At 40.6% G+C, this 57,671-nt stretch carries 50 protein-coding genes (1 of these 50 running past the window's edge); 38 read left to right on the forward strand and 12 right to left on the reverse strand.

Annotated elements, in window-relative coordinates:
• Window positions 1–90: 90 nt before the first annotated feature.
• The 4 genes from ACIFOT_RS10290 (at window position 91) to ACIFOT_RS10305 (ending at window position 3,936) form a co-directional block, all read left to right on the forward strand.
• A complete protein-coding gene (locus ACIFOT_RS10290; protein WP_430064369.1) occupies window positions 91–792 on the forward strand; it encodes a CoA transferase subunit A in 702 nt (233 codons plus the stop codon).
• 15 nt (window positions 793–807) lie between these two features.
• Complete coding sequence (locus ACIFOT_RS10295) at window positions 808–1,461, forward strand: 3-oxoacid CoA-transferase subunit B (RefSeq protein ID WP_430064371.1); 654 nt, start codon at window positions 808–810, stop codon at window positions 1,459–1,461.
• Between the two features lie 18 nt (window positions 1,462–1,479).
• A complete protein-coding gene (locus ACIFOT_RS10300; RefSeq protein ID WP_430064373.1) occupies window positions 1,480–2,265 on the forward strand; it encodes a 3-hydroxybutyrate dehydrogenase in 786 nt (261 codons plus the stop codon).
• A gap of 285 nt (window positions 2,266–2,550) precedes the next feature.
• On the forward strand, window positions 2,551–3,936 hold the full coding sequence (locus tag ACIFOT_RS10305) for a sigma-54 interaction domain-containing protein (protein ID WP_430064375.1): 1,386 nt from the start codon (window positions 2,551–2,553) through the stop codon (window positions 3,934–3,936).
• 114 nt (window positions 3,937–4,050) lie between these two features.
• Here the strand turns inward: ACIFOT_RS10305 and ACIFOT_RS10310 are convergent, their stop codons facing one another.
• From ACIFOT_RS10310 to ACIFOT_RS10320, 3 genes are all read right to left on the reverse strand, one after another.
• Window positions 4,051–5,349: an ABC transporter substrate-binding protein gene (locus ACIFOT_RS10310; protein WP_430064377.1), complete on the reverse strand. Its 1,299-nt coding sequence runs from the start codon at window positions 5,347–5,349 to the stop codon at window positions 4,051–4,053.
• 89 nt (window positions 5,350–5,438) lie between these two features.
• The gene (locus tag ACIFOT_RS10315; RefSeq protein ID WP_430064379.1) at window positions 5,439–6,266 is read right to left on the reverse strand and encodes a carbohydrate ABC transporter permease; all 828 of its coding nucleotides are present in this window, start codon (window positions 6,264–6,266) and stop codon (window positions 5,439–5,441) included.
• Window positions 6,266–7,234, reverse strand: a complete 969-nt coding sequence (locus tag ACIFOT_RS10320; protein ID WP_430064381.1) for a carbohydrate ABC transporter permease — start codon at window positions 7,232–7,234, stop codon at window positions 6,266–6,268. Before ACIFOT_RS10320 ends, ACIFOT_RS10315 begins: the two co-directional genes overlap by 1 nt.
• Before the next feature lie 201 nt (window positions 7,235–7,435).
• Here ACIFOT_RS10320 and ACIFOT_RS10325 point away from each other — a divergent pair, with 201 nt between their 5' ends.
• The gene (locus tag ACIFOT_RS10325; protein ID WP_430064382.1) at window positions 7,436–9,256 is read left to right on the forward strand and encodes a sensor histidine kinase; all 1,821 of its coding nucleotides are present in this window, start codon (window positions 7,436–7,438) and stop codon (window positions 9,254–9,256) included.
• On the forward strand, window positions 9,253–10,836 hold the full coding sequence (locus ACIFOT_RS10330; protein ID WP_430064384.1) for a response regulator: 1,584 nt from the start codon (window positions 9,253–9,255) through the stop codon (window positions 10,834–10,836). The genes ACIFOT_RS10325 and ACIFOT_RS10330 overlap by 4 nt, the downstream gene beginning before the upstream one ends.
• A gap of 183 nt (window positions 10,837–11,019) precedes the next feature.
• Here ACIFOT_RS10330 and ACIFOT_RS10335 read toward each other — a convergent pair whose 3' ends face one another.
• Window positions 11,020–15,444 (reverse strand): alpha-amylase family glycosyl hydrolase, encoded by a 4,425-nt coding sequence (locus ACIFOT_RS10335; protein WP_430064386.1) that lies wholly within the window; start codon window positions 15,442–15,444, stop codon window positions 11,020–11,022.
• A 455-nt stretch (window positions 15,445–15,899) separates the two neighbouring features.
• On the opposite strand from ACIFOT_RS10335, the gene ACIFOT_RS10340 reads away from it, so the two are divergent.
• From ACIFOT_RS10340 to ACIFOT_RS10360, 5 genes are all read left to right on the forward strand, one after another.
• Window positions 15,900–16,967 (forward strand): LacI family DNA-binding transcriptional regulator, encoded by a 1,068-nt coding sequence (locus ACIFOT_RS10340; protein WP_430064388.1) that lies wholly within the window; start codon window positions 15,900–15,902, stop codon window positions 16,965–16,967.
• A 230-nt stretch (window positions 16,968–17,197) separates the two neighbouring features.
• A complete protein-coding gene (locus ACIFOT_RS10345) occupies window positions 17,198–18,211 on the forward strand; it encodes a LacI family DNA-binding transcriptional regulator (protein WP_430064390.1) in 1,014 nt (337 codons plus the stop codon).
• Window positions 18,212–18,222: 11 nt separating this feature from the next.
• Complete coding sequence (locus ACIFOT_RS10350) at window positions 18,223–19,536, forward strand: ABC transporter substrate-binding protein (protein WP_430064392.1); 1,314 nt, start codon at window positions 18,223–18,225, stop codon at window positions 19,534–19,536.
• Between the two features lie 205 nt (window positions 19,537–19,741).
• On the forward strand, window positions 19,742–20,971 hold the full coding sequence (locus ACIFOT_RS10355; RefSeq protein ID WP_430064628.1) for an ABC transporter permease subunit: 1,230 nt from the start codon (window positions 19,742–19,744) through the stop codon (window positions 20,969–20,971).
• A 26-nt stretch (window positions 20,972–20,997) separates the two neighbouring features.
• Window positions 20,998–21,825 (forward strand): carbohydrate ABC transporter permease, encoded by an 828-nt coding sequence (locus tag ACIFOT_RS10360; protein WP_430064394.1) that lies wholly within the window; start codon window positions 20,998–21,000, stop codon window positions 21,823–21,825.
• A 139-nt stretch (window positions 21,826–21,964) separates the two neighbouring features.
• On the opposite strand, the gene ACIFOT_RS10365 is transcribed toward ACIFOT_RS10360, so the two are convergent.
• Window positions 21,965–22,741, reverse strand: a complete 777-nt coding sequence (locus ACIFOT_RS10365) for a helix-turn-helix domain-containing protein (RefSeq protein WP_430064396.1) — start codon at window positions 22,739–22,741, stop codon at window positions 21,965–21,967.
• Between the two features lie 127 nt (window positions 22,742–22,868).
• On the opposite strand from ACIFOT_RS10365, the gene ACIFOT_RS10370 reads away from it, so the two are divergent.
• The 11 genes from ACIFOT_RS10370 (at window position 22,869) to ACIFOT_RS10420 (ending at window position 37,032) form a co-directional block, all read left to right on the forward strand.
• A complete protein-coding gene (locus ACIFOT_RS10370; protein ID WP_430064397.1) occupies window positions 22,869–23,630 on the forward strand; it encodes a sugar phosphate isomerase/epimerase family protein in 762 nt (253 codons plus the stop codon).
• Between the two features lie 97 nt (window positions 23,631–23,727).
• Window positions 23,728–24,453: a ThuA domain-containing protein gene (locus ACIFOT_RS10375; protein ID WP_430064399.1), complete on the forward strand. Its 726-nt coding sequence runs from the start codon at window positions 23,728–23,730 to the stop codon at window positions 24,451–24,453.
• A gap of 2 nt (window positions 24,454–24,455) precedes the next feature.
• Entirely contained in the window at window positions 24,456–25,490 is a 1,035-nt protein-coding gene (locus tag ACIFOT_RS10380; protein WP_430064400.1) for a Gfo/Idh/MocA family protein, read from the forward strand.
• Window positions 25,487–26,506 (forward strand): Gfo/Idh/MocA family protein, encoded by a 1,020-nt coding sequence (locus ACIFOT_RS10385; RefSeq protein WP_430064402.1) that lies wholly within the window; start codon window positions 25,487–25,489, stop codon window positions 26,504–26,506. Before ACIFOT_RS10380 ends, ACIFOT_RS10385 begins: the two co-directional genes overlap by 4 nt.
• Complete coding sequence (locus ACIFOT_RS10390) at window positions 26,503–27,471, forward strand: sugar phosphate isomerase/epimerase family protein (protein WP_430064404.1); 969 nt, start codon at window positions 26,503–26,505, stop codon at window positions 27,469–27,471. Before ACIFOT_RS10385 ends, ACIFOT_RS10390 begins: the two co-directional genes overlap by 4 nt.
• Before the next feature lie 190 nt (window positions 27,472–27,661).
• Window positions 27,662–29,332 (forward strand): glycoside hydrolase family 13 protein, encoded by a 1,671-nt coding sequence (locus tag ACIFOT_RS10395; RefSeq protein WP_430064406.1) that lies wholly within the window; start codon window positions 27,662–27,664, stop codon window positions 29,330–29,332.
• A gap of 87 nt (window positions 29,333–29,419) precedes the next feature.
• Window positions 29,420–30,406: a LacI family DNA-binding transcriptional regulator gene (locus ACIFOT_RS10400; protein ID WP_430064408.1), complete on the forward strand. Its 987-nt coding sequence runs from the start codon at window positions 29,420–29,422 to the stop codon at window positions 30,404–30,406.
• Window positions 30,407–30,567: 161 nt separating this feature from the next.
• On the forward strand, window positions 30,568–32,016 hold the full coding sequence (locus ACIFOT_RS10405; RefSeq protein WP_430064410.1) for a sucrose-specific PTS transporter subunit IIBC: 1,449 nt from the start codon (window positions 30,568–30,570) through the stop codon (window positions 32,014–32,016).
• Between the two features lie 69 nt (window positions 32,017–32,085).
• Window positions 32,086–33,558: a glycoside hydrolase family 32 protein gene (locus ACIFOT_RS10410; RefSeq protein ID WP_430064412.1), complete on the forward strand. Its 1,473-nt coding sequence runs from the start codon at window positions 32,086–32,088 to the stop codon at window positions 33,556–33,558.
• A 29-nt stretch (window positions 33,559–33,587) separates the two neighbouring features.
• On the forward strand, window positions 33,588–34,553 hold the full coding sequence (locus ACIFOT_RS10415; protein ID WP_430064414.1) for a carbohydrate kinase family protein: 966 nt from the start codon (window positions 33,588–33,590) through the stop codon (window positions 34,551–34,553).
• 247 nt (window positions 34,554–34,800) lie between these two features.
• Complete coding sequence (locus tag ACIFOT_RS10420) at window positions 34,801–37,032, forward strand: sensor domain-containing protein (RefSeq protein WP_430064416.1); 2,232 nt, start codon at window positions 34,801–34,803, stop codon at window positions 37,030–37,032.
• Between the two features lie 27 nt (window positions 37,033–37,059).
• On the opposite strand, the gene ACIFOT_RS10425 is transcribed toward ACIFOT_RS10420, so the two are convergent.
• The 4 genes from ACIFOT_RS10425 to liaG all read right to left on the reverse strand — a co-directional run bounded on the left by ACIFOT_RS10425 (window position 37,060) and on the right by liaG (window position 41,979).
• Window positions 37,060–38,415 (reverse strand): MATE family efflux transporter, encoded by a 1,356-nt coding sequence (locus ACIFOT_RS10425; RefSeq protein ID WP_430064418.1) that lies wholly within the window; start codon window positions 38,413–38,415, stop codon window positions 37,060–37,062.
• Window positions 38,416–38,693: 278 nt separating this feature from the next.
• Complete coding sequence (gene ade / locus ACIFOT_RS10430) at window positions 38,694–40,436, reverse strand: adenine deaminase (protein ID WP_430064420.1); 1,743 nt, start codon at window positions 40,434–40,436, stop codon at window positions 38,694–38,696.
• Window positions 40,437–40,593: 157 nt separating this feature from the next.
• On the reverse strand, window positions 40,594–40,983 hold the full coding sequence (locus tag ACIFOT_RS10435) for a hypothetical protein (protein WP_430064422.1): 390 nt from the start codon (window positions 40,981–40,983) through the stop codon (window positions 40,594–40,596).
• 129 nt (window positions 40,984–41,112) lie between these two features.
• Window positions 41,113–41,979: a LiaG family protein gene (gene liaG / locus ACIFOT_RS10440; protein WP_430064423.1), complete on the reverse strand. Its 867-nt coding sequence runs from the start codon at window positions 41,977–41,979 to the stop codon at window positions 41,113–41,115.
• Window positions 41,980–42,165: 186 nt separating this feature from the next.
• Here liaG and ACIFOT_RS10445 point away from each other — a divergent pair, with 186 nt between their 5' ends.
• The 13 genes from ACIFOT_RS10445 to ACIFOT_RS10505 all read left to right on the forward strand — a co-directional run bounded on the left by ACIFOT_RS10445 (window position 42,166) and on the right by ACIFOT_RS10505 (window position 52,782).
• Window positions 42,166–42,522 carry a rhodanese-like domain-containing protein gene (locus ACIFOT_RS10445; protein WP_430064629.1) on the forward strand — a complete coding sequence of 119 codons (357 nt, stop codon included), beginning with the start codon at window positions 42,166–42,168 and terminating at the stop codon, window positions 42,520–42,522.
• Window positions 42,523–42,538: 16 nt separating this feature from the next.
• Window positions 42,539–43,507: a bile acid:sodium symporter family protein gene (locus ACIFOT_RS10450; protein ID WP_430064425.1), complete on the forward strand. Its 969-nt coding sequence runs from the start codon at window positions 42,539–42,541 to the stop codon at window positions 43,505–43,507.
• Window positions 43,508–43,703: 196 nt separating this feature from the next.
• Window positions 43,704–44,171, forward strand: coding sequence for a 2-oxo-4-hydroxy-4-carboxy-5-ureidoimidazoline decarboxylase (gene uraD, locus ACIFOT_RS10455; protein ID WP_430064427.1), 468 nt, complete (start codon window positions 43,704–43,706; stop codon window positions 44,169–44,171).
• 13 nt (window positions 44,172–44,184) lie between these two features.
• On the forward strand, window positions 44,185–45,138 hold the full coding sequence (gene pucL, locus ACIFOT_RS10460; protein WP_430064429.1) for a factor-independent urate hydroxylase: 954 nt from the start codon (window positions 44,185–44,187) through the stop codon (window positions 45,136–45,138).
• Window positions 45,135–45,494: a hydroxyisourate hydrolase gene (gene uraH, locus ACIFOT_RS10465; protein WP_430064431.1), complete on the forward strand. Its 360-nt coding sequence runs from the start codon at window positions 45,135–45,137 to the stop codon at window positions 45,492–45,494. The genes pucL and uraH overlap by 4 nt, the downstream gene beginning before the upstream one ends.
• 10 nt (window positions 45,495–45,504) lie before the next feature.
• The gene (gene allB / locus ACIFOT_RS10470) at window positions 45,505–46,848 is read left to right on the forward strand and encodes an allantoinase AllB (protein WP_430064432.1); all 1,344 of its coding nucleotides are present in this window, start codon (window positions 45,505–45,507) and stop codon (window positions 46,846–46,848) included.
• 17 nt (window positions 46,849–46,865) lie between these two features.
• Window positions 46,866–48,095 carry a Zn-dependent hydrolase gene (locus ACIFOT_RS10475; protein ID WP_430064433.1) on the forward strand — a complete coding sequence of 410 codons (1,230 nt, stop codon included), beginning with the start codon at window positions 46,866–46,868 and terminating at the stop codon, window positions 48,093–48,095.
• Between the two features lie 16 nt (window positions 48,096–48,111).
• Window positions 48,112–49,368, forward strand: coding sequence for an ArgE/DapE family deacylase (locus ACIFOT_RS10480; RefSeq protein ID WP_430064434.1), 1,257 nt, complete (start codon window positions 48,112–48,114; stop codon window positions 49,366–49,368).
• Window positions 49,369–49,544: 176 nt separating this feature from the next.
• Window positions 49,545–50,480, forward strand: coding sequence for a dipeptidase (locus ACIFOT_RS10485; RefSeq protein WP_430064435.1), 936 nt, complete (start codon window positions 49,545–49,547; stop codon window positions 50,478–50,480).
• A complete protein-coding gene (locus ACIFOT_RS10490) occupies window positions 50,477–51,505 on the forward strand; it encodes a P1 family peptidase (RefSeq protein ID WP_430064436.1) in 1,029 nt (342 codons plus the stop codon). Before ACIFOT_RS10485 ends, ACIFOT_RS10490 begins: the two co-directional genes overlap by 4 nt.
• A gap of 5 nt (window positions 51,506–51,510) precedes the next feature.
• Complete coding sequence (locus tag ACIFOT_RS10495) at window positions 51,511–51,741, forward strand: excisionase family DNA-binding protein (protein WP_430064437.1); 231 nt, start codon at window positions 51,511–51,513, stop codon at window positions 51,739–51,741.
• On the forward strand, window positions 51,741–52,127 hold the full coding sequence (locus ACIFOT_RS10500) for a DUF488 domain-containing protein (RefSeq protein ID WP_430064438.1): 387 nt from the start codon (window positions 51,741–51,743) through the stop codon (window positions 52,125–52,127). The genes ACIFOT_RS10495 and ACIFOT_RS10500 overlap by 1 nt, the downstream gene beginning before the upstream one ends.
• On the forward strand, window positions 52,120–52,782 hold the full coding sequence (locus ACIFOT_RS10505) for a diphthine--ammonia ligase (protein ID WP_430064439.1): 663 nt from the start codon (window positions 52,120–52,122) through the stop codon (window positions 52,780–52,782). Before ACIFOT_RS10500 ends, ACIFOT_RS10505 begins: the two co-directional genes overlap by 8 nt.
• Window positions 52,783–52,858: 76 nt before the next feature.
• Here ACIFOT_RS10505 and trhA read toward each other — a convergent pair whose 3' ends face one another.
• Window positions 52,859–53,506 (reverse strand): PAQR family membrane homeostasis protein TrhA, encoded by a 648-nt coding sequence (trhA, locus tag ACIFOT_RS10510; protein ID WP_430064440.1) that lies wholly within the window; start codon window positions 53,504–53,506, stop codon window positions 52,859–52,861.
• A gap of 133 nt (window positions 53,507–53,639) precedes the next feature.
• Here trhA and ACIFOT_RS10515 point away from each other — a divergent pair, with 133 nt between their 5' ends.
• Window positions 53,640–54,218, forward strand: a complete 579-nt coding sequence (locus ACIFOT_RS10515; protein WP_430064441.1) for a DUF1836 domain-containing protein — start codon at window positions 53,640–53,642, stop codon at window positions 54,216–54,218.
• 14 nt (window positions 54,219–54,232) lie between these two features.
• Here ACIFOT_RS10515 and ACIFOT_RS10520 read toward each other — a convergent pair whose 3' ends face one another.
• The gene (locus ACIFOT_RS10520; RefSeq protein WP_430064442.1) at window positions 54,233–55,759 is read right to left on the reverse strand and encodes a glycosyl hydrolase family 28-related protein; all 1,527 of its coding nucleotides are present in this window, start codon (window positions 55,757–55,759) and stop codon (window positions 54,233–54,235) included.
• Window positions 55,760–55,981: 222 nt separating this feature from the next.
• On the opposite strand from ACIFOT_RS10520, the gene ACIFOT_RS10525 reads away from it, so the two are divergent.
• A complete protein-coding gene (locus tag ACIFOT_RS10525) occupies window positions 55,982–56,296 on the forward strand; it encodes a DUF3892 domain-containing protein (protein WP_430064443.1) in 315 nt (104 codons plus the stop codon).
• A gap of 482 nt (window positions 56,297–56,778) precedes the next feature.
• Entirely contained in the window at window positions 56,779–57,474 is a 696-nt protein-coding gene (locus ACIFOT_RS10530; RefSeq protein ID WP_430064630.1) for a hypothetical protein, read from the forward strand.
• Between the two features lie 27 nt (window positions 57,475–57,501).
• Here ACIFOT_RS10530 and leuD read toward each other — a convergent pair whose 3' ends face one another.
• On the reverse strand, window positions 57,502–57,671 hold the 3' end of the coding sequence (gene leuD / locus ACIFOT_RS10535; RefSeq protein ID WP_430064444.1) for a 3-isopropylmalate dehydratase small subunit. Its footprint extends 415 nt past the window's final position; only the last 170 of its 585 coding nucleotides appear in the window; its start codon lies off the right edge, out of view; its stop codon occupies window positions 57,502–57,504.

The following is a 57,671-nucleotide window of genomic DNA, read 5'->3' on the forward strand; positions in this document are numbered from 1 at the left end:
GAGTCTTCGCGCCTTCCACTCCAATCAACAGGGTGTCAATATCAACAATAGCCTTTAACACAGCCAGTTCTATAAAAGGGGGATAACGGAATGAGTAAGGGAAAAGTAATCGATTCATTTGAAAAAGCCATCGACGACATTCATGACGGAGCCACCATCATTGTAGGCGGGTTCGGTCTTTGCGGTATACCGGAAAAGGCAATTTTAGCTTTAAGAGATAAAGGAGTTAAGGACCTGACCATTGTCAGCAATAACTGTGGTGTTGACGATTGGGGCCTCGGCCTATTACTTGCCAATAAGCAAATTAAAAAAATGATTTCTTCCTATGTGGGGGAAAACAAGATTTTCGAACGCCAATTTTTAAGCGGTGAATTAGAGGTGGAGCTAGTTCCTCAGGGTACACTCGCTGAACGTATCCGTGCAGGAGGTGCCGGCATCCCTGGGTTTTATACGGCTACAGGAGTCGGAACACCGATTGCGGATGGAAAGGAACTTAAAGAATTTGACGGCAAAACCTATCTTCTTGAAAAAGCGATTGTTGGTGACTTTGCACTAGTGAAGGCTTGGAAAGGGGATCGGTTAGGGAATTTAGTGTATCACAAAACGGCAAGAAATTTTAACCCGCTGGCCGCAATGGCTGGAAAGGTAACAATTGCAGAGGTAGAAGAAATCGTCGGCGCTGGTGAACTGGATCCCGACCACATTCATACCCCAAGCATTTATGTCCAACGTGTACTGGCAGGGGAATTATACGAAAAGAGAATTGAAAGAAGGACGGTTATTCAAGCATAGAGAGGAGAATCTTTTATGGATGTTCGCCATAAAATTATTAGACGGGCAGTGCAGGAAATTGAGGATGGCATGAATGTTAATTTAGGGATTGGGATGCCGACACTGCTGGCCAATGAAATCCCGCCGGAATACAGTGTATTACTGCAATCAGAAAATGGCTTATTAGGTATAGGACCCTATCCGGACGAGGAACATGTCGATCCAGATTTAATCAACGCAGGAAAAGAAACAGTAACTGCTGTACAGGGGGCCTCTTACTTTGATAGTGCCGAATCCTTTGCGATGATCCGCGGCGGCCATATAAATTTAGCCATTCTTGGCGGAATGGAGGTATCTGAAAATGGGGACCTCGCTAATTGGATGATACCAGGGAAAATGATAAAAGGCATGGGCGGGGCCATGGATCTTGTCAACGGGGCGAAGCGGGTAGTTGTGATAATGGAACATGTAAATAAATATGGTGAATCGAAAATAAAGAAGGAATGTACCCTTCCTTTGACTGGTCAAAAGGTTGTCCATCGTCTTATTACCGATTTAGCCGTATTTGATTTCAATGAAGAAGGAATGGTGTTAACGGAATTGCAGGAAGGGACCACCATAAAAGAAGTGCAGGAAAAAACGGAAGCAATTTTTAGTGTAAGCCCACAGCTTATGTCAAACCAACAATAAACAGGGAGAGTGCACGAAATGGGGAAGCTATTAGAGGGACAAACCGCCTTTATAACCGGTTCTGCAAGCGGCATTGGGCTGGAAATTGCAAAAGCTTTTGCGCAAGAAGGAGCAAAAGTGGTAATTTCAGATTTGAATAAGGAATTATGTCATAAAGTAGCAGATGAGTTGAACAATCAAGGATTTAATGCCCTATCTGCCCCCTGTGATGTAACAGATGAGGAGGCCTATAAAAATAGTATCGATAAAGCTTACCAATCATTTGGAAGTATCGATATTTTAATCAATAATGCTGGGCTTCAATACGTTTCACCTATCGAGGAATTCCCAACAGAAAAATTTAAGCTGTTGGTGGATGTAATGCTGACGGCGCCATTTATCGGCATTAAAAATGTTTTTCCGCTCATGAAGAAACAGGGCTATGGAAGAATCATCAATATGGCTTCCATAAACGGGCTGATTGGTTTTGCTGGTAAGGCGGCTTATAACAGTGCGAAACACGGAGTTATCGGCTTAACAAAAGTGGCAGCATTAGAAGGGGCTGAATATGGAATAACTGTCAATGCCCTTTGTCCTGGCTATGTCGATACACCGCTCGTTCAGAACCAGTTGCAGGACCTGGCGAAAACAAGAAATGTCCCGTTTGAGAGGGTCATTGAAGATGTCATTTATCCGTTGGTCCCGCAAAAAAGGCTTTTATCCGTTTCGGAAATTGCCGACTATGCTGTTTTTTTAGCAAGTGAAAAAGCAAGGGGAGTTACCGGGCAAGCCGTGGCACTTGATGGAGGATATACTGTTCAATAGAACCTATACTGGGTTCTTTTCTTATTTTTTGGCGGAGGTTAAAGGCTATTGTTGATTTTTAACACTGTTGATTGGAGCGGAAGGCGCGAAGACTCCTGCGGGAGTACGGGGCAGGGGAGACCCCCCAGGCGCCAAAGCGCCGAGGAGGCTCCCCGGCACTCCCGCGGAAAGCGAAGCGCCTGGAGCGCAAATCAACAACTGGGTTTAACAGAGCCATTTTTTAAAAGTTTCAGGCAAGTCTTTTGCTATAATAGAATTAACACTATCAAAAAGGTGAGAATGTGAATGAAGGTAGGAATTGAGCAAATTCCCTATAACTGGCTTGAGGAAGTTATTAATCTTGCAGCAGAACGGATTGTCATTGTTGATAGTCAGGGGATTATCAAATATATAAATACCGCCTATTGTGAGTTTATTGGAACTACGGTAGAAGATGCGATTGGAAGACATGTTAATGAAGTAATTGAAAATACCCGCATGCATATCGTCGCGAAAACAGGTCAGGCTGAAATGGCGGCTGTTCAACGGATTAATGGAAGTGAAATGATCGCGAACCGCTTCCCGCTTGTCGTCGAAGGGGAATTAGTCGGAGCACTTGGAACGGTGATGTTTCGCAACCCCGAGGAATGGCGGCAATACCAGTCCAAAATCCAGTCACTTGTAGAAGAACTGAAATATTATAAGAATCGATTCGAAAAAGAAAGTAAATATAACTTTGATGATCTAATCGGCAGCAGTCCTGCATTTTTAGCTTCAAAAAGACTTGCTGCAAGAATATCCAGCAGTCATTCATCCGTTTTATTACTGGGAGAATCAGGTACAGGCAAGGAATTGTTTGCGCATGCCATCCATAATGGCAGCAGCCGCTCTGCCTTTCCATTTGTTCCTATAAATTGTGCTTCTATTCCAGAGCACCTGTTAGAATCAGAATTATTCGGATATGAAGACGGGGCTTTTACTGGGGCGAAAAAAGGCGGAAGAAAGGGACAATTTCAAGCGGCCCACCATGGGACGATTTTTCTTGATGAAATCGGTGATATGCCTCTTTCGATGCAAAGTAAGCTTCTTCGCGTACTGCAGGAAAAAGAAGTCCAGAGAATAGGCGGACAAAAATCCATTCCGGTAGATGTACGGGTGATTGCCGCTACCCATAGAGATTTAGACAAAATGGTAGAGGAAGGAACATTCCGGCAGGATTTATATTATCGATTAAATGTGATAAAAATCGAAATTCCACCACTGAAAAAGCGAACGGAAGATATCCCGTTTATTTCTGAAAGCTTGTTAACAAAGCTTGGTAAGAGATTCCACCGGCAAAGCACAGTGCTGTCTGCAGATGTAATCGATAGATTGCAAAAGCATAAGTGGCCTGGTAATATCCGTGAGTTGGAGAATGTCTTGGAGCGGGCCATTAATGTTTTAGATGGAGAAACCATTGAGATACATCATCTGCCGCTTTATCTCCGTGACCTTGAAGTGGATCACTATATCCAGCCACAACAAAAGCCCGATATACCAGTAAAGCCTTTAAAGGAAACATTGGCTTTAGTTGAAAAGCAAGCGATTCTCCATGCCTTAGAAGTTACTGACGGTAATAAGCTGGAGGCAGCAAAGCTTTTAGAAATAGGCAAAACACGCTTTTATGAAAAATGCAAATTGTACGGAATATAGAAAAGGCTCCTCACTCGAAGTGAAGAGCCTTTTCGCATTTCTAATCTAGAAGCGTCCGTGTATAGTGGACACTTGTCTTTTTGTGGTGCCTGACACCAATGTTTTTCTTTACAATTACTTCTTCAATTTAGCCCATGTTGCATCTAAAGCTTTCATAGCTTCTTCTTTAGACTTTTGACCGCCAACATATGCTTGAAGTGTTGCACCAAATTCTTGACCTGCACCATCAGGATATTTCATGAACTGCCAAGAGTAAGTTTTGCCGTCTTGAGAATATTTCTGAAGATCTGCACCTAGAGGTCCGATATCTTCTGCTTTTGCTTCGATTGTTTTGAAGGCTGGGATATACTTGAATTCTTTTACTAATGCCGATTTACCTTCTTCAGATGAAACCATCCAGTTTAAGAAGTCTTTTGCTGCTTTTTTGTCAGCGTCAGGTGCTTTGTTATAAACAACCCAGTTAGTTGGCACGTCAACCATTAGCTTATCTGCTTGGGCTGCATCATCCGTAAGAGCCAGTGGAATGAAACCAACTTCCATGCCAGGGTTTAATTTATCAAGCATTGGCTGAATCCAGTTACCTTGTTGGATCATGGCTGTTTCGCCGTTAGCAAATTGGGTAACTTCTGTATTATAGTCTGTTGTTAATGGATTCTTGTTACCGTATTTCACTGTTAAATCAACAAGCTTGAAGTAGTCTTCAAAGTATTTGTTGCCGGCAATTTTACCATTACCTTCATTTAAGCTCTTGATGAAGTTTTCGTCATCAGCTTGTTCGTAAGCAAATGGAACGTTAAGACCATGGTTTGCTAATACCCACCATTCTGCATATCCAACTGAGAAAGGTGTAATTCCAGCATCCTTAAGCTTCTTTGAAGCAGCTTCTAGTTCTGAATAAGTTTTAGGAAGTTCGGTAATACCTGCTTTTGCAAATAACTTTTTGTTATAAGCGAAACCATAACCTTCCATGTTAACAGGCTGTCCGTAAATTTTTCCATCGATTGTCATTGGCTTTAATGCATCAGGATATGCATCTTTCACCCATGGCTGATCAGATAGGTCTTCGAATTTATCTTTCCATGTCTGAGCTTCTTGGTAGCCGCCGTTACCAAAGATATCAGGTGCTTTGTTTGAAGCGAATTTAGCTTTTAAAGCTGCCGCTCCATCAGCGCCGCCGCCTACTGACTCGATATTAAACGTAACATTTGGATGTTCTTTCGTATATTTTTCTGTTAACGCTTTCAATTGATCAGCGATTTCAACCTTTCCGTTAAAGATATCAACAACTACTTTGCCATCTTTGCTGCCGCTGTCTTTTTTATCTCCAGATGCTTTGTCAGTGTTACCGCAAGCTCCTAAAAGAAGTGAAGCTGATAAAATCCCCGCTGCAATTGAATATTTTTTGAAAGCCATTTGGTTTCCCTCCGAAATATAAATTTTATTTTTATAAATCTCTACTGTCTGAGATTCAGACAGCAGAGGTTGTTACTACCTGAAGAAATTTATTTAATAGAACCGCTGGTGATTCCCTTGATAATGTGTTTTTGCATCGAAAAGAAGAAAATTAACAAAGGTATAATACCAAGTACCAATGCTGCCAGTGCTAAATCCCATTGCTTTGTGTACTGGCCAAAGAAGAAGAAGGTCGCTAAAGGAATCGTTCTTAAACCAGGATCCTGAAGAACCAGGGATGGTAATAGATAGTCATTCCATATCCATAAGCTGTTTAGGATGATAATCGTTACGGTAATCGGTTTTAATAAAGGGAATACGATTCTCCAGAATACGCCAAACCTTGAACAACCGTCGATAATCGCTGCTTCTTCAAGCTCAACTGGAATCCCTTTAATAAATCCGTGGTATAAGAAGATCGTCATCCCAGAGCCAAAACCTAAGTACATGATGACAAGTCCCCAGATGGTATTAAGCATGCCAAGGGTACCAGCTGTTTTGATGAGCGGAATCATAATCGATTGAAACGGAATGATCATCGCTGCAACAAGGGTCATGAAAATCACATTGCTGATTTTCTTCTTTGTCCGTACCAGCATGTAGGCTGCCATCGAACAAAAGACTACCAGAACGACATTACTCACAACCGTAATAAATACAGAGTTTGTAAATACCCTTAAATAGTCCAATTTTTCAAAGGCATTCACATAGTTATCGAACATGAACACTTTAGGTAAAGCCGATGTATTACTTAAAATCTCCGCAAACGGTTTTAAGGAGTTTGAAATCAAATAATAAAATGGAATTAAGAAGACAAGGCCAAGCAAGATAGCGAAAATTTCGCCGATAAAAGTCTTTCCTGTATACTTGTTTCCCATTATGATTCAACCTCCCTCTTCTTCGAAATGGTTACTTGAAGGATAGTAATCGCTGCAACAACGATGAAGAAAATTAATGCCTTTGCTTCCCCAATACCATAGCGGTTATTGACGAAGGCTTCTGTATAAATGTTTAGTGCTAACATTTCGGTTGATTTGAACGGACCGCCGTTTGTTAAGGAAAGGTTCGCGTCAAAAATCTTAAACGATGAAGCAGTGGTTAAAAATAAACAGATCGTAACCGCTGGTGCTACAAGTGGCATCGTGATATGGCGGAGAATCTGCCATCTATTTGCTCCGTCAATTTTCGCCGCTTCGATTAATTCCTGTGGAACGTTTTGCAAGGCGGCTATATAGATGATCATGATATAACCCGCACCCTGCCACACACTAACGATCACAATACCCCAAAATGCCGTATTAGCATCCCCTAACCATGCTAACTCGAAAAAAGGAATCCCCGTCAACTGTCCGAGAGAAGCAAACCCTTTTACAAAAATAAACTGCCAGATGAAGCCTAGTAAAAGCCCGCCAACCATATTTGGCATAAAGAAAACGGTTCGTAAGATGTTTCTTGTTTTTAACATTTGAGTGACTAGCAATGCTAACCCAAATCCAATAATATTCGTTAAAATAATCGCCACAACTGTATATTTGGTTGTCAGCAAGAAGGACTGTTGGAATTGTTTGTCCTCGGTAAATAAGTATTTAAAATTATCCAATCCAACCCATTTTATATCACCTGTAATCCCATTCCAGTCAGTAAAGGCATAGTAAATACCTGTGAAGAAAGGGATTAAGACAATAATGGCAAAAGCTAAAAAGGCTGGTCCAACAAATAAAGCATATAACCCCGCATCCTTAAGCTTTTTCTTATTTCTTAATGAAACTGATTCCGAAACTTTCGTGTTTGCCTGACTTTTAAAGGCTGCGCCCTTAACGTTTTCTATCTTACTTTCGTTATTCACTGACTGCACCTCCTATAACTTCATTTTAGAGAATCCATAAAATTATGAAACGGCTTACATTGACCACTAGGGTGGAAAATATTGAACACTCAAAAAAATCAGATGAAAATTCCACTATGAAAAAAATAATTGAAGTATGCTAAAATGAGAGCAAATATTTTACTGGAGCCTTAATGAAGCGATCCGCAGGGGGAATAGTTTATGCAATGGAGTATCCGTAAAAAACTAATTGTCACATTAATGGCTGTCATTATTCTCCCATTCGGAACCGCAAATGTATTTACATACAATCAAACAACGAAGTCACTCAATGAACGTTTTGTTTCCACTAATCATGATCTTATTGTAAAAGGAGAGCAAGAACTGTCTACATATTTAGAAGATGTGGCACAAATGTCAACGGTTCTTTATCGCTACACTCCCTTTATGAATGTAATGAGAGATGGGATTTCACGAAACTTAAGCTATAATCAGGAAGAAGTCCGCAGAGCTTTAGCGTATTTATTTAATACAAGGCCTGAAATTGAACAAATGCATCTTTACATTGATAAAGAAAAAGATTCTTATACCAACTATCACTCTACAATAAGCGGCCGGGGGACCTACGAACATATCTTTTCTCATCCTTATTATGCCCGGTTAAATCGGTCGAGAAGCTTTTCGGTTATTGAGCCGCCGCATAAAATTTATAGTTATAACAATATTTCCGTTATTCCTAATTCCCAAAAGGTGGATGTATTAAGCTTTCATAATATCCTCCGGGATGTCCCTTCTGACAAGTTTTTAGGTTTTTTGTCGATTGATATAAATCTTTCAAAAATTGGTGATATTGCCGGCAGATTGTATACGGATGATTTAGAAGACCTTTATATCATGAATGAAAATGGAGTTATTATTTACTCTTCAAATAAAGATGAAATTGGAAAGGAAAATAAGGAAAAGTGGTTTCAGCAAGTGAAAAAGAAACCCAAGGCGGGTAAAAGTCTCGAATGGAAGGATAAACAATTCTCAGGGGTAATCGTTTATGAGAATTTCTCTAACTCCTTTAAGAATTGGTATATTGTTAAACGAATTCCCTATGATGTACTCTATCAGAGTGCCAGACAGACGGCACTCACTAATATTTTGATTGGCATTATCACACTTGTTATTGTATTAATGGCTACTCTATTCATTTCCTTTAGACTCACGGCCCCGATTAAAATATTAATTGCTAATATGAAAAAAGTAGAGAAGGGCGAGTTTGAGGCAGATTTTGAATCGCTTGGGAACGATGAAATTGGAATGCTCGGAAGGCACTTCAAATTAATGATTGCCAAAATTAATGAATTAATTGAGCGGGAATACAAGCTGGAAATTGAAAATAAATCCTCACAGCTAAGAGTGCTTCAGTCCCAAATCAATCCGCATTTTTTGTATAATGCTTTTCAATCCATTGGTACGCTGGCGCTAAAATTAAAGGCGGTGCCGGTATATTCACTGCTTACGTCTTTATCCACGATCATGAGATACAGCATGAACATGAGGGAGGATATTGTTCCGTTTGCTTCCGAGTTAAAGCATGTGAAAGCTTATTTATCCTTACAAAAACAACGATTTGATGAACAATTTGAGTTTAACCTGAGTATCCAGCAGGAGGTAGAAGAGATTCCTGTTCCGAAAATGATTTTGCAGCCGATAGTCGAGAACTGTTTTAAGCATGGATTTGACCAGAAGGTTGAAAAAACAATCATTCATATTGAAGGATATTTGCTGAATGATGATTCTGTTTGTATAAAAGTAAAAGATAATGGCATTGGCGTAAATGAAGAGCAGCTAAAAAAGATAAAACATGAATTAGTTCATGGGGTACCAAAAGAAGAAAAGCAAAGAGAAGCAATCGGCTTAAAAAATATTTATGACCGCTTGCAGATTTATTACAATAATAAGGCCACAATGGACGTTTGCAGTGGTGAAGAAAGTGGATTTATCGTTACCATCAATATTCCAAAGGCACTGCCAAAAGAGGTGGAACATTTATGAAGGTCTTAATCGTTGATGATGAAAAACATGTGCGTGATGGTATTAAGCTGCTAGGAGAATGGGAACAGAATGGGATTAACGACATTTATGAGGCGGGAAACGGAGAGGAAGCCATTCAGCTAATCCAAACGATTAAGCCTGAAATAATTTTTTCCGATATGAAGATGCCTAAAATGGACGGAACCCAGCTTCTCGAATGGATTAAAGACAATCAGCCAAACAGCAAAACCATTGTTGTCACCGGTTACGATGATTACCATTACATGAGAAAAGCCATACACTTCGGAAGTTTGGACTATTTATTAAAACCAATTGATCCAGAAATCTTGAATCAGACACTAGAAAAAGCGGTAAAGGAATGGAAAAAAGAAGAAGCGGATAGACAGCGAAAAGAAAGCAGCACGCAATTAATAAATGAAATGAAGCCTGTATATCGTGACCGAAAGTTGACACAGCTATTGAACAGCGAAAGCATGAAAGAAAATTTGTACGAAGAATTTGGCTTTCACCTATCGCAAAATTATTTAGTCGCTCTTGCCAGGATTAATGGCAAGACGATTGAGGTTTTTCAGGGAGATCGTGATCTAGCCTATTTTACGATTCTAAATGTTATTAATGAAATATTAAAGGAAAATGAATGTGGAATAGGCTTTCGATATTTATCCAATAAGGGTGAAATCGTGATCATTTTCTGGAACAAATTTGACCTAATTGACGAGCTTTTAGGACGAATTTATAAGTCAGTTAGGAATGCGATGGATATTTCCTGTCCAATTGCAATTGGAAAGCCAGTGAATAAAAGCTTCAAATTGATTGATTCCTATCAGCATGCCAAGCAGGTTTTATTAAATAGTAATATTTTAAATAAAACCACGAGAGTCTTTCAGCAGAATATATTGCAGTCTGATGCTTTACGTAATCTGATGGCCTACTCTTCAAATATAGAATTAGCTGTACAAGCTGGTGAAATAGAGGCATTTGATGACGTAATCAATCAAATTGTCAATGACTTTACAGAGAACGGATATTTATCATTAAATCAACTGCTGCATTTTGAAAACGAATATTTAGTCATCAGCCGCAAATGGTTTAAGTCTTATAATCTGACTTTAAAGGTAACTGAGAATATTGAAAAACGAGTTGATTTATTTTTCGACCAAAACGGTACCTTTCAATTAGAAAAATTTATTGAAAGAAAGCGAAGAGAGATTTCCCTCTTCTTGAAAAAGGTAAAAAGGAGCACGAAAGAGAAACAAAGCAACATCATCTATGACATCGAAAAATACCTGCAGGCAAACTTCGATCGGGATGTGAAACTGCAGGAGATTTCTGAGCATTTTTATATCAGCCGTGAATATATTTCGAGGAAATTTAAGCAAGAATTTAATGTAAACATCACCGATTACATTGTGAAAATCCGTATGGAGAGGGCAAAATCGCTCCTGAAAAACAGCCAGTTAAAAATTTATGAAATTGCGAACATGATTGGCTACCAGGATGATAAATATTTTCGGAAGGTGTTTAAAAAGGTTGTGGGTGTTACACCGAATGAGTACCGTGCGGAATATGTTAAACAATAGTTTAACGTTAGCGGAAATCGGTATTAACTTGTTTTACCTCATTTTTTTATTGCAATAGAAAAAGTACGACTTTTTTGTAAATCTATGAATGAGTATTTGACTAGTAATACCTAAAAAAAGGGATCCAAAAAGTAAGTACTTTTGGACCCTCTTTTTTTCTTGGCAGACCTTTTAGATTTCTGCTTATTTGGTTTCGCTAATCGATTTTGTTATTACATCGATTACGTAGTTCTTTGTATTCTTGGTAATGGACCCGCCGTCTCCTTTAAAGATGGTGAACTTGGTTGTATCAGTTGGTTCAATGTGAACAGGTACTTGTATCTGTCCTTCTTTTAGAGTAAAGGATTGAGTGAAATTCATATCATTTCCGACCGTTACTTTTTCCCCGTTGATGGTGAGGTCAGCGCCCTTAATGGCATTCCCCTTAACGGTCATAGTTGAACCATTCACCTCGATTTGGCTGACTACTAACGGCTTATCAATCCAGCGTAGAATCGTATCCTGGACAACCATTTTGTTGTTGCCTTGGTTAGTGACGATGACTTTCATATCGGTTCCAGGGGCACCATACCCGTAATAGCTGATATCGTCATCCGATGAATCAGATGGGGTATGGTCCGCCAGACCTTCCTGATCCCAGGAATTGTCCCTCGTATATTTATAGATTAGCTCAGTTCCTTCCTCTAGTTCTACAGTGTATTCCCAATCAGGCGTTACGGCACCGTTGCGGCTCATTTCCCAAGCACTGGTATTCCAGCCATTTAGGGTGCCGGGTATATTCACTTTTGCCGACAAAGGTGTGTAATCTGGTGCATGTACCTTAAAGGTGACCTGTACCATGACAATTTCCGGTGTTACACTTACCGTGTTCGAGTCCACATTATTTCCTGCTTGATCATAGACGCGAACTTGGTATTTATACATAGTACCATTTGCTACCTGATAATCACGGAAGGTAGTGGCACTGCCCTCCAGTGTTGAAAGAATTTGGCCGTCACGGTAAATGACCGTTTTAAATGGCTGATCCGGCTCAGTGAGTTTCCAGTTTAAATTAACCTGACCGGATTCCTTGACAGGAGTGTCTAACAAAACTTCCTTTGCAGGCGAAGTAGTATCAGACGTGCTTTGTTTATAGGATACTTCACCCGTCGTTGAGTAAACCCAATTTTTTCCTAAATCAGGACTAAAGGCCATTCTGTATTCATATGTGCCCGCTTCATACGCAGTGAAGCTTCCTTGAAACTCATTTGCTTGGTCGTCCTGGGATTGCCCATTATATTGGGCTTGATATGAAGCCCAAGTGGTTTGGCCCTTTAGTCTTACTTGAAGCTCCGTCGTGATTCCTTCTGCTGCACCCGATTCTGTCGCGCCTGCCAGGTAAAAGAGCGCTTTTACGTCAGATTTCTGCGCCAAATTCAACTCTCTATTTTCCAAAACAGTCAAGTCCTTAACACTGGCTTTACTTACATCATAATGGGGCACAAGCCCAGTTGTGGCTGAAGGTGCCGATTCGTTACCGTTTTTGTCCACGGCTGTTACTTTGAAATAATAGGTTCGACCATTATTCACACCAGAAATATTTACACTGGTATCCGCAGTTTCCTTCACTTTTGTCCATAATCCACCTGCAACAGTAGATTCATAGACATAGAATTTTGTGCCATTTCCTATCCAGCTTAGAGCAATCTCTTTAGAACCTGCTGTACCAGTTAATTCTTTAACAGATTCTGGTTTTTTTACTTCATTTACACTGATTAACATTCTTCCTGAATCAGCTGGCACTGTTAATGACAGTTTTCCGTCCTTCGTTTCAGCCGCATATTTCGAATCCAATTGATCCACAAAACGAAGGCCATTTCCCAATAGTGCTTTTGTATCGATTTCAACAGTTTGTGATGCAGTACCTCTGTTAACAATAACAAGGCCGGATTTTGACCCTTTTGTCCGGACGTAGGCTAACACATCATCCTTTGCGTAGACGTGGTGAAGATCGCCATTAGCGAAAAGATCAGCATTTTCCTTACGAATTTGACCTATCTTTTGGTAGTGTGCAATTAAATCTTTGTTTTCGTTCCCCCATGGATAGGTGCGGCGGTCATCTGGATCTTTGGATCCGGTTTGACCTGCTTCGTCGCCATAATAGATGGTCGGCGCTCCAGGGTAACCCATTTGAAGGATGGAAGCTAGCTTTAACCGTTTTACACCTTCAGTGTAATTGTATTTCGGATCTTGTTCTGCTCTGTTATACGTATCTGTGCCGTTGCCCAGAAGAAATATCGCCCGTGCCGTGTCATGGGAACCCATCAGGTTCATGAGGGCATAAAAAGCTTCCTTCGGATAGTCCTCTTGAACAGCCATTAACGCGTTTTGTGCATTAACGGCATTACCGTTCTTTAAGTAATCTAAAATGGCCCCGCGGAAACGGTAATTCATAACGGAATCATATTGATCACCTAAAAAGTACTTGGAGGCATCATCCCAAATTTCTCCCAGAATGAGAGGCTGTTCGCCTTCTTTAAGGGTCTTCCCGGCTCCAGTCATGGTTTTGGATTTCATTTGCTTGCGGAATTCCTGCCAGAATGAGCTGTCCACTTCATTGGCTACATCTAATCGCCAGCCTGAGGAACCTCGGTTAATCCATATTTTTCCTACAGAATCCTTTTCATACATTAAATAATTAGACAATGATGTGTTGTTCAGTTCACTTGGATGGTCGACCTTTGTGCCGTTAACGGATTCGAATACAGGGAGACTATCATAGCCCCACCAGCCTTCATACTTATAATGCTCTCCAGTTGAAACACCGTTTACTTTTTCATTGGGAACTTTTATGTTTTCTATTTTGAACCAGTTTTCAAAGCCATATGGGCTAAAGGTTTGCCCTTCTGCTATGAGTTGTTCCTTGGCCTTAGACTTAGCAGCCGTTTCGGACAATTTTTCTTTATTCATCAAATCGTAAATTCGGGACCAGTATTCATAAGCACCTACAGTTTTATATTTGTTATAGCGGTCAAAATAGATGGAATCATCGGATACATGATTGAAAACTCCGTCCAAAATTAGGTGCATGTTACGTTTTGATAATTCTTTGGCGAAATCCTCGAATTCTTTTTCGGAGCCAAACATAGGATCCATCTGTTTATAGTCTGTTGCATCATATTTATGGTTGGATGGTGCAATGGCGATTGGATTTAAATAAAGTGTATTGACTCCAAGAGATTGCAGATAATCAAGCTTTTCCTTGATACCCTCAATGTCTCCACCAAAGAAGTCGTTGCTAAACTCTCCATCTCCAGTATAGGAATCAGTGCCTTGTTCATATGGATTGTCAGGCAGGGAAGACCAGGAAGCCGGATGTTCAATCGGCTGGCTGCCGCGAGCTCCAACTTTGTCCTTGAGATGGTCATTTGCTTTGTTTCCGTTATAAAAGCGATCAGGAAAGATTTGATAGACAACTGCTTCCTTCATCCAATCCGGTGTTTGATAGCCCGGGTCGAAAACGGTCAATTGAAAGAGTCCTGCATTTTTATCTTCAGCTTTACCGGTGTGTCCTTCCTGTGTGTCTTCTCCGTATTCCGCTGTTGTATCCTGGTCCCCGACGATGAATTTATAGCCGTGAACTCCTTTGTTAGCCGGTGTAAAAGTGGCTTCCCAGAACTCAATGGCACCTTTGTCTTTTGTGTCAGCCCAGCCAACATTCTTCATAGAAAGAACTTTTGTTGTGCCTGTATTATAATTTTTTACATATAGACTGGCTCTGGTCAGGTCACCCTTTTTAGCTGATATCCGTAATGTGAACGGTTGTCCTGCAGGAATCGCTCCAAACGGTGAACGGTAAACTTGATCCCATGAATCATGATAAAGAGCATTTTTATCAACCAATCCATCAGCTCCAGTCGGTTTATAATCTGTAGAAACTTCTTTTGTTTGGTTGTTATAGAAAAATGTGATTGTGGTATCAGAAAGTACATTCAACTTTTCATTGGAGGCAGGGTATGACTCTGTCCATTCCTTACCCAATACAACTTTGTATTCGTAGTTTCCTCTTGGTACCTTTGTAGTAAAGGAATAGACGTTGTCAAAATGGGTGTCCTCCATCAACGCTGTTGAGTCTGATGGGCTCCATGCAGGCCCTGCTTGAATGGCAGGTTGAATGGTTCCCGCTAGACGTGGCTGTTTGTCTCCTGGCAAGGGTGTATAGTGGGTACTATCGGCAATGGCGTGGGTGTTGTCATTGTAGTAGAAGGTGACTTCTTTTTGTGTGGTCAGAGTTAGTTTTATGTTAGGCCCACCAGGCACTCCACCATCTCCGTAATTTTCGGACCAGGTTCCTCCAAGGGCTATTTTGTATTCATAATCACCAGCAGGCAATGTGCCAGAATAAGAATACAACCCATTTCCCTGGTAGATCATTTGTGTTTTAGCGGAAGCGGGATCCCAATCTTCTGAACTTCCTAACTCTGTCTGCAGGCTGCCAACAAGTACAATTTGCTTTGGTGCTGTTTCTGCAGCTTTTGCTGTTTGACTTATCGTAAGTCCAGAAAACAATTGAAGAATTAGCCCCACTGCGGTTACAAGTGACAGAAGTGCTTTGCGCTTTCTTTTCATGTAAAATCTCCTTCCTCTTACTCTATTAATTTAGAAATCGTTGGCATAAAATTGCACAAAAAAAAACATATGTAAGAGGCTTAAGGGACAAGTTTTATGTGCAACCGTTTGCGCAAACGTTTTCAAAATTTATTATATCTATTTCTTAACACAAATCAATAGGAAATCAGAATTAAAGTCTAAATTTTCTGAAATATATTTATGGAATAATTTTAATTTTACCTGCTCTCGGAAGGAATTATCACTTCTAAAAGCATTTTTTATATTATAATTCAAAATCGAAGTGTCTTTATTTTTAGCTGTATAACTGTTTGTATACCCTTTATAATAAAAATAGAATGTGCAACCGTTTTCGTAAATGCGGTTAAGAATAAAAATGGTAGATTATCATATACACATTGTTTCTAGCATTTAAAAAAAATGGCTAAGAAGCATCGAATAAGAGGTGAGCTAAAATGGCCGTTACCATTAAGGATGTGGCAAAGCTTGCAGATGTCGCACCATCAACTGTTTCAAGAGTAATTGCTAACCATTCACGAATTAGTGAAGCAACGAAACGAAAAGTTAAAAAAGCAATGGAACAACTAGGGTATCATCCTAACCAAAATGCTAGAAGTCTTGCAAGTCAATCAACACAAACAATAGGCCTTGTCATGCCAAGCTCGGGTGATGTGGTGTTTCAGAATCCTTTTTTTTCAATGGTGTTACAAGGAATCAGTGAAGGATCCCATAAAAATAAATATGCCATGTATTTAACGACTGGAAAATCAGACGTGGAAACATTTGAAGCAGTTATCCGCATGGTTCAAGGAAAACGAGTAGATGGTTTAATTCTTCTTAATTCCAAGGTGGAGGATAAACTCATCTCGTACTTAAGACGAAGGGATTTTCCTTTTGTAGTTATAGGAAAACCTTTTAAGGATGCGGAAGAAATCACACATGTTGATAATGATAATGTACGGGCAATGAGAGAAGCTACTGAATACTTAATAGACTATGGGCATCGAAAAATCGCTTTTATTGGAGGAAGTCTAGAACTAATGGTCACAGTTGACCGTTTGGATGGGTATAAGCAGGCTTTAAATAAGGCAAACATTCCTATTAAAAATGAATATATCCTTCATGGGGAATTCCTGCGCGAGGGCGGTCAAGATGCGGTGAGTGAGTTAATGGCTCTTGAACAACGCCCAACTTCGCTTGTAGTAGTTGACGACCTAATGGCACTAGGTGTACTAAGCACATTAGATGAACTAGGGGTCAAAGTTCCGGAAGAAATTTCTGTCGTTAGCTTTAATAACGTCCTCTTATCAGAAATGTCAAAACCACCACTAACCTCAATGGATATTAATATTTTTGATCTTGGATATCAAGCAACAAGGAGTTTAATTGAAAAAATCGAAAATAGGGCAGAACCAACCAAGCGCATAATCATTCCTCATAAATTGGTTGAACGTCAATCATGCAGTCACCAAGTTCCTTTACCATCAGATGATCAAAATGCAGATGAATTCGAGATAGTCTAGCAGGCTGATAGATAAAGCTAAAATAAAAATTACCCCGGTCTTATAATCAACCGGGGTAATTTTTTTTTTCATTAACTAGTAATGTAATGATTTTAAATTATTAAATTTTTCTGAAAAATATATTGAATTTATCTTCAGAATCTATTAGAGTGAAATTGTAAACGCTTACTGAAATCGATTACAGACCTAGAAAACATCTTTAATAAAGGAGGGAAAAGGGGGGATATTGTTTGGCAACGATTGCCGATGTTGCAAAAAGAGCAGGGCTTTCAAGGGCTACCGTCTCAAGGGTACTCAACAATCACCCAAATGTGACAGAAGATAAGAAAAGGTTAGTTCGCGAAGCAATGGATTTGTTAAATTATGTTCCAAATACAACTGCACAGAGACTGAGGAATCAAAAAACAGACACCATCGCCATATTAGTTCCGGTCCTTACAAATCCATTTTTTGCTTATCTGCTGGAAGCGATGGATATGGTAGCAACTAGGAACCATCTCCAGTTACTCATTTGCCAAACAAGATATAGCAAACAGAAAGAACTGGATTTTCTGGAGCTATTAAGAACAAAGCAAGTAGATGGTCTAATCTTAACTTCTTATGAAAACGAGTGGAAACAAATTGAGCCTTTTTCAGCATTCGCTCCAATGGTTTTATGCAATGAATATGAAAGAGATGCAAAGATTCCCATCATCCGGATGGATCAATTTGAGGCCAGCTACATTGGGACACGGCATTTGATTGAACAAGGCCATCACAGAATTGCATGTACCTGTGGCGATAAGAGCAACTTAGCTAAGGATAGACAAGCCGGATTCCGTAAAGCTCTAGCGGAATATGGACTTTTGGTTAAAGAGGAATGGATATTTTCAAATGTATTCGACATTGAGGACGGTAAAAGAGTATTAAGAACGCTTATGAATTTGAAAGAAGCACCTACTGCTGTTTTTACAGGCAGTGATCAGGTTGCAGCGGGAATGATTATGGCAGCAAAGGCACTGGGTAAAAAGGTGCCGGATGAGATCGCCATCATCGGTTTTGATGACCAGCCTATCGCCAAAGTGGTAGAACCCGCTCTCACAACGATTAGACAACCAATCGAAGATTTAGGAAAGACAGCAATGGAAGTAATAATTGATCTCATTGCTATTAAGAAAGAAGCCAATCACCAAGAGATTCTATTACCCTATGATTTGGTAATTAGAGATTCAACAATGTCAAAATTGAAATCGATTTCAAAATAGGGGGAAAAACCATGAAAAAGACAAATAAAGCCAAATTATTAGCTGTTTTTGCAACATTATCACTGGCGCTTTCTGCCTGCAGTTTCGATCAAACCAGTACAAAGGAAAAGCCAGCCGGTGACAAATCGAAAACAACAACCGAGCAAAAAGTTAAACTCGTCTATGCACGCGGGAAGGATGTAACAAAGGGAACTGACAAAATGGTAGAAGCATTTGAAGCAACCCATCCAAATATTGATGTAGAATTCCGGGAAATGCCTGCCGATACCGGGCAGCAGCACGATGCCTATATCACCGCTTTTAATGCGAAATCTTCTGATATTGATGTTATTGATATGGACGTCATTTGGCCTGCCGAATTTGCCCAGGCTGGCTATGTGCTTCCGCTTGACCGTTTCATTCAGCAGGATGGCGTTGATTTAAGTGAATATAACCAAGGTGCCTTGGGAGCAGCCCAGTTCAATGGCAAACAATGGGCCCTTCCCAAATTTGTTGATGCCGGGCTTCTTTACTATCGAAAAGATTTAGTAAAAGCAGAAGAAGTTCCAAAAACATGGGATGAGCTATTGGCACAGGCGAAGGCAAAGAAGGGACAGGGCAACACGAAATTTGGCTATGTGTTCCAATCGAAGCAGTATGAAGGTCTTGTGTGTAACGCTGTAGAATTTGTCGGTTCCTATGGCGGGGCTTTTATCGATAAAGATGGCAATGTAGCTATTAATAGTCCTGAAGCTATCAAGGGATTGAATAAAATGGTCGAAATTGCCAAGTCTGAGGTAGTTCCTGGCAACATCACAACCTTTACTGAAACTGAATCAGATCAAGCCTTCATTGAGGGCCAAACTGTATTCCTGCGCAACTGGCCATATGAATATGCTAGTGCAAATGACAAGGAAAAGTCCAAAATTGTAGGTCAAGTTGGGGTAGCACCACTACCTGCGGGTGACAAAGGATCTGCGGCAGCACTGGGCGGCTGGATGGCTGGTATCAACAAGTATTCCAAGCATCCAAAAGAAGCATGGGAATTTTTAAAGTTCATGGCGGGTGCTGAAGGTCAAAAGATTGATGCCATTTACGGCGGACACGCTCCAACGATTACAAAACTGTACGAAGACCAAGAGATTCTTAAAGCGAACCCAACTTTTGCTGATAAAGGCTTTGTTGATGGATTAAGTGCGGCAATTTCACGCCCGGTAGCTCCTAACTATCCTGAAATCTCTGAGATTATCCAAATTAACGTGTCAAAAGCGATTGCAGGAGAGCAAACTGTTGAACAAGCGGCTCAAAATATGGAAAAAGAAATGAAGGCTGTACTTAAGAAATAAAGTTTAAAAGACCAATGGTTAGCCTTCAGCTTGAAGGCTAATCCATTTTATCGCATTAAAAGGAGGGGGCAACGTGAAAAATACCGTTAATGTAGAGCTGGAAGATCATCAAAAACCGGTTATAAAGTCTTCTTTTACCCCGAAAAAGAAAAGAAAAAATTTTTTTACTGAAAAAACGGCAGGGTATTATCTTGTCGCACCTGCGATGATTTTAATTTTTCTCATTGCGATTTGGCCTGTGTTGCAATCCTTTTATTTCAGTTTGTTTGATTTAAAATTAAACGACCCCACTAAATCGGAAGTTCACTTAAGCTATAATCTCAACCTGGAGCATTATTTGAATAACTATCCGTTTTTGATCGGGGCGATTGATAATGAAATCAAGAATGAGAATGGAGCAGGGGAGCTTCAAGCAATAAAAGAAAAATTGCAAACACTTGATAAAAAGCTTCAAAGCAATTCCGAAATCAGCGCAAAATATGATTCAGTTAATGATAAATTAATGAATTTTAAACAGGTATACCCTGATGTCAGCATTGCCGAAATTGATCGAAGCTTGGCAAAAGAATATGAAAAAACGGCGAAAATAATAAATAACAAGATAAAGAATTTGTCCGTCAATGTTAAGTTTTCTCAAGAAAAGAAACTCACAGGTTTAGCTGCAGGATATGGAGATGCTCTCATTCAGCCCAACTTTATCGGCTTACAGCATTACAAAGATAATTTATCAACAAGCAGATTGTGGAAGGCGATTGGAAATACGACTACATTTACTATTATCTCCGTTTTAGTAGAGTTAGTTCTTGGACTAGCCATTGCCCTTTTAATTAATAAAGCTTTCGTCGGCCGGGGGGTTATCAGGGCAAGCATCCTGATTCCATGGGCTATTCCTACGGCTGTATCCGCCCTTATGTGGAAGTTTTTGTATGATGGTCAAAATGGAATTGTTGCCAAGCTATTTGAAGGTTTCGGGCTGGTTGACAACATGGAGAAACTGCTTGTAACCGATACAGGGGCAATGTTTTCAGTCATCTTTTCTGACGTTTGGAAAACCACTCCATATATGTCATTGCTGTTATTGGCCGGGCTTCAGACCATTCCTTCTTCACTCTATGAAGCAGCATCGATTGATGGGGCCGGAAAATTGAAACAATTTATGAAAATTACATTGCCGCTTTTAAAGTCAAGTATACTTGTTGCACTCCTGTTTAGAACGCTTGATGCATTCCGGGTCTTTGACTTAGTTTATGTTCTAACCGGCGGCGGGCCTGCCAACTCTACGGAAACCATTTCACTCCTCGCTTATAAAGTGATGTTCAATCAAACGAATTTTGGTGATGGTTCAGCTCTCTCTGTCATTGTGTTTATTTGCGTAGCGATCATATCAATGATTTATATCAAGTTTTTGGGCAGAGACCTGCTTAATGACAGATAGAGATTTAGTAAGGGAGGAAGTTTACCATGCAGAAAAAAGCAAGTCCATTCTTTTATGTGTTTCTCGTAGTGTTTGTATTTGTTGTCATGTTTCCATTCCTATGGATGCTGATTAGTTCGATCAAACCGGCTACAGAATTGTTTGGAGACAAGGCATTTACTCCATATACCTCACATCCTACATTGGAGAATTATATCTCAGTTTTTGTTGATCATCCGTTTTTGCAATATTTATGGAATAGTACAGTTGTTTCAACTATAACAACTGTGTATACCGTGGCCGTTGCATCGTTTGCTGCCTATGCCATTGCCAGACTTCAATTTAAAGGAAAAACATTCATTCTTGGAATTGTGTTATCTGTTTCCATGTTTCCGCAAATTGCGACGATCACACCTATTTTTATCTTCTTGAAGAATCTTGGGCTTACTAATTCCTATTTGGGATTGATTATACCCTATACAACGTTTACTTTACCGCTTTCCATTTGGATTTTGGTAACGTTTTTCCGTAAAATTCCTATGGATCTCGAAGAGGCGGCAAAAATAGACGGGGCATCCTTAATGCAAACTTACTGGAAAGTCATTATGCCGCTGGCAGTGCCGGGAATATTTACTACCGCTATCCTTGTCTTTATTGCATGTTGGAATGAGTTCTTTTTTGCCCTTACTCTCAATACAGATGAAAAGTATAAGACAGTACCGGTTGGGATTGCGATGTTCCAGGGGCAATTTACCATTCCGTGGGGGGAAATTGCAGCTGCAACAGTAGTTGTAAGTGTTCCTTTGGTAATCATGGTTCTAATTTTCCAGCGGAGGATTGTATCTGGTTTAACCTCAGGATCAGTAAAAGAGTAAAGGGTAGGGTAAGGCATTTCAAGCTGTTTGGGAATTCAAATGGTACTTGTTAACATAGGGAAAGATTGAAAGCATTCGCTGTGTTTAGAGCTCCGAATGCTATGTCTTTTTCTAGTAATATTAAAACCCTCACTTAATTCTAGTATTCTAACCGCCTGTAAGATCCTGGAGCAAGACCGTACTTCTTTTTAAATACTTTGTGAAAATATGGGTAGGTTCCGAAGCCGCAATCAACTGCAATCTGCTCGAGCGTCATAGTCGTATACTTCATTCGCTCGATTGCCGCAGATAAGCGGATTTCCTGCGCGTATTCCATTATCGTTTTCCCGATGCTGCTTTTGAATAAATGAACGGACCGGGAGACGCTGAGGCCTGCATGCCGAGCCACATCCTCCACTCTGATGGCGAGCGTGGCATGTTCTTCAATGTAGCGCATCATTCGTGTAACTGTATACGGGTGATGGAAGGAAGGGACTGTTTCGTTGACTGCTCTTTCCAGAGATAAACAGAGCGCTCGCAGCAAATAGCCTGAGAGCTCTTCATTTTGGCTGGAAGATGGACGACGCTTTTCAATCATGATATGGTGCCATAATGCTAACAGCTTTTCGTCAAGGTCGATACGGGAGACATCAGGCTTAACGGAACGGTTCCACCAATCATCCACCCAAGCTCCTTCGCAGACTAAGTGATAGTCCCCGCTGTTTTGCCCTGCTTTAACCAGCAGTTCATAGTGATCCCCTGGTTTAATTAGGAGAAGGTCGCCTTTCCGGAGTTCCATTTTTCTTCCTTTCACTACTACTTCGCAAAGACCTTCTGTTTGCAGACGGAAAAGGTAAGACGGATAACCTGATTTGTGTTGGGAATGATATCCATTTGTGTGATAAGAATAGCCGCAAAATAATATGTTTGTGGTCATTAGCTCCCTCCATACTAACAAAATAGCAAAATAGTACATGTTTTAATAATATCATCTATGTTTATTTGTCGATACACCCTTTAAGATGTAATCAAATAAGAAAGGTTTCAAGAAATGGGGGTTAAGGATGTTGAACATTTCAATTGCTGTACAAATGTTTACATTGCGGGAAGAAAGTGAAAAAGATTTTGCCGGCACTTTAAAAAAAGTGGCGGAGCTGGGCTTTGATGGGGTTGAATTTGCCGGGTATGGCGGATTGACTGTAATAGAAGTAAAAGCAATATTAGATGAGCTTGGTCTACTGGCAGCAGCGAGCCATGTGCCGCTTGAACAATTGGAGAACAACCTGTACCAAGTCATAGAAGACCAGAAAATATTAGGAAGCAACTATGTGGTCTGCCCTTACTTAATGCCAGACCGCCGCAGTAAAGAAGATTACAAAGAGCTTATTTCATTTTTAAATCATGCTGGTGAAATATGCTGCCGGGAAGGGATCTCCCTTTGCTATCATAATCATGATTTTGAACTAGAGCGGTTGTCGAATGGCAGAACATACCTTGAAGCAATATTTGATAAAACAAACTCCCATAATGTGATGGCAGAACTGGATGTGTATTGGCTGACAAAAGCGGGAGAAAAGCCAGTCGAGTGGATGGATCGTTACAAAAATCGAATACCTCTCATCCACCTAAAAGATATGACTACAGATGGAGAGCAATTTTTTGCGGAGCTAGGGACAGGTGGTGTCGATATTGAAGCCGTGCTTCAAAAGGGAGAAGATGCAGGTGTTCAGTGGTGGGTGGTTGAGCAGGATGTTAGCCGCCGTACGCCATTTGAGAGTATTGAAATCAGCATGAATTATTTAAAATCGTTTAAGAAATCTTTCTAGTTCAATATATTCCACCCCATAAGTCAATGTAAGCCGTTTCATTAAATCTCATTTTCTCTAAAATTATAAGTAAAGAAAATAAAAGGAGTGTTAGGTTATGTTGAAAGTAACAGTATGGAATGAAAACCGTCACGAACAAAAAAATCCGGTTGTAAGGGACATATACCCTAACGGAATCCATGGTACAATCGCTGAATTCCTTAAGTCAGAAGGTATCCAAGCAAAAACAGCAACCCTTGATGAGCCGGAGCACGGCTTAACGGATGAAGTTTTAGCCAACACGGATGTATTAGTCTGGTGGGGGCATCTCGCCCATGGCGAAGTAAAGGATGACATTGTCCAAAAGGTTCAGCAGCGTGTTCTTGACGGCATGGGGCTGATTGTCCTTCACTCTGGCCATTTTTCAAAAATCTTTAAGACATTAATGGGAACGAGCTGTGATTTGAAGTGGCGCGAAGCGGATGAAAAAGAACGCCTTTGGGTTGTGAGTCCAAGCCATCCGATTACAGAAGGAATCTCTGAATATATTGAATTAGAAAAAGAAGAAATGTACGGGGAGCATTTTGATATCCCGCAGCCTGATGAGCTTATTTTTACAAGCTGGTTTGAAGGCGGGGAAGTATTCCGCAGCGGCTGTACATACAAACGCGGAAATGGAAAAGTGTTTTATTTCAGACCTGGTCATGAAACATATCCTACCTATCATAACCCACAAATCCAGCGAGTTATTATCAATGCCGTGAAGTGGGCCAAGCCTGTTAAACGGGAACGTCCAGTCTACGGAAATGCAAAACCTTTAGAAGAAATTAAAGGAGGCAAATAAACATGGAAAAGCTAAGAGTTGGAGTTGTCGGATGCGGCAGTATTGCCCAGCACCGTCATTTACCTGAATATAAAGCTAATAAAAATGTAGAGCTTGTGGCCGTTTGTGATATTAATGAAGAGCGAGCAAAGGAAGTAGCTGAAAAATTCGGAGCGTTTGCCTACACAAGCTATGAAGAGTTATTAAACAGCGGTTTGGTCGACGCAGTCAGCGTTTGTACGCCAAATTATCTTCATGCCCCAATTTCGATTGCAGCGTTAGAAGCAGGTATTCATGTTTTATGTGAAAAACCAATGGCAACCTCGAAACAGGAAGCAGAGGCAATGATCGCCGCAGCTGATAAAAGCGGCAAAAAGTTAATGATTGCCCATAATCAGCGCTTCGTACCTTCTCATGAAAAAGCACGCCAGTTAATTGCCAGCGGCGAAGTAGGCAAAATCTACAGCTTCCGTACTGCTTTCGGTCATGGCGGTCCGGAAGGCTGGAGTGTGGAAGGAAAAGATGGCTGGTTTTTCCAAAAAGAAAAAGCATTCGTGGGAGCAATGGGTGATTTAGGTGTCCATAAAACAGATTTACTACGCTATGTATTAGGGGAAGAAATCGTTGAGGTCGGTTCGTTTGTAGAAACTAGTGCCAAGGATTTCGCGGATGTTGATGATAATGCGGTTTGTGTTTTAAAAACAGAAAGCGGGATTATTGGTACCCTTGCGGCAAGCTGGGCGTACGTAAGCAAAGAAGATAATTCTACTATTATATATGGAGAAAAGGCGATTCTTCGGTTAGAGGACGATCCTGTTCATTCACTTGTTGTTCAATATGCCAACGGAGAAGTAGTTAAATATGAGCTTGGAAAAATCCAATCGAATGAAGAGGGCGGGCAACAAAATTCTCATGTGATTGAAAAGTTTGTGGATACTGTCCTTCATGATCAAGAACCGCCTGTACCAGGTGTAGAAGGCATGAAATCACTAGAGGTAATTTTAGCTGCACTAGAATCTAATGAAACAAAGCAAATTGTGAGAGTGACAAAGCGATGAAAAAACTTCGTATTGGAATAATCGGGGTAGGCGGGATCGCACAGGACCGCCATATTCCGGCTTTTCTAGAGTTGAGTGACATTTGTGAAATTACTGCTTTAAGTGATGTAAATGGCGGACGGGCTCGCGAAGTCGCTGAAAAATATCATATTCCGCACGTATTTGAGGATTATCATCAGCTATTTACCGAAGTGGATGCGGTTTGTATCTGTACGCCAAATAAATTTCATGCTGAGATTACCATTGCCGCCCTTGAGGCCGGAGTTCATGTTCTTTGTGAGAAGCCGATGGCTCTAAATGCAGAAGAGTGCAAGGGAATGATTGCCGCTTCTCAAAAAGCAGGAAAAGTCCTCGCAATTGCTTATCATTACCGTTTTATGAAGGAAGCCCAAGCAGCAAAAAAAGCGATGAGCGAAGTCGGGACCCCACTGGTGGCAAGAGTCCAAGCTCTAAGGCGCCGTAAAGTACCAGGCTGGGGTGTTTTTACCAATAAAGACCTTCAAGGCGGCGGAAGCCTCATCGATTTTGGCTGCCATCTCCTTGATTTAGCGCTATGGCTAATGGGGAATCCAAAGGAAATTACGGTGTCTGGCTCCACATATAACGCGTTAAGTAAAATACCGAATCAAGTGAACCAATGGGGTACGTTTGATCATGAAACCTTTAATGTTGATGACCATGTCACTGCCTATATTAAATTTGAAAATGGGGCATCGATGCTGTTTGAAACGTCATGGGCTGCGAATATCAAGGACGACCAAGCGAATGTCAATATCTCAGGAGTAGACGGTGGTCTGAACGTCTTCCCGTTTGAGCTTTACACAACAAAGAACGGAATGCTGTTAAACAGTGAGGCCGCTTGGCTCTCAGGTGAGGAAAATCCGGGTGTGCCGCAGGCGAAGAATTTTATCGATGCTTGTCTAGGTGTGGATGAACTGGTGGTAAAGCCGGAGGAAGCACTTCAAGTCTCACAAATTATTGATAGAATCTATGAGAGTGGGGGAAATTCATTATGAAACTAGGTGTTTTTACCGTTTTATTTGCGGATAAATCCTTTGAAGATATGTTGGATACTGTAAAAGAAGCAGGGCTTCAAGCAGTTGAAATTGGAACTGGCTGCTACCCTGGGAATAGCCATTGTGATTTAGATGCATTATTAGAAAGTGAAGAAGCCCGCAAAGAGTACATTCAGAAGGTAGAGAATCGTGGACTCACTATTAGCGCATTTAGCTGTCATGGCAATCCGATTTCACCTGAAAAGGAATTTGCCGCCCAGTCACATGAGACACTTTTGAAAACTATTAAGCTTGCCTCGCTGTTGGGTGTGCCGGTGGTCAACTGTTTTTCAGGAACAGCGGGCGATCATGAAGGAGCAAAATATCCTAACTGGCCGGTTACACCTTGGCCTAACGAATATGGTGACGTGTTAAAGTGGCAATGGGAAGAAAAACTGATTCCTTACTGGAAAGAGGTTGGAGCATATGCCAAGGAGCATAATGTGAAAATTGGACTTGAGCTTCATGGCGGCTTTTTAGTTCATACACCTTATACGTTGTTGAAATTACGCGAGGAAACCTGTGATGCTATAGGTGCCAATTTAGATCCAAGCCATTTATGGTGGCAAGGAATTGACCCAGTCGCGGCAATCAAAATTTTGGCCAAAGAAGGAGCGATTCACCATTTCCATGCGAAAGACACATACATTGATCAAGAAAACGTGAATATGTATGGATTAACAGATATGCAGCCATATGGGGAAGTGCGGACGCGTGCCTGGACCTTCCGTTCGGTTGGCTGCGGTCACAGTTTAAAGGAATGGTCTGATATGATGAGTGCACTTCGTACTTATGGTTATGATTATGTGGTCAGCATCGAACATGAAGACCCGATTATGTCCATTGATGAGGGCTTTAGACGAGCTGTAAATAATTTAAAGACTGTTTTAATTGAAGAACCTGTTGCACAAATGTGGTGGGTGTAGCGGGATTTTTGCGATTCGCTGATAAATTGGCTAAATTCGCCGATAAAATGAAAAATTCGCTGATAAATCGGTTAAATTCGCTGATAAACCCTAAAAATTCGCCGATAAAAATTTTTACTACTAAAATAAGTATCAAAAAGTAATAGTTTTTGAAGCAAACAGCTTAATTTTTCAAAAAAAGAGGTGCCAAATGAACAAAAAATGGTGGAAAGAAGCTGTCGCCTATCAAGTTTATCCTCGTAGCTTTATGGATAGCAATGGCGACGGAATTGGAGACCTTAAAGGAGTCACCTCCAAACTGGATTATCTCAAAGAATTGGGAATTGACGTCATTTGGTTGTCACCGATGTACAAATCACCGAACGATGATAATGGCTACGATATTTCCGATTACCAGGATATTATGGATGAATTCGGAACAATGGCAGATTTTGATGAGCTCCTCGAAGGAGTTCATCAGAGGGGGATGAAGCTTATTCTCGACCTCGTCATAAATCATACTAGTGATGAGCATCCTTGGTTTATTGAATCCCGCTCTTCAAAAGACAATCCAAAGCGTGATTGGTACATTTGGCGGGATGGAAAAGACGGAAAAGAACCAAATAACTGGGAATCAATCTTTAGCGGTCCCGCTTGGAAATATGATGAAGAAACCAATCAATATTTCATGCATATCTTCTCAGCGCGCCAGCCTGATTTAAACTGGGAAAACTCAGACGTAAGAAACGCACTCCATAACATGGTCAATTGGTGGTTGGACAAAGGAATTGACGGTTTCCGTGTTGATGCGATTTCGCATATTAAAAAGGAACCAGGATTCCCAGACATGCCAAACCCGAAAAAATTAGATTACGTTCCTTGCTTCGACTATATGATGAATGTTGATGGAATTGATGAATTCCTCACAGAACTATCCGAAAAAACAATCAATAACTATGACATCATGACAGTCGGAGAAGCTAACGGTGTCGGGCTTGATGATGCAGACAAGTGGGTCGGCGAAGAAAACGGCTATTTCAATATGATTTTTCAATTTGAATTTCTAGACCTTTGGGATAAAGATACAGACGGTTCCATCGACGTTCGTAAATTGAAAAAGGTGTTAACAAAATGGCAAAAAGGCCTGGAGGGCAGAGGCTGGAATGCATTGTTTATTGAAAACCATGATCAGCCGCGCCGTGTATCAAGCTGGGGAAATGACCAAGAATTTTGGAAAGAAAGTGCGAAAATGCTGGGTGCTCTCTATTTCTTAATGAAGGGCACACCGTTTATATATCAAGGCCAGGAAATTGGCATGACGAATGTCCAATTCCCTTCAATTGAAGATTATAATGATGTCGGCATGATTAATTACTATAAGATTGAAACAGCAAAAGGCCGTTCCCATGATGAAGTCATGAAGGTGATCTGGGAAAAAGGCCGTGATAATTCCCGTACCCCGATGCAGTGGAGTTCTGGAAACATGGGCGGATTTACGGCCGGAGATCAAACATGGCTTGGCGTAAATCCAAATTACAAGGAAATTAACGTTGCGGCACAGTTAGAAGACCCAGACTCCATTCTTTCTTTTTATAAAAAACTAATCTGCTTAAGAAAAGAAAATCCGCTTTTTGTTTACGGCACCTATGAATTATTGCTGGCAAACCATCCGAAACTGTTTGTCTATAAGCGTCAATTAGGAAGCCAGAAGGCGATTGTCATTAATAATTTCAGTAAAAAAGAAACAAGGTTTAAATTACCTTCTAATGTGTCCTATTCTGCTTCTGAACTGATCCTAAATAATTATGATGTAACGGGACAGAAATTACGGAAAGAATTCACATTAAAGCCTTATGAAACAAGGGTATACTTATTAAAATAAAAAAATGAGCCATATCGGCTCATTTTTTTAATATAAAGGATATTTGTGTATACTAGAAGAAAAATAGCAAATTAATGAGGAGATTCAATGACTAAAACCATTGCCGATATAGCCAAAATTGCTGGTGTTGCAAAGAGTACTGTTTCCCGCTATTTAAATGGAGGCTCTGTCAGCGACGCGACCAAAAAGAAAATTGAACTGGTCATAAATGAAACTGGTTATATACCGAACACGTTTGCTCAAAGTTTAAAAGCGAAAAAAACAAATATCATTGGAACAATCGTCCCGAGGCTTGACTCGTATGCTGCTTCCAATACGTTGATTGGCATCGATGAACATTTAAGGGAACAAGGCTTTCAAATGTTGATTGCGAATACCAATCAAGATTTAGAAAGAGAGATTGAAAGTATTTATAGTTTCGAGCGGCAGAAGATTGCTGGGATTATTCTGCTTGCCACCGTCATTACTGAAGCCCATTTGGAGGCGTTTGCCAGTGTTCAAATTCCTGTGATTCTAGTAGGCCAGCAAGATGAACATACCTACAGCCTTATTCATGATGATTTTTCCGCCGGGTACGATTTGGCTGCTTATATTTTAAATAAAGGACATCGAAAAATAGCCTATTTGGGAGTAACGGAAGCAGATATATCCGTTGGTGTTAAACGCAAACAAGGGTTTACAGCTGCGATTGAGAACCATCCAGATTGTGAAGTTCATTATTATGAGACCGGCTTTAAAATTAAGGATGCAATGAGAGAAGCTTTAAAAATAATAAGCGAATGCAAACCAACGATCTTGTTTTGTGCCACAGACAATATTGCGCTGGGAGCATTAAAGGCAGCCTATTTAAAAGGATTGAAAGTGCCGCAAGACCTTTCCATTGTGGGTTTCGGGGGGTATGAAATCACCGAAGTCATTCACCCGGCATTAACCACTGCCAAGTTTTATTATAAAGAAGCGGGGCAATTGGCGGCACAAAATATTGTCAGGCTGGTGAACGGGGAACAAGTGGAAAAATTGACTAAATCAAAATATGAAATTATTGAACGAGAAAGCGTTGACAAACTAAATTGAACTGAACTATAATACTCTTAAGAAACCGGTTCCAATCACTCGGTTTTCTTTTTAGAATAAAATGGAACCGGTTCCTAAACGACGTTAGTGAAATCATTTATTTTTTTAAGTAAATTTGGAACCGGTTCCTAAAGGAACCTATAAAAAAGGAGGAGATGGGTATGGATTTAAAAAAGGAAGCAAGTGAGATTCTTGAGGCGCTGGGCGGAAAAGCGAATGTATCAGCAGCTGCGCACTGTGCAACCCGTTTAAGATTAGTACTGCATGACGAAGAGGCTGTCGATCAAGTCAAACTGGACAAAATGGACATCGTAAAAGGAACTTTTTCAACTGGCGGCCAGTATCAAATTATTATTGGAGCTGGAACAGTCAATAAAGTTTACAAAGAATTTGCTGATTTAACAGGTCTGACGGAAATGTCGACAAAAGAAGTGAAAGAGGCGGGAGCGAAAAAATTAAACCCGCTTCAGCAATTTGTTAAAATGCTTTCTGATATCTTTGTTCCGATTATCCCGGCCATTGTTGCCGGCGGTCTCTTAATGGGGCTTAACAATGTTCTGACTGCTTCGGACTTATTTATAGATGGAAAATCCCTGATTCAAGCCTATCCGCAAATGGCGGATTTAGCTGCACTTATTAACACGTTTGCCAATGCAGCCTTCGTTTTCCTCCCAGTTTTAATCGGTTTTTCAGCCACCCAGCGGTTTGGTGGAAATCCCTATCTTGGTGCGGCATTGGGGATGCTGATGGTTCACCCGGATTTATTGAATGGATGGGGATATGGTGCTGCGTTAGCAGAGGGGAAAATCCCAGTCTGGAAAATCTTTGGGTTTGAAATTCAAAAGGTAGGATATCAGGGAACGGTTCTTCCTGTCTTAGCTGCTTCTTATATTTTAGCCAAAACAGAAACCTTCTTAAGAAAGCGTGTACCATCGGCTTTGGACAATTTAATTACACCGCTATTGGCAATTTTTATTACTGGGGTATTGACCTTTACTTTAGTTGGACCAGTGATGCGGTCCGCAGGTAATTTCCTGACAGATGGATTAGTTTGGATGTACGATACAACAGGTTTCATAGGCGGAGCCATTTTCGGACTAGTTTATGCACCAATTGTTATTACAGGTATGCACCATAGCTTTATTGCCGTTGAAACACAATTATTGGCGGATATTGCTAAAACAGGAGGATCATTCATCTTTCCGATTGCAGCGATGTCAAACGTAGCCCAGGGTGCTGCAACCATTGCCGTACTGCTAAAGACGAAAGACAGCAAAATTAAAGGGGTAGCATCTGCTGCCGGTATTTCCGCATTATTGGGGATAACCGAGCCTGCGATGTTTGGTGTGAACTTAAAACTAAGGTACCCATTTATTGGAGCGATAGCAGGTTCTGCTGCAGGGTCAGCGTTTATTTCATTATTTAAAGTGAAAGCCATTGCCCTTGGTGCGGCTGGTTTTCCTGGAATAATCTCGATAAAGCCAGGCAGCATCACGTTTTATATTTTAGGAATGGCCATTTCCTTTACAATTGCTTTTTTCACAACAATGGTATTGGCAAAGAGAAATGCTTCGAAACAAGCCAAGGAAACTTCACAGACTGCGGCATAATAAAATGAAGCAAAGGATGGAGAATCGAGGAGGATTCTCCTCTCTTTGTTGTAAAGAGAGGTTGCATCAATGAATTGGACAAAAGAACAGAGATATAAACGATTAGATGAAGCAGGGGAAAAGGAAATACAAGAACTTTCAATAAGGGTTAATGAATGTCCATGGCGCCAGAAATTCCATATCCAGCCTGTTACGGGACTATTAAATGACCCTAACGGTTTTTCTTTTTATGAAGGGGAATATCATTTGTTTTATCAGTGGTTCCCGTTAGGACCAATACATGGCTTAAAATATTGGTATCATACGAAATCCAAAGATCTTGTTCATTGGGAAAACGCCGGAATTGCCATCGAACCACATGATTATTTTGACAGCCATGGCGCCTATTCGGGAAGCGCCATCGAGCATAATGGAAACCTTTATTTAATGTACACCGGAAATACCCGTGATGAAAATTGGGTCAGGAATCCGTATCAATGTATCGCTATCATGAATCCAAGCGGAAAGATTACAAAAATGAATAAGCCGGTAATTTCAAAGATCCCAACAGGGTATACTGAGCATTTTCGTGATCCTAAGGTTTGGAAATCGGGAGAAAGCTTTTACGCGATTATCGGTGCACAGCGTTCTGATGAGACGGGCTGTGTCTTACTGTATAGCTCACCAAACATGATAGACTGGAAATTTGAAGGGGAAATCATGACAGACATGCGGCATTTCGGCTATATGTGGGAATGTCCCGATTATTTTGAACTGAACAATAAGGGCATATTAATTTTCTCCCCACAGGGCATTCCTCCTAAGGAAGATGAATTTCAAAATATTTATCAATCCGGCTATATCATTGGCGATAATCTAGATGTTGCGGAAAGAAATTTTGTACATGGCAGCTTTACTGAGCTGGACCGTGGATTTGATTTTTATGCTCCACAAACGATGCTTGATCCAAACGGGCGAAGAATTTTGTCAGGATGGATGGGGCTTCCGGAGATTGATTATCCGACTGATCAATACGGGTGGGCCCATTGTTTGACACTTCCGAGAGAAGTCACAATAAGAGACAATAAATTAGTTCAAACCCCTGTATGTGAGCTAAAAAAGCTTCGAGGTGAAGAAATTACTGTTGAAACCATCATTACAAACGGCAGTCAGGAGATTGATGGGTTTCATGGAGAAACCTATGAGTTAATTGCCGAATTTACTGAAGCTGAAGCTGATGAGTTTGGAATGGAGCTTCGAGTTGGAGAACAAGAAAAAACCATCATTAAATACGAAAACGCCACTAAAAAAATTGTTTTGGATCGTACCTTTTCCGGTCAGCCATTTGCCGAAAAATTTGGTACGATAAGAAAGTGTCATTTAGAAGCAGAAAAAATAAAATTTCATGTTTTTGTTGATGTTTCTTCTGTCGAAATCTTTATTAACGATGGAGAAGAAGTGTTTACATCCAGAATATTTCCGAAGAAAGAAAGTACTGGCATTCGATTTTTTGCCAAGGATGGGCAAGTCCATCTGAATGCGGTGAAATGGGCAGTTTCGTAGGACAGTATTTAAAAAGAGAGGTAATTGAGTTGGGGAAATTATTTGCAATTGGCGAGGTATTAATTGATTTTGTCCCGCTGCGAAAAGGGGTCAATCTCAAGGATGTCATTTCGTTTGAACGCGCCCCGGGAGGTGCACCGGCCAATGTGGCTGCGGCAGTGGCAAAATACGGAGGAACATCAGCGATGATTACGAAGCTGGGATTGGATGCTTTCGGTGATTTTCTGATTGAACAGCTGCAAGAGGCAGGTGTTGAAACGGATAAAATTTTCCGCACGAAGGAAGCGAATACTGGCCTTGCCTTTGTGTCATTAAAGAATAATGGAGAAAGGGATTTTTCATTTTATCGGAACCCATCATCCGATCTGTTATTAAAGGAAGAAGAAATTAATCCTTCCTGGTTTAGTGCGGGGGACATTCTTCATTTTTGTTCTGTGGATTTGGTTGAAAGTCCGATGAAACAAGCACATAAAAAAGCGATCCAGGCAGTAGTGGACAATGATGGAATTGTCAGCTTTGATCCTAATGTAAGGCTGCCATTATGGGAAAGCCCGGAAGCATGCCAAAAAGCAATCCGCGAATTTCTTCCGCTTGCCCATATTGTAAAAATTTCAGATGAGGAACTTGAATTTATTACGGGGAAAACGGATATCGATAAGGCCGTCCAATCCCTATTCACCGGCAATGTAAAAGCGGTCGTTTATACAAAAGGAGCTTTAGGTGCCGATCTTTATGTAAATGGCAAAAAGTATGAATCAAGGGGCTTTGCTGTTGAAGTTCAGGACACAACCGGTGCGGGAGATGCCTTTATTGGAGGCTTTCTTTATAAGCTTTTGGAAATGAAGGCAGATCAGGGCAGCCTGGAGGATAAATTACAGACAAACAGCAAGGAAATACTCGCCTTTTCTAATGGAAGCGGGGCATTGACCACAACAGGAAAAGGAGCCATCTCATCGCTGCCTGCAAAAGAACAAATATTGGAATACATTGATTAATAGATAAGAATTATATTAATAATAAAAGAGACGGCTCGGAGCGAATCGTCTCTTTCATTATGTTAGCGGACTAAAAAATATCATATTCATACACTCTCATGAATGATGTGATTCAGGGTAGGAAAATGATGTAACCGCTTCCAATTAATCAAAAATTGATTTATTATGTAAAAAGATTTTTGTTATTTTATAGATAGAAATATATCATATATTAGGTGAATTATAGGGTGGAAAAAGGAGAAACCATGTGAGAACCAAATTTTTTGAATATAATGTTAATTGGGTCCTAACCTTTTGCCTGCTTGTTTTATCAGAATTATTAGATGTTGTCATTTCAATATTTTTTCCATCTATAACATTCTTAAAGTATGCATCCATCGTTATTCTGTTTGGAAGTCTACCTTTCATGATGGAAAGTTCCAGGAGAAAAGATGAGGAACTCAGACAAAATAAACTAAAATTAAAAAATATATTTGATACACTGGATGTGGCGATTTGGTCACATGATTTAAAATCAGATACACTTTTAATTACTCCAGGGATTGAAAAATTGTACGGGTATTCCTATACCGATTTCTATAATGATTTAAACCTTTGGAAAAAAGTAATCTACCCAGAGGATTTACATGTTTTATCAGAAAGAGAAAAAAAGGTTGCCGCAGGTGAGACAGTTACCAGTGAATATCGGATTATCCGTCCTGACGGTGAAGTACGCTGGATTCAGGATAGGGGGTTTCCAACATTAGATAGTAAAGGGAATTTTGTCGATTTTAATAGTGTATTATTTGACATCACAGACAGAAAAGAAACTGAAGGCCGGTATCGTAGTTTAGTAGAAATGTCACCTGACATTATTTCAGTTGTTAGCCGATTTAAGATCGAATATATTAACGAAGCAGGCTGTAAGCTAGTTGGCGCCAGCAGTCCAGATGAATTAATTGGTAAATCGCCTTTTAAGTTTGTCCCTCAAGACATAATCGAAAGGTTTTCCAATAAATCAGGAAACACTGGTAACCGTGATCAAGAGAGAATTAGACTTGAATTTCAAGTAAAACGGCTCGATGGCGAGACGATTGATGTGGAAATGGCTACAACTCCAATTCTCTATGAAGGCAGATTTGCTGTTCAGGTTGTAGGCAGGGATATCACTGAGCGAAAGAAAGCAGATAAAACTATTAAGACGATGGCCTATTTTGATACATTAACAGGACTGCCAAATCGAAATCGGTTTAGACAACAGTTGAATAAAGTCTTAAAACAACAAGGGGAAAAAATGCTGGCGGTATTGTTCCTTGATTTAGACCGCTTTAAGATCATTAATGATACAAAAGGACATACCATTGGAGATGTCATTCTGCAAAAGGTCTCGGGCAAATTGGAAACAGCGGTTGAAAGCGAAGGTTTTGTTTCGAGGCAGGGCGGCGATGAGTTTATTATTTTACTAGAGGATATCAATAGGGAGAAGGCCTCAGAGATAGCAGGGCGGATTCTGAATGAATTTTCCGAGGCATTAGAGGTAAATAACCAAGAATTTTTTGTTACTCCTAGTATCGGCATTAGCATTTATCCTGATGACGGAACAGATGAGGAAACACTCATAAAAAATGCTGATATCGCCATGTACAAAGCGAAAGAGCGCGGAAAGAATACCTTTCAATTTTATTCCTCTCAATTAAACGGGATCTCGATTCGAAAAATGGAGCTGGAAAATGGATTGCGGAAAGCATTGGAGCATGATCAATTGCAGCTTTTTTATCAGCCACAGCTGTCCCTGACGACAGGAGAAATTGTTGGAATCGAAGCATTGCTCCGCTGGCACCATCCTGAACATGGGTTTATTTCGCCTTCTGAATTTATTCCACTGGCGGAGGAAACAGGATTGATTGTTCCGATTGGTAAATGGGTGTTAAAAGAAGCGTGTAAGCAAAGAAAAATGTGGGAGATTGCCGGGCTGCGTGATTTTCCAATAGCGGTCAATGTCTCCGTAAGGCAGTTTGAAGATGATCATCTCATTGAATTTATTTCAACTTTATTAGATGACGTTGGTCTGAAGGTCAGCCAGCTGGAGCTTGAAATTACCGAAAGTATCATGCAAAACCTGGACAATTCTACGATTATATTAAACCACTTGAAAGAACTTGGAGTCTTGTTATCCATTGATGATTTTGGAACGGGTTACTCTTCGCTTAGTTATTTGAAACATCTTCCAATTGATAAAATCAAGATCGATAAATCCTTTGTCGATGATATTCTTTATCATTCCAATCAAGGAATGATGGTAAAAACGATTATTGATATGGGCTTAAATTTGAACTTTACCGTTATTGCGGAGGGAATTGAAAACGAAGAACAGGTATCTTTTTTAAAGAATAATGCCTGTGATATTGGCCAGGGATATTTATTTAGTAAGCCTTTACCTGCAGACCAACTCGGACAGTTTCTTTTCCGAAAGGATGAAAAAAGTGGTATCCCAATTTAATTGGGATACCACTTTTTTTGAAATTCTCTAAACAGTTACATGTACTTTCCTGAACCGTTCCCAAGGTTTCAGCAGCCAGCGTCTTAAAGCGAAACAGCCCCTGAGCCATTCATCTGCACCCTGGGCTAGCCAAATTCCTAAAAGGCCCAGCCCATAATGAACTCCTAGTATATAACTTAGGGAGACTGCTATTCCCCACATGGAAATGATTCCAATTATCACAGGAAAACGAACATCGCCCGCGGATTTAAGTGAATTCATTAAAACGATATTCATCGCCCGGCCAGGTTCCACAAACGCGATCGCCCATAACACTGGGAGGCCAATGGCAATGATACTTGGATCTTGTGTAAAAGTCTTTAAAATCGGCGAGCCAATCAATGCTATGATCAATGAAGTAACAGTTGATGCAGCCATCGCAACTTTTAACGTACGTATACCGCGGCGAAGAGCCTTGTCGAACTGTTTGCCGCCGATGTAACGTGCAACCAGAAGTTGTGTACCTTGAGCAATTGCGAGCGTGAATAAAAAGCAAACCATATTAATATTTAAAATATAGACTCTCGCTGCCAGGGAGGCTGTTCCCATTGAAACGACAAAGCTGGTTATAACCAGCTGTGATAATTGGTAGGAAAGATTTTCTCCAGCCGACGGAATGCCGATGGAAAGCAGCTCTTTAATATCCTCTTTTTTTGTTTTGAAAATATCACTAATTTCCAGCTTAAGTGAAAGCCGATTATAGACGAGGTAGATCAGTGCAGCGACTGCGTAGGCCCGGGCTGCCACCATGGCCCATGAAACACCCGTTACACCTGTAACCGGAATTCCGAATAACCCAGAAAGAGCAATGATATTCCCGGCAATACTGATTAAGTCCATTACTACTGTTACAACCATTGATTCTTTGGTGTAGCCATGGCTGCGAAGGACGGCGCTTAAAGCAAGTGAGATCGATTCGAAAAAGAGGGAGATTCCGCAAATTCGAACAAACGTCAGACCGTAGCTATACACTTTGCCGTGGATGTCAAATAAACTTAATAGGTGTCCACCAAAGAAAAAAATGATAATCGCTATTGTAATGCCAAACCAAAAGTTCAGCCCAAAAACGGAGCGGGATAACTGACGTGCGTTTTTCAGCCGTCCTGCGCCGAGGTTTTGGCTGATTAGAACGGTGGCACCAATTGATGTAACGGTGAAAACTAAAATAAATATGTTCAAAAGCTGGTTTGCAACCCCTACACCAGCGGCAGCATTGTCCGAGTAATGGCTTAACATTAACGTCGCGATAATTCCCATGCCCATATGGAGAGCAAGCTCGATGAACAATGGCCAAGAAATACTAAAAAGGGACTGTTCTTGAAATTTGTTGTTGTTTTCCTTCAAAGATGTTGCTCCTTTTTTCTATTAAATTATTAAAATATAAATTTCATTTTACACCTTGGGCTTCACTTATAAAGTAAGAATTTTTTATTTGGCTCTTTTAAAACTGGTAGTTGATTTGCGCTTCATTCGCGTGCGGTTCGAGGGCGTGCAGGACATTGAATTGCATCCTCGAATCCGCCCACGCACGAAGGAAATTCGATAGCATTTTCGAGGAGTCTTCGCGTCTTCCGCTCCAATCAACAGTGTTAAAAAGCAACAATGGAATTTAACATCGCCTTTTATTTTAATGCTTCTATGCTAATATGTTGAAATTTAGATACTTGAAATAATCCCCCGTCAGTCAGCTTTAATTCCGGAATCACTGGCAGAGCGAGGAAAGATAAGGTCAAAAATGGATTAAAGTGATGGTGCGCTCCTATTTCCTTTAAGGCTTGATTGGTGCTGAATAATCCTGAATTTACTTCTTGGTAGGAACCTTCTGACATCAAGCCGGCAATTGGCAGCTTTAGCTTGGATAGTACTTGACCCTCTTTAATGACGACAAGTCCACCCTGCATTTCCTTTATTACTTGAGCGGCGAGAAGCATATCCTGATCATTGGTTCCGGCAATGATGAGATTGTGGGAATCATGGGCAATGGTCGTGGCTATCGCCCCTGTTTTTAACCCCAAGCCCTTAACAATTCCCAGCCCGATGTTCTTGGTCAGATGGTGCCGTTCAATGACAGCCAGCCTTAATTGGTCATTCTTTATCGATGGTTGAAAAAGCCCAGCATCGTCCAGGTCGACTTCCTCAATTAGATGGTTTGTAATCAGGCTATTTGGGATAATTCCAATAATATTTGCCTTTTTCGTTTTTAAGGGAATTTGGAATTGGTCTTTTGTTAATTCCTGAAAATTAACGGTACACTTAAGTAAATCTGGCGCATTATTATTTCTTATTTCTGGGAAATTAATCAATTTTCCATCTTTAACAACGGCCGTTCCACTTTTAAAAACCTGGGTGATTTTGACGCTTTCCAGGTCGTCCATGATTAAAAAATCAGCTTTATACCCCGGGGCAATGGCACCGCGTTCCTCAAGGCCAAAGCATTCAGCTGCATTGATGGTGGCCATTTGGATAGCCGTAATAGGATGGATACCTGCCCCAATTGCAAGTCGCACATTATGATCAATACTTCCTTCATCCAATAGATCGTCTAAATGCTTATCATCGGTGACGAATAAGCAGCGCCTGGAATTCCGGTTAGTTATGACGCCGATGAGCTGCCCAAGATCCTTGGCAACGGTGCCTTCCCGAATCATCAAATACATTCCTATTCTTAACCGTTCTTTCGCTTCTTCTAGCGTGGTGCATTCATGGTCAGTGCGGATACCTGATGCCATATAGACATTCAAGTCCTTTGGGGTTAAGCCCGCTGCATGGCCATCAATTTTTTTTTCGTTATTTCTTGTTTCAATTAGTTTTTCCATCATAGAATTTTCTGCATTAAGGACTGCCGGGAAATTCATTACTTCCGCCAAGCCCAGGACTCTAGGATGTTGATAAAATGGTTTGAGGTCTTCCATTTGAAGAATAGCACCTGCATGTTCAAAACTCGTTGCCGGAACGCAGGATGGCAGCATAATGAAAAAATCAAACGGAAGCTGTTCTGTAGAGTCTAGTATGTATTGAATGCCGTCCACACCCGAGACATTGGCGATTTCATGCGGGTCTGCGATGACAGTCGTTACGCCATGCAGGAGAAGAACTTTGGCAAATTCCTTTGGTGTTAACATAGAGGACTCGATATGAACATGCCCATCAATGAAGGAGGGGCAGACATAACTGCCGTTTGCATCAATAGTTGTAATTCCTGTATAATCACCGATTCCAGCAAAATAACCGTCCACGATGGCGATGTCTCCATACATGACTTCCCCGTTAAAAACATCGACGATTTTTCCGTTCTTAATGACCGTATCTGCCGGCTGTCTTCCAGAAGCGACTGCAATTCTTTTGGTTAACATCTTTTTATCCATATAGCAACATCCTCTTCAATAAAATGGATAGCAATGGGTATTGATTGACCTTAGTTTATCATACGCGGTTTTTACATGCGAAAGACTCAAAAAAACCTGCCAGCCTGATGAAATTGTCATTGCTTGCAGGTTTTTTATAAGAATGTATTTAATTTCGTTAGCGTCCCCATTTCATCGCCACGGTTAAGGTGCAGCAGCTAGCCGGCTGGTTTTGGTTTGTTTGAGTTGTTAGGATAAAGTTTATTCCAGTTGGCGTATATTTGGCTGCGACCGGGACCTTCAGTCCAATTGATTTTATTAAACGATCGACTTCAACATTTTTACCTTGCTGGGCAGCACTCATCATTTTTTGGGCAAAACTCGCGTCGCCTAAACGATCTAATAAAATACTTCCTTGTTCCATTAATAGACGAAACGAATGAACAGATTGTGAAAATATTTTTATATCCACTGGAGGATAGCTTCGTGGTAATTGAGGGTACATGGCATATACCGGGTAGACAGGCATTGGCGGATAAATTTGATAGTGAAAAGGGTTATGGAACATTGTAACTCTCCTTCCCATGTTAAAAACCCAAGGCAATATACGGTATGTATTTTAGGCGATATTGGTTCCTGATGAATCTAGGTGAATGAAAAAACGTTCGGGATTCTTTGCCCCCAAACGTTTATTGTATTATCGAATATGAATGCTGCCGCTTGAGACATCAAGGTCAATCTTATATTTTCCGGACCCATGGGTGCCTTTGATACTTTTATTATTGAGATCCTTCGATGTTAATGGAAGGTCACAAGAAATATTTCCGCTGCTTACATCCCCGTTAAGTGTGAAATCAGCGTTATTTGGTAGATCGAGCCCCACTTCCCCTGAGCTAAGGTCAAGTTTAATCGAATCGACTAATTTATCGATTTGAATATTCAGCTCCCCAGAGGATACATCCGCCTCCACCGCACCAGTATAATGGGTAATGTCGAGATTACCAGAAGATATATCAAAGGAACCTGTTTTCGTTTTAAGGGAATCGATATCCACATTTCCGGATGAAACATCTTGCTTAAATTTGTTCACATTCAGATTCTTGAGTTTCATGTTCCCGGAACCAATATCAACGGATAACTCATTCAATTTCATTGGTTTATTTTTAGAGGATCCGGAAAAATTTACATTGCCAGATCCTAAATCTATCTGCATGCTTTGGCTATAGTCTTCAGGAATGTAGATTTTCAGCTTCTTTTTTTCTGAAAATGGCCCCCAGTTGAACCAATCAAACCATTTGCTTTTAAGCGAAACTTGTACTTCGTCTCCGTTCTCCCGAATATTTAACTTTTGTTTTCCAGTATACACAGCTTTTAAATCATCCCGGTCCTCTGGAATAATGATCGTACTAACGCTCGACACATCTACCTTAATCACCTTGGTATCAGTTGAAACTGCCGCTTGCCCGTCTTGTTTACTCGCACTTAAAGCACTGAATTGCCAAGAATGATTAAAGAGAATATATAAACCGGTAATGACGACTAATAGAAACAAAATTCTTTTCATTTTTTTCCATCCCCTTTTTTTTACCACTTCTATACCTATGATAAGAAATCCTTTGTTTTCTCCCAATGTACCGGAGAATTATTTTCTTCTAAGACCTGAGACGGAAAAGGGGGTGGCTTGAATTTTTTTCGATTTACGAAAGACCTGCATCCAATTTTTTAAAATTATGGTATCCTTTTAGTGGAGGTGCTTTCGTTGTCGATAAAAAAAATATCGCCCAAAGAGCTGCATGAAAGATTAAAGGATAATGAAAAGGTCCTTTTGCTGGATGTACGGGCGGAAGAGAAATATAACGAATTTCATATAGAGGAACCACAAATTCAAAGTGTTAATATTCTTAAGACGAATATATTTGCAATGGAAGAGACACCTGAGAATCTTCATTTATCCTTACCAAAAGACCGGGAGATTGTTGTCACCTGTACAACCGGTAACTCAGCCGCAAAAAGTGCGAATATTTTAGACGGCCGAGGATTTAAGGTCATTGTTTTAGAGGGCGGCCTAACGGCTTGGAAGGAATATATGGAATCTCTAAACGACTGATATGGAGAGACTCTAAATGCTGCAGAAATTAAATAAACAACTTGAAAAGGTTATGCCATTCATTACTCCGACGGGCGTTGTAACTGGAGTATTGCTTAGTACTTATTTAAAGGATTTTTCCTTTTTGATTCCTTGGATTTTTGCCTTTATGACATTTGCCGGTAGTTTAGGCTCCAATTTCAAATCGCTAAAAGAGGTTATCACCCACCCATTTCCTATTTTTATAGCCATGCTTGCCCTTCATGTTTTGATGCCAATATGGGCATGGGGAGTCGGTCATATCGCTTTCCGGGGTGATGTTTACACAATTACCGGCCTCATTCTAGGAATGGTAATCCCAACAGGTGTCACAAGCTTTATCTGGGTTTCTATTTACAAAGGAAACATTCCGCTCGTTTTATCGATTATATTGATAGATACATTGTTATCGCCGTTTTTAGTTCCGTACTCCTTGTCCCTATTTGTGGGTCAGAAAATTGATATGGATTTCATCAGTATCATGAAGGGGCTATTCGGAATGATCGTTCTTCCCTCCCTAATTGGAATGTTTTTAAACCAGATGACAAAAGGGAAAATACAGGATCAATTGGGCTCCAAACTCGCTCCTTTTTCAAAACTCGCGATTGGCATTGTCGTGATGCTGAATGGGGCTGTTGTCGCGCCATATTTGAAACATATTAATCTAAAACTTATCAGTATTATTTTGGTCGTCTTTTTTATCGCCCTATCTGGATATCTGTTATCCTTTCTGATTGGGCGCTTGCTGAAGCAGGACCGCAATAAGGTTATTACTCTGACCTTCACGGGCGGAATGCGAAACATCAGCGCCGGGGCTGTGATCGCTGTTTCCTTTTTTCCGGCTGCGGTGGCTGTGCCTGTTGTCGTTGGCATGCTTTTTCAACAAATACTGGCTTCCCTTAATGGACATTTTCTTGACCGCTTTTATCAAGAAAAAGTGGATAAGCAGGAATCTGTTGTTTTATAAAAATAGAGAAATCCCCTTACAAATTTTGTGAGGGGATTTCTCTATTTTTATCTTGAGGAAAATCAAACATAACCAACCCATCTTTCTACTATATATTAATTAAACCATCTTTCAGGTCTTAGAATGGACGATTGCAAGTTTAACAGAAAAGGAGGTTAACCATATCGGAAATCTAACGATTGAAAAGATAAATCAAATGAACAAGGACGTTTTCGTGGAAACTTTAGGCTGGATATTTGAGCATTCACCCTGGGTGGCGCAGGCAGCGTGGGAGAGTCAGCCGTTTCAATCGCGCAATCATCTCTTCCAAACGATGTTGTCGATTGTGCAAAATGCCGAGGAATCCTTGCAATTGGCACTTCTCCGTGCCCATCCTGATTTAGGAACAAGATTAAAAATATCGGAAGTATCCCAAAAAGAGCAGATGCGAGTTGGATTAGATAAACTATCTAAGGATGAATATGAAGAATTTGCTGCACTTAACCAGAGATATGTAATGAAATTTGGATTTCCTTTTATCATGGCAGTGAAGGGACAAAACAAAGATACTATCCTATCTGCCATGAAAGAACGGGTGGACTATAGCTTTGAGGCTGAATGTGTTACTGCATTGAATGAGGTGTATAAAATCGCAGGGTTCCGCTTGAACGATATGATTGATTAAGGGGATGAGAGAGATGCAGAGAATGATGTGTTATGGAAAAGAAGCTGTTTGGGTTTATCGAACATACGCTAAACCGCTTACTGAGATTCGGTCGATTCCAGAATCATCCTTTACAGGACGCGGTAATATTCTTTTTTGCATGAATGTGAAAGTAGCAGTAGAGGGGGACGCGTTTCTTTCTTCTTTTAAAGATGGAGATAACACATTGGTTGTCGCAACGGATTCCATGAAGAATTTTATTCTCAAGCATGCAGGGGATTATGACGGAGCAACGCAGGAGGGTTTCTTGGAATTCGTCGCCCATCGCTTTCTTGAAAAATATCCGCAAATGACAGGCATTAAGATTTCCGGTGAGCAAATTCCTTTTGATGAACTTCCTGTCCCAACAAAGGGCGGATTTAAGCCTAGTCCTTTAGTATTTCGCTATTCCTTAAATGAAAAGGCCTGTGCACAAGTTGAAGTAGAACGCTGCCAAGACGGAATCACCACAACAGACAATTTGAGCAGCTTGAAGGGTCTGAAGCTGATTAAGGTGAGAGGCAGCTCCTTTTTTGGCTATGTGAAGGATGAATATACGACACTGCCAGAATCCTTTGACCGTCCGCTCTTTATCTTTTTGAATATCGATTGGCGTTACAACGACATGAATGCGGCCAGGGGACTTACACCAGAAGGATATGTTGCGGCTGAGCAAGTGAGAGATATTGCTTATACTGTATTTCACGAAGAAAACTCACCTTCTATCCAAAATCTTATCTATCGTATTGGCAAAAGAATACTGGAGCGTTTCCCACAATTAGTGGAGGTTTGCTTTGAATCCAATAATCGGACATGGGAAACGATCTTAGACGAAATTCCAGCATCGGAAGAAGGAAAAGTATTTACTGAGCCCCGCCCGCCGTTTGGTTTTCAACGTTTCTCGATGAAAAAAGATGATTTGGAAAATGCTGAGGAGTCAGAGGGATGACCGGTAGGCTGACAACCCATGTACTTGATATAAGCATTGGAAAGCCTGCTTATGGCGTCCAGGTGGAATTATGGCTAGCTGGTTCAGATAACCATTTTGAATGCTTAAAAACAAGCAGCACGAACGAGGATGGCAGGTTAAACCAGCCGCTCCTAGCGGGTGAGTCTATGAAAAGAGGAATCTATGAAATTCGGTTCCATGTTGGAGATTATTTTCGAAATCGCGGTACTTCACTTGGTGATCCTTCGTTTTTGGATTGTGTTCCTATTCGCTTTGGTATTTCTGATCCTGCATCCCACTATCATGTACCACTGTTGATATCACCAGGTGGTTACAGCACCTATAGAGGGAGTTAGGGAGGTTCATATGACGAAAGAGCTATGGGTGAAAGATGGCCTTGTCTTTACTGAGGAAGGCTTCCGGGAGGTAAATATCAAAATCATTGATGGAAAAATTGACTCCCTAGAAAAAGCCGAGCCAATTGGAAATAGTATTGATGCGGGCGGGTGTCTGGTTGTTCCTGGTTTTATTGATGCACATGTCCATTTTAATGATCCTGGAAGGACCGATTGGGAAGGAATAGAAACGGGCAGCCGAGCTGCTGCTATGGGCGGAACGACCACCATTTTTGATATGCCGCTTAATTGTTCACCATCTATAACAAACTTACAGAATTTACTTGATAAAAAAGAGTATTTAACTTCATTGTCATATATTGATTATGCTCTTTGGGGGGGCATGACCGAGATTAACCTGGATAAACGGTCAGAACTAGCACAAATGAGCAAAGGGATTATCGCCTGGAAGGCGTTTATGAGTGAGAGTGGGATCGAAGATTTTCAGTTCGTATCACCGAATGGATTAAAGCAAGCCATGCAAGCGGCGAAGGAGCACGATAAAATTCTCGCTCTCCATGCTGAATGGGATGAGGAGATTGCTAGACTTACTGCTTTTTATAAATATCGTGCTGGGATGGATGAAAGGAGAGCCTTTCTCGCGAGCAGGCCAATATCTGCCGAAGAAAAAGCTGTTAATCATGCTTTAGAATTGGCGGCAAAATACGGAACAGCTATTCACATTGTTCACATTAGTTCAGCAAAAGTGGCCTTTCTTATCGAGCAAGCGAAGAAGAGCGGTGTGGACGTAACGGTTGAAACATGTCCACACTACTTAATTTTTGATGAAGAGGATTTCATAGAAAGAGGTGCAATCCTAAAATGTGCGCCGCCTTTAAGAACACGGGAAGAGGTGGAAGGTTTATGGGACTGCATTAAGAATGGCATAATCGATACGATTGGTTCCGATCATTCGCCTTGTCTTGCTTCTATGAAATCGACCTCTTCCATCTGGGAGGCGTGGGGAGGAATCCAAGGGGTTCAGTTTACTTGGCTTGCTTTAATGGATGAGGCTCAGAGGCGAAAGATTGACCTGAAACATATTTTGCCTTTAGGTACCTCTAATGTAGCCGGAAGGTTTGGTATCGCCACTAGAAAAGGGAGGATTCATCCGGGATTGGATGCAGATTTAGTATTGATTCGTCTCGATGAAACCACGATTGCTGATAAAAAATCCTTTGGGTTTCGAAATCCTTTTTCCCCTTATGAAAAGGGGGAATTTTCCCTCAAAATTAAGAAAACGATTTTACGCGGCAAGGTTATCTATGATGATCAAAAAGGAGTCAAAAAAGAAAAATTTGGGTTATGCCTCTAATCAAGGGAGAGATTGTCATGAGTCATGTTCCCGCAAATCTGGCAGAAGCAATCGAATGGCTAAGTTCATTTGGAGCAGATTCGGACGGCGGGGTTACCCGTCTCCTATACTCCAAAGCTTGGAAAGAGGCTCAGCAGGCGCTAAAGGAATGGATGGATGAACTCGGATTTCAAACGTATTATGATTCGATTGGAAACTTGTTTGGGAGATTGTCTTGTGGAATTTCAATGAGCCCGACCATACTCGTTGGTTCCCATGTTGATTCGGTCACATCAGGAGGTAAATATGACGGAGCCTATGGGATCCTGGCGGGAATCCTTGCATTAAGCCATCTTAAACAGCAATTTGGAGAGCCAAAGGTGAATCTTGAAATCGTCTCATTATGTGAAGAGGAAGGGAGCCGCTTCCCGCTGGCCTGCTTTGGCTCCGGCATGATGACGGGGGTCTATACCTTTCAAAATATTGAGGGTTTAAAAGATTTTGAGGGCACAAGCTTTGAGTCAGCAATGAAGGAAGCGGGCTTTGGATTTGCCAATCAAGATTACCTGAGACGAACTGATATCGATAGATTTGTTGAATTACATATTGAACAAGGACCTACTTTAGAAAAGCTTCAAAAATCAATCGGTATCGTTCAAACCATAGTCGGGCAAAAGCGTTTTATGATTACGGTAAACGGGGAATCCAACCATGCCGGTACGACATTAATGAAATGGCGAAAAGATCCGCTGCGTGGTGTAGCAGCCATGATTGATGACTTATATAACTTAGCTGAAGGATTCGATGAGAATCTCGTCACAACGGTGGGGCAGCTTTTGGTAGAACCGAATGTTTCAAATGTGATACCGAACCAAGTCATATTTTCAGTGGATGCCAGACATCCAACTGAGGCGGTTTTAAACTCCTTTTGCGAGCGATTTTCAGGCCGTTTTATTGAAATTGCGAAGCAGAAGGGACTGCATATAGAGATAGAAAAATGGCATGAGGTCCAGCCAGTGCAAATGGATGTTAGGTTAAATGAAATGATTCAGGACATCTGCACGAATCGCAATATTTGCTATCATATGATGCATAGCGGGGCAGGGCACGATGCTCAGCTATTTGCGAGAATATGCCCGACTACTATACTGTTCGTCCCCAGTAAGGGAGGAATTAGTCATTCCCCGCTGGAATATACTTCGAACAATGAATTAGAAACAGGTCTAGCCGTATTAATCGAAATATTACATCAGTTAGCTTATAAGTAGTAAGGAGAGTGCTTTTATGAATAAAGACAAGGAAAGAATTGTGAAGTGGGTTGAGGAGCACGAAGATGAACTGGTCCATTTTTTAAAAAAATTAGTGCAAACTCCTTCGGATAATCCCGCTGGAGACTGTTATCCAATTGCTTCTCTCCTGCATGAGCAGCTTTGCGAACTTGGATTTGACGATGTCACTTTGTTAAAGGTAGACGATGATGAGGTAAAAGCGAACGGGATGATTAGTTTGGCCAATGTCGTTGCCAAATCTGGATTTGGCAGCGGGATGGGTGCTAATATCGTATTAAATGCACATGGTGATGTAGTGCCGCCGGGGTTAGGCTGGAGTGTAAATCCGTATGGAGCAGAGATTATTGAGGGGAAAATGTATGGTCGTGGAGTGGCTGTTTCTAAATCTGATATTGCTGCTTATACGTTCGCAGTCCAAGCCTTAAAACTGGCTGAAGTCCAGCAGCCATTAACAGGGCAAGTCGACTTGGCATTTACGTTTGATGAAGAAACAGGCGGAGAAATAGGGCCAAAATGGCTGTTGGATCAAGCGGTTATCAAGCCTGATTTAGCGATTGCCGCTGGCTTTACCTATTCTGCTGTTAATGCCCACAATGGCTGCTTACATTTTGAAATCAAGACAACCGGAAAATCTGCCCATGCTGCCCTTCCACATACAGGTATTGATGCCATTGAAGCGACTTCCCAAATCCTAAACGCTCTATACGAATATCGTAAGACACTCACAGTGAAAAAATCCTCTGTACCGGGTATTGATCATCCAACATTGGTGGTGGGACTCATATCAGGGGGGATTAACACCAATGTGGTGCCTGATGAGTGCAAGATAAGGATTGACCGAAGATTAATACCGGGAGAGGACGCAGTACTGGCTGAGGTTGAGCTTTGTGAAATTGTGAATCAAGCAGTTGCGCATATCGAAGGGTTAAAAGTAGAAATACGGAAAATCCTCCATGCAGAAAGCTTTGGACCGGTTTCGGAAGATTCTCCGTTAATCGCAGCCTTGAATGCGAACTGGGAATTATTGATGAATGGGAAAGGTCAATTATCAATCAACGGGGTTCCGATCTATGCTGATGCCCGCCATTTTTATGCGAAGGGTATCCCAACAATTATGTTTGGTGTAGGCCCAAAATTGTTAGAAGAGGCAAATGGACACCGGGCAGACGAAAATATTCGAATAGAAGATTTGCTGGATGCTACTAAAATTATTGCTTGTACGCTATATGATTTAATGTCGGTATCTTCTTAATAAGAATTCAACAAAATTAAAAGATTATTCTACAAAATAATGGGGTAACTCTACAAATTAACAGCTCATGTAAGCCAGTGCCTTTTTTAAGGAAGCCGGCTTATTTTTTTTTCATTGAGATATTTCTAGCTTTTTTCAATGTGGTAAAATTCTTAATAAAAAGGAGTTCTCCAACTATGAACATAATTGACCTGCATTGCGATGCCTTATTGAAACTCCAAGAGGGCCAAGGTACATTGCGTTTTGCGGATGCACCAGAATTAGAAACAAACAAAACCCGGTTACAAAAAGGAAAAATAAAGGTTCAATGCTTTGCAATCTTTATCGATCCAGATATCCCATCTGATCAGAAATTCCAAGTAGCACTGGAACAAATCGATTATTTTTATCAGGAAGTTCTGGGGAAAAACCCTGATATGATACATATTAAAGATTGGTCTGATTTTGATAGTTTAAAAATTGGCCAGATTGGGGCGATGCTAACGCTTGAGGGCGTGGATGCGATTGGCAACGACCTTATGAAGCTGCGGATTTTGTACCAGCTTGGCGTTCGTTCTGTTGGTCTAACCTGGAACAATGCCAATTTAGCTGCGGATGGAGCCGGTGAACCACGCGGCGGCGGATTGACATTGTTAGGAAAAGATATTGTTGATTTAAATAATGAGCATCAGGTGCTCACAGACGTTTCCCATTTAAGTGATCGAGCTTTTTGGGATGTGATGGAAATCGCCCAATACCCGATTGCGAGCCACTCCAATTCCAGGGCGCTTTGCAATCATCTCCGTAATTTAACGGACGAACAGGCAGATGCCATGTTTCGCAAAGGCGGTTTGATCCACGTCGTTTACAATCCTCCTTTTGTAAAAGAAACTGGTGAAGCAACGATCACCGATCTAATAAAACATATCGATCATTTTTGCTCATTAGGAGGAGTAAAGCAAATTGGGTTAGGTTCGGATTTCGACGGAATCACAACCTTTATCACCGATTTAGAAGACGCCTCTAAAACTCAAAATCTTATAAATGAACTTTTAAAGTATTATAATGAGGAAGTAGTAAGGGGATTTGCTTATCAAAATTTCCTCGATCATAGACCGGGGTTTTCAAAATGAAAGTTAGGGAAAATGGAATCACCATTGGTAAGTTGCCTGCAGGTGTAAAAAACTGTATTACGGATGTAGAGGGTGTAATGGTTGGGCATGTGACAATGGACTTTCCTCTGGATGCGGCTGGTGACGAATATGCATGTACTGGCGTAACAGCTATACTACCGCACAAAGGCAATCTGTTTAAAGAAAAAGTAACAGCTGCGAGCTATGTAATTAACGGATTCGGAAAAACAACAGGCCTTGTGCAGGTAAATGAATTGGGAGTCCTTGAATCGCCGATAATGTTGACGAATACCTTTGCGGTTCCTGCCGTGACTCATGGAACACTCGAATATATGCTCAAGGAGAATCACGAAGTCGGCGACACCACTGGGACTATCAATATAGTAGTGGGAGAATGCAATGACAGCTATTTAAATTCGATACGCTTATTTCCTGTAAAACCTGAGCATGCAATCGATGCCATTCAGAATGCATCTGAACACGTCGCTGAGGAAGGAGCCGTCGGTGCTGGTAAAGGAATGATTTGCTTTGGCTATAAAGGCGGGATTGGGTCTTCATCTAGAATTGTAAGTGAATATACAATTGGATGTCTTGTCTTAAGTAATTTTGGGAAAAAGGAAGAATTATTGAGGTTTCGCTATCTCGATAAGGCAGGGTTGTCGGAAACCTCCGATGGTTCGATTATCATTATCCTGGCAACAGATGCACCTTTAAGTGACCGGCAATTGCTGCGTTTAGCTAAAAGATGTGGAATTGGCCTGGGCAGAACAGGCAGTCATTTTAGCCACGGCAGCGGGGATATCGTCATTGCTTTTTCAACAGCTAATAAAATAGCGCATTTTTCGGATGAGGTGACGGAAATACATAAACAGCTTCGTGAAGACCATCCAATCATGAACCAGCTCTTTGCAGCAGCTGCTGAAACTGCGGAAGAGGCGATCTTAAATTCTCTATCGCAGGCAGATACGACTAAAGGAAGAGCAGGACGAATCGTCCACCATATCGACTTAATAAAAGGGGAGTAAATAAAGTGTACCTTACCATAAAAGAGACAGCAGAATATTTATCGATTCCTGAGTCAACTGTCAAAACTCTCATCCAGCAAAAGAAAATCCGCGCCCTCTTTGACGGCAGCGAGTATTTAATTTATAAAGAACAATTCAACACCCATCTAAAACAAATAGAAAAATACAAACACCTCGTAGAAGAAATATTAAGCGAACCCATTCCAGAAGATTTAGATGTAAAGGATGAGGACTAGTGAGTGAAATTTTTTTAAAAAGAATTTATGAACCATTTGATGAAACGGATGGACACCGCATTTTGATTGACCGTGTGTGGCCGCGGGGAATATCAAAGGAAGCAGCGAAGTTAACCTATTGGTTTAAGGATATTGCCCCAAGCCCTGAGCTTCGCAAATGGTTTTGTCATAAACCTGAGTTGTTTGACGAATTTCGCAGTAAATATATTGATGAACTCCGTACTGATAAAGAGAAGCTTCAAATGATAGAGCAAATTATTGATGCCTCCGCTAATAATAGAGTAACTCTACTTTATGGTGCAAAGGATCCAGTGTACAATCACGCCCAGGTTTTGCAGGAAGAGCTTAATAGAAAAATACAGATAGGAAATGGTTATTTTGAATAAAAAGATTGCATTATCATGGAGCGGTGGAAAGGATGGATGCATGGCTTTGCACCATTTAATCGAGCAGGATCATGAGATCTCATGCTTACTCACCACAGTTCCCGTAGAAATTGGCAGAACGTTTGGGCACGGGGAAAAAACAGAAATCATTACCCTTCAAGGAAAAGCATTAAATATTCCTGTTCATTTTATCGAATGTTCGTTTGAAAGTTATACGGATGACTTTATACGATCTCTATTACATCTAAAAGAACGATATGAACTTAGCGGAATCGCATATGGAGATTTATATTTCGATCCCCATCGGGAGTGGGGAGAAAAGGTTGCTGAAGCTGCCGGTATAGAATCTATCTATCCTCTTTGGATGAAGCAGGAAGACTCCTTACAGGCGCTTGAAGATTTCGTACAATCCGGTTACGAAGCAGTTGTGATTAGAGTGAGAGAAGATGTATTGGATGAATCATGGCTTGGAAGAAAAATTGATTCATCGTTTGTGAAGGAAATTCAGGAAACCAAAAGCTGCCCAATGGGGGAAGCTGGAGAATATCACACTTTTGTTTATGACGGTCCTCTATTTTCTAAAACAATTCAACTGGAAAAAGGAAAAATAATATCACTTGAAACAACAAAAAAATTGGAATTTGAAGCGTTTTAATAAATACGGTTGGTTCATGAGGTCAGAATTCATGATAAAAAAGTGAAAACTGCCCTCATGAATTATTTATATAAAATTATATCACATACAAAAACACAGACAAAAAATGCGCTAGGCTGCCCAGCAAAATGAAAATATGAAAAATTTCATGAAAACCTACATGCTTAAACTCCAAAAGCTTCGGCTTAGCCCCATAGATAACGCCTCCAATTGTATAGAAGATGCCGCCTAACACCAATAAAAATAAACCCCACGGATTTAAACTGCCGGCAAGCGGCGAAAAAACAAACACAATCATCCAGCCCATCGCGATATAGAGTGCCGTTGAAATCCAGCGGGGGCAATTAAACCAAACCATTTTAAACACTACTCCGCTTATCGCTACTGCAGAAATAATCGAAAAAAGAATCGCACCGGTTTTTCCGTTCAAACTAATGAAGCAAAAAGGCGTATATGTTCCCGCAATCAAGACAAAAATCATCGAGTGATCAAGCCGCCTTAAAAAGGCAATCACTTTATCTCTGGCGATAACCATGTGGTAGGTTGCTGATGCGGAATAAAGCAATATCATACTTACGCCAAAAATAATAACAGCAGCTATGGTCATTGGCGTAGGTGATGACATGGATGCTTTGATTACCATCGCTAGCAGTCCGACAAAAGACAAAAGAGCCCCCGCTAAATGGGTCAAACCATTGATTGGTTCACGAATATAATTGTTCATTTGAATACCTCCTATTACAACATGTAGTTTTGATAACTACATATAATGATACTGATGTATTATCATCTAGTCAATGCTTATTTCATTAGGTATAATGAAAAATATAAAGCATGTGATCGGGGTTTTTAAAATTATGGAAAATATCAATCAACTTATCGAACAGCTTGGCCTGGATACGAGTCTGACTTTGGAGGAAATTCCAAAAATCGATTTATACATGGACCAAGTCATTCAGTTATTTGAAAATAAATTTGCTGAATCGAAGCGGAATGACGAAGAAAAGGTTCTTACCAAAACAATGATTAATAACTATGCGAAAGGAAAGCTGATTTTTCCGATAAAAAATAAAAAATATTCAAAAGAACATCTCATCTTAATCAGTCTGATTTATCAGCTAAAAGGGGCTTTATCAATCAACGATATTAAAATATTGCTTGATAGTATCAATAAAAAAATTATCAAGGAAGAGATCAATTTAGAGTCCTTTTATAATAGCTATTTAAATCTAACCAGCAAAAATGTCGGGGACTTTAAAATGGATCTCCAGGAGCGAAAGACTGAAGTAAAGGAAGCGCTGGACGATGTTGCTCCGTACCTAGAGCAGGTTCTCATGGTATCCTCGCTTGTTCATATGAGTAATTTATATAGGAAAGCGGCCGAAAAGCTCGTTGACCAACTTCCAATTGAAAAAGAAGAAAAGCGTCAACGATAGTTTTTGACGCTTTTTTAATTGGAGTTTTCAATTTTAATATCTTGGATACCTGCACCGACATCAATGGATTTAGGAGAGGAATTTTCTATCTCCACGTCACAAAACCGAACACTGTCCGCTCGATTTTCTCCTCCGAATACTTTAATTCCCGCTCCTGCCTTTTTAAAATCCCTCATCACCACGTTTTTCAAAAAGACATTTCTAGCACGATATTGGATCGCAATGACAGGGTTTCCTTTGTAGTCATAATCCGGGTCGCCAATCAAGGTAAACTGATTAATGACGACATTTTTATAAGCAGAAACGACCAAGCCTCGCGGTGTAGAATCCTTATATAAATCTGAAAAAATCGGAGCTGCACAAACGAGATTCACTCCAATTATATTAAAGGCCGTTTTCGATTCCGCATCCGTGCTTTTGTGGTGACCAATATGGCGAAAATTATAGGAACGGTTATCGTTCACAGAAATATGTCCAACAATCTGAACATTGGAGGCCGCGGATGAATTTTCATGAGCCTTAATTTCTACTCCGCCAAAACAGCGGGAACTAGAATTATTAACGAGTAACACATTCTGTGAGCCATCGTCGATTTCAAATCCATTTGAATTGGAAAATCCTTTCTGATGGGCTCTTCCACTTGGATCGCACATATGGGAGTTCGAGATGAAAATATAATCACTATGATGGGTCGTAATGCCGTCATCACCAAATCCATAGCCATTTAAATTATCAAGCCATACATACTTGCTTCTGCCCCTGGCACGAAATCCGTCTCCTGCATAATTGTACAAGGTTGAGGAGATGTCAAAACAGTGAAGACCAGGATTGATGGCTTCCACATCTTTCACCCATCCATAGGTTACATTTGCATAGGTTAAACAGCTTGAATGATTACCCCAAGTACTTGTTTTGGGGGAGGCGCCAAGTCTTTCTACATTCCATTCCAAACTCAATGAACCAACGAAAAGATGGTGGTTGCCAAGCCAATGATTGGCGTTTGTAATAAGCCTTGTTCCTTTAGGAGCATCGTCATGCAGCTTAATCGTTGTCACACCTTTTCCAGCACCGAACAAGCTCGTCCAGGACGGCAGGCGGATCCCCTTAGTAATAAAGATTCCCGGTGGAACCATTACTTTTACGCGGCCCTTACCAATTGCCTTCTGAAAAGCGGCCGTACAATCTGTCTTTCCGTCCCCAACAGCCCCATAATCAATTACATTTACTTCATTAACCAAATTCTTTTCTAAGCTGGCAAATTCTTTATGCAATAATTCCATCCATTCAGGATAAACCTGTCCGGCAGATTTGACAAAAAGCTTAGAAGGTTCGCAATGTATAGTTGGTTTTGAAAATAGCCGAAAGAAAGCTCCTGCAAAAGAAAATGATTTATTAGGGACTTTTTGAGTGGGTAAAACCTTCTTCCTGATCTGTTCAAAGAGAGTAACAGTTTCTCGAACCGCTGTTGCAGGGCTTTCAACAAAGTTAGCCAATATGTCAGCATTTTTTTTGGGATCATGACTTTTATCTAAATCCAGCATTTTTCACACTCCACGGGTAAGCCTATAATAATCGTATACGTTTTATTTTATGGCATAAATAATTATGACCCTAATTTCACCAACGATACAAGCGCAGGAAGAACAGCAGGTTGAAAAATATCAGCGAACCTGTAACAAACGGATCAAACAATATTAGTTCAAGGAAGGGGATAAATTTTAAGGAAAGAAAAATACTAACAAATGTTCGGAGGTGAAATTTTTATGGAAGAGAAGGATTTTGAAAAAATTTATGAACAGTATAAACAGCAAAGCGAGCAGCAAGCTCAAGCTGAGGCGAACGGTGGGAATAATGAAGGAAAAGAAGAGTTCGTGGCCGTAAGGAAAAACGACGATGGCGATATTATTGCCTTTAAGACGAACACTGGGCGGGAGCTGGATTATATCACTGCCCTGGATGAAGCAAAGTCTGGCAAGCTTGCTCATGTAGATGTCTTTCATAAATATGGCAGAGACATCATTCGCAGCGAGCCGGATGGTATCAAAGAAAATAATTTAGGTCGATTACCGGAATTTTAATTTTTTCAAGCTGGTCATAAAGAATATAAGCTTTATTAAAACGTTAAATTTATCCTATTGGACTTTTCGGTAGAGATTTTGGAAGTTTTTGTCCCATAGAGCCCTCCTATGGGACATTTAAGTAGTATTTTAAAGTGTTTGTGTCCCATGGAGCCCTCCTATGGGACATTTAAGTAGTATTTTAGAGTGTTTGTGTCCCATAGATCCCTACTATGGGACATTTAAGTAGTATTTTAGAATGCTTTTGTCCCATAGAGCCCTCCTATGGGACATTTCAGTAGTATTTTAGGATGTTTTAGTCCCATAGAGCCCTTCTATGGGACTTTTAAGTAGTATTTTAGAGTGTTTTTGTCCCATAGCACTTCCTGAAGGTCATTTTTATGTAATACATCGGGGTTCTTTTCTTTTTGAAAAGGTTTAATTCCATTTTATGGAGAATGTATTCATAAAAGACGTTTGGGAGGGGGATGAAGTTGTACTGGATGACTAGATTGACAATTCTAATGCATGTAATAATGATATTAACTTCCTGCATTCGGACAATCGGTTGTCCTGATGGGGCCATTGAATGGGTGGACCTTTTAATGAATAATGATGTTAAATATCAGCACCATTTTCCTGAACCAGCAGATGAGCGGATCCATTTGCAAATTGAAAAGGGAAAGCCATTAGGAGAGATAAAATTTAGAATGGCTGATAAAGCCTGCAGTGATCATAAAATGAAAAATGGTGATGCTGCCTATGTGGAAGAAGGAACCACTATTTATGCTGTAAAAGGATACCCAGCGTCTCTTATGGTGTTAGCTAATGACAAAGTATATATTGCTGATTACAATAAGTCAGCTAAAACATTGGGGGATTTATATCCTATCAAGAATCTAGTGAAAAACATCCATATTGAAAGTACGGAGGACGGCAGACGAATCCATACGTTTTCTCAGGAAGTAAAGGAACTATTTTTAACTGAATGGCTGAAATTAAAGATTGAGGATTATAACGTGTTACAACAAAAAAATGCTTTTGAAGGGGACCCAGCCTTTTTAGAAATAGAATTAAACAATGGCGTTTCCTTTAGACATCTGTATTGGCCTAACTCAAATGCTTTTGGTCAAAATGCCGGTGGGAACAAGACACTTAGGAAATTGATGATGCAGGAGCTTGCTGCTGCCGGCCAGTAAAAAAAGAGCTTGGTGGCCCAAGCTCTTTTACTTATGCGCAAGCTCATATTCGTTTATTTTTTCTTCGTAGCTTAATGTTACACCGATTTCATCCCAGCCGTTAAGCAGCATTTGTTTCGGGTAGGGAGCAATATCGAATTTAATTTCATAGCCTTCGTTGTCATATACAACTTGGTCTTCTAAATTAACAGTTAAGG

The sequence above is a fragment of the Neobacillus sp. NRS-1170 genome, from assembly GCF_050468025.1.

Bases quoted from the DNA above. Each gene is read 5' to 3' on its own strand.
- ACIFOT_RS10355 (WP_430064628.1), top strand. From the start codon at position 19,742: ATGATTTTAATTTTTCTCATTGCGATTTGGCCTGTGTTGCAATCCTTT.
- ACIFOT_RS10330 (WP_430064384.1), top strand. From the start codon at position 9,253: ATGAAGGTCTTAATCGTTGATGATGAAAAACATGTGCGTGATGGTATT.
- ACIFOT_RS10290 (WP_430064369.1), top strand. From the start codon at position 91: ATGAGTAAGGGAAAAGTAATCGATTCATTTGAAAAAGCCATCGACGAC.
- ACIFOT_RS10370 (WP_430064397.1), top strand. From the start codon at position 22,869: ATGTTGAACATTTCAATTGCTGTACAAATGTTTACATTGCGGGAAGAA.
- liaG (WP_430064423.1), bottom strand. From the start codon at position 41,979: ATGAAAAGAATTTTGTTTCTATTAGTCGTCATTACCGGTTTATATATT.
- ACIFOT_RS10325 (WP_430064382.1), top strand. From the start codon at position 7,436: ATGCAATGGAGTATCCGTAAAAAACTAATTGTCACATTAATGGCTGTC.
- ACIFOT_RS10410 (WP_430064412.1), top strand. From the start codon at position 32,086: ATGAATTGGACAAAAGAACAGAGATATAAACGATTAGATGAAGCAGGG.
- ACIFOT_RS10480 (WP_430064434.1), top strand. From the start codon at position 48,112: ATGAATAAAGACAAGGAAAGAATTGTGAAGTGGGTTGAGGAGCACGAA.
- ACIFOT_RS10530 (WP_430064630.1), top strand. From the start codon at position 56,779: ATGACTAGATTGACAATTCTAATGCATGTAATAATGATATTAACTTCC.
- ACIFOT_RS10400 (WP_430064408.1), top strand. From the start codon at position 29,420: ATGACTAAAACCATTGCCGATATAGCCAAAATTGCTGGTGTTGCAAAG.
- allB (WP_430064432.1), top strand. From the start codon at position 45,505: ATGACGAAAGAGCTATGGGTGAAAGATGGCCTTGTCTTTACTGAGGAA.
- ACIFOT_RS10395 (WP_430064406.1), top strand. From the start codon at position 27,662: ATGAACAAAAAATGGTGGAAAGAAGCTGTCGCCTATCAAGTTTATCCT.
- ade (WP_430064420.1), bottom strand. From the start codon at position 40,436: ATGGATAAAAAGATGTTAACCAAAAGAATTGCAGTCGCTTCTGGAAGA.
- ACIFOT_RS10350 (WP_430064392.1), top strand. From the start codon at position 18,223: ATGAAAAAGACAAATAAAGCCAAATTATTAGCTGTTTTTGCAACATTA.
- ACIFOT_RS10315 (WP_430064379.1), bottom strand. From the start codon at position 6,266: ATGGGAAACAAGTATACAGGAAAGACTTTTATCGGCGAAATTTTCGCT.
- ACIFOT_RS10380 (WP_430064400.1), top strand. From the start codon at position 24,456: ATGGAAAAGCTAAGAGTTGGAGTTGTCGGATGCGGCAGTATTGCCCAG.
- ACIFOT_RS10390 (WP_430064404.1), top strand. From the start codon at position 26,503: ATGAAACTAGGTGTTTTTACCGTTTTATTTGCGGATAAATCCTTTGAA.
- ACIFOT_RS10525 (WP_430064443.1), top strand. From the start codon at position 55,982: ATGGAAGAGAAGGATTTTGAAAAAATTTATGAACAGTATAAACAGCAA.
- ACIFOT_RS10365 (WP_430064396.1), bottom strand. From the start codon at position 22,741: ATGACCACAAACATATTATTTTGCGGCTATTCTTATCACACAAATGGA.
- ACIFOT_RS10360 (WP_430064394.1), top strand. From the start codon at position 20,998: ATGCAGAAAAAAGCAAGTCCATTCTTTTATGTGTTTCTCGTAGTGTTT.
- ACIFOT_RS10405 (WP_430064410.1), top strand. From the start codon at position 30,568: ATGGATTTAAAAAAGGAAGCAAGTGAGATTCTTGAGGCGCTGGGCGGA.
- ACIFOT_RS10485 (WP_430064435.1), top strand. From the start codon at position 49,545: ATGAACATAATTGACCTGCATTGCGATGCCTTATTGAAACTCCAAGAG.
- trhA (WP_430064440.1), bottom strand. From the start codon at position 53,506: ATGAACAATTATATTCGTGAACCAATCAATGGTTTGACCCATTTAGCG.
- ACIFOT_RS10295 (WP_430064371.1), top strand. From the start codon at position 808: ATGGATGTTCGCCATAAAATTATTAGACGGGCAGTGCAGGAAATTGAG.
- ACIFOT_RS10435 (WP_430064422.1), bottom strand. From the start codon at position 40,983: ATGTTCCATAACCCTTTTCACTATCAAATTTATCCGCCAATGCCTGTC.
- ACIFOT_RS10335 (WP_430064386.1), bottom strand. From the start codon at position 15,444: ATGAAAAGAAAGCGCAAAGCACTTCTGTCACTTGTAACCGCAGTGGGG.
- ACIFOT_RS10385 (WP_430064402.1), top strand. From the start codon at position 25,487: ATGAAAAAACTTCGTATTGGAATAATCGGGGTAGGCGGGATCGCACAG.
- ACIFOT_RS10515 (WP_430064441.1), top strand. From the start codon at position 53,640: ATGGAAAATATCAATCAACTTATCGAACAGCTTGGCCTGGATACGAGT.
- ACIFOT_RS10340 (WP_430064388.1), top strand. From the start codon at position 15,900: ATGGCCGTTACCATTAAGGATGTGGCAAAGCTTGCAGATGTCGCACCA.
- ACIFOT_RS10520 (WP_430064442.1), bottom strand. From the start codon at position 55,759: ATGCTGGATTTAGATAAAAGTCATGATCCCAAAAAAAATGCTGACATA.
- ACIFOT_RS10450 (WP_430064425.1), top strand. From the start codon at position 42,539: ATGCTGCAGAAATTAAATAAACAACTTGAAAAGGTTATGCCATTCATT.
- pucL (WP_430064429.1), top strand. From the start codon at position 44,185: ATGCAGAGAATGATGTGTTATGGAAAAGAAGCTGTTTGGGTTTATCGA.
- ACIFOT_RS10375 (WP_430064399.1), top strand. From the start codon at position 23,728: ATGTTGAAAGTAACAGTATGGAATGAAAACCGTCACGAACAAAAAAAT.
- uraD (WP_430064427.1), top strand. From the start codon at position 43,704: ATGAACAAGGACGTTTTCGTGGAAACTTTAGGCTGGATATTTGAGCAT.
- uraH (WP_430064431.1), top strand. From the start codon at position 45,135: ATGACCGGTAGGCTGACAACCCATGTACTTGATATAAGCATTGGAAAG.
- ACIFOT_RS10475 (WP_430064433.1), top strand. From the start codon at position 46,866: ATGAGTCATGTTCCCGCAAATCTGGCAGAAGCAATCGAATGGCTAAGT.
- ACIFOT_RS10305 (WP_430064375.1), top strand. From the start codon at position 2,551: ATGAAGGTAGGAATTGAGCAAATTCCCTATAACTGGCTTGAGGAAGTT.
- ACIFOT_RS10490 (WP_430064436.1), top strand. From the start codon at position 50,477: ATGAAAGTTAGGGAAAATGGAATCACCATTGGTAAGTTGCCTGCAGGT.
- ACIFOT_RS10310 (WP_430064377.1), bottom strand. From the start codon at position 5,349: ATGGCTTTCAAAAAATATTCAATTGCAGCGGGGATTTTATCAGCTTCA.
- ACIFOT_RS10300 (WP_430064373.1), top strand. From the start codon at position 1,480: ATGGGGAAGCTATTAGAGGGACAAACCGCCTTTATAACCGGTTCTGCA.